The 57,671-nt window shown below is 66.3% G+C and carries 36 protein-coding genes, 1 tRNA gene, 1 pseudogene and 1 other annotated feature (2 of these 39 cut by a window edge); of the genes and pseudogenes, 12 read left to right on the top strand and 26 right to left on the bottom strand.

Annotation, left to right across the window (positions count from 1 at the left end):
* The 15 genes and pseudogenes from ACOGXQ_RS17460 to ACOGXQ_RS17390 all read right to left on the bottom strand — a co-directional run.
* Positions 1-457 carry the 5' portion of a hypothetical protein gene (locus ACOGXQ_RS17460; RefSeq protein ID WP_419944877.1) on the bottom strand. The gene continues 101 nt to the left of window position 1, outside the view, so 457 of the gene's 558 nt are visible here — the first part of the coding sequence; the start codon lies at positions 455-457; the stop codon falls past the left edge of the window.
* 128 nt (positions 458-585) lie between these two features.
* Positions 586-1,905, bottom strand: a complete 1,320-nt coding sequence (locus tag ACOGXQ_RS17455) for an ATP-binding protein (RefSeq protein WP_419944876.1) — start codon at positions 1,903-1,905, stop codon at positions 586-588.
* Positions 1,906-2,072: 167 nt separating this feature from the next.
* A complete protein-coding gene (locus ACOGXQ_RS17450) occupies positions 2,073-2,231 on the bottom strand; it encodes a hypothetical protein (RefSeq protein WP_419944875.1) in 159 nt (52 codons plus the stop codon).
* A 33-nt stretch (positions 2,232-2,264) separates the two neighbouring features.
* The gene (gene guaA / locus ACOGXQ_RS17445; protein WP_419944874.1) at positions 2,265-3,842 is read right to left on the bottom strand and encodes a glutamine-hydrolyzing GMP synthase; all 1,578 of its coding nucleotides are present in this window, start codon (positions 3,840-3,842) and stop codon (positions 2,265-2,267) included.
* A gap of 102 nt (positions 3,843-3,944) precedes the next feature.
* Positions 3,945-11,534, bottom strand: a complete 7,590-nt coding sequence (locus ACOGXQ_RS17440) for a fibronectin type III domain-containing protein (protein WP_419944873.1) — start codon at positions 11,532-11,534, stop codon at positions 3,945-3,947.
* Between the two features lie 121 nt (positions 11,535-11,655).
* Positions 11,656-12,934: pseudogene (locus ACOGXQ_RS17435) on the bottom strand (IS3 family transposase).
* Positions 12,529-12,657, bottom strand: a sequence feature (AL1L pseudoknot). It overlaps the preceding pseudogene by 129 nt.
* A 171-nt stretch (positions 12,935-13,105) precedes the next feature.
* A complete protein-coding gene (locus ACOGXQ_RS17430; protein ID WP_419944872.1) occupies positions 13,106-16,051 on the bottom strand; it encodes a Calx-beta domain-containing protein in 2,946 nt (981 codons plus the stop codon).
* Positions 16,052-16,372: 321 nt separating this feature from the next.
* A complete protein-coding gene (locus ACOGXQ_RS17425) occupies positions 16,373-19,393 on the bottom strand; it encodes a Calx-beta domain-containing protein (RefSeq protein ID WP_419944871.1) in 3,021 nt (1,006 codons plus the stop codon).
* 380 nt (positions 19,394-19,773) lie between these two features.
* The gene (locus ACOGXQ_RS17420) at positions 19,774-22,179 is read right to left on the bottom strand and encodes a cadherin-like beta sandwich domain-containing protein (RefSeq protein WP_419944870.1); all 2,406 of its coding nucleotides are present in this window, start codon (positions 22,177-22,179) and stop codon (positions 19,774-19,776) included.
* 43 nt (positions 22,180-22,222) lie between these two features.
* Positions 22,223-24,352 carry a hypothetical protein gene (locus tag ACOGXQ_RS17415; protein ID WP_419944869.1) on the bottom strand — a complete coding sequence of 710 codons (2,130 nt, stop codon included), beginning with the start codon at positions 24,350-24,352 and terminating at the stop codon, positions 22,223-22,225.
* A gap of 143 nt (positions 24,353-24,495) precedes the next feature.
* Positions 24,496-26,304, bottom strand: coding sequence for a hypothetical protein (locus ACOGXQ_RS17410; protein WP_419944868.1), 1,809 nt, complete (start codon positions 26,302-26,304; stop codon positions 24,496-24,498).
* A 154-nt stretch (positions 26,305-26,458) separates the two neighbouring features.
* Entirely contained in the window at positions 26,459-28,540 is a 2,082-nt protein-coding gene (locus ACOGXQ_RS17405) for a hypothetical protein (protein WP_419944867.1), read from the bottom strand.
* 158 nt (positions 28,541-28,698) lie between these two features.
* Positions 28,699-29,835, bottom strand: coding sequence for a hypothetical protein (locus ACOGXQ_RS17400; RefSeq protein ID WP_419944866.1), 1,137 nt, complete (start codon positions 29,833-29,835; stop codon positions 28,699-28,701).
* Positions 29,836-30,119: 284 nt separating this feature from the next.
* The gene (locus ACOGXQ_RS17395) at positions 30,120-30,248 is read right to left on the bottom strand and encodes a hypothetical protein (RefSeq protein ID WP_419944865.1); all 129 of its coding nucleotides are present in this window, start codon (positions 30,246-30,248) and stop codon (positions 30,120-30,122) included.
* A 220-nt stretch (positions 30,249-30,468) separates the two neighbouring features.
* Positions 30,469-30,636, bottom strand: a complete 168-nt coding sequence (locus ACOGXQ_RS17390) for a hypothetical protein (protein ID WP_419944864.1) — start codon at positions 30,634-30,636, stop codon at positions 30,469-30,471.
* A gap of 220 nt (positions 30,637-30,856) precedes the next feature.
* Here ACOGXQ_RS17390 and ACOGXQ_RS17385 point away from each other — a divergent pair, with 220 nt between their 5' ends.
* The 4 genes from ACOGXQ_RS17385 (at position 30,857) to ACOGXQ_RS17370 (ending at position 37,238) form a co-directional block, all read left to right on the top strand.
* Complete coding sequence (locus tag ACOGXQ_RS17385) at positions 30,857-31,705, top strand: HlyD family efflux transporter periplasmic adaptor subunit (RefSeq protein WP_419944863.1); 849 nt, start codon at positions 30,857-30,859, stop codon at positions 31,703-31,705.
* A complete protein-coding gene (locus ACOGXQ_RS17380) occupies positions 31,702-33,873 on the top strand; it encodes a cysteine peptidase family C39 domain-containing protein (protein ID WP_419944862.1) in 2,172 nt (723 codons plus the stop codon). Before ACOGXQ_RS17385 ends, ACOGXQ_RS17380 begins: the two co-directional genes overlap by 4 nt.
* Positions 33,874-33,901: 28 nt before the next feature.
* Positions 33,902-36,841 carry an ATP-binding cassette domain-containing protein gene (locus tag ACOGXQ_RS17375; protein ID WP_419944861.1) on the top strand — a complete coding sequence of 980 codons (2,940 nt, stop codon included), beginning with the start codon at positions 33,902-33,904 and terminating at the stop codon, positions 36,839-36,841.
* 151 nt (positions 36,842-36,992) lie between these two features.
* On the top strand, positions 36,993-37,238 hold the full coding sequence (locus tag ACOGXQ_RS17370; RefSeq protein WP_419944860.1) for a hypothetical protein: 246 nt from the start codon (positions 36,993-36,995) through the stop codon (positions 37,236-37,238).
* A gap of 281 nt (positions 37,239-37,519) precedes the next feature.
* On the opposite strand, the gene ACOGXQ_RS17365 is transcribed toward ACOGXQ_RS17370, so the two are convergent.
* From ACOGXQ_RS17365 to ACOGXQ_RS17355, 3 genes are all read right to left on the bottom strand, one after another.
* Positions 37,520-40,231, bottom strand: a complete 2,712-nt coding sequence (locus ACOGXQ_RS17365) for a cell wall-binding repeat-containing protein (RefSeq protein ID WP_419944859.1) — start codon at positions 40,229-40,231, stop codon at positions 37,520-37,522.
* Positions 40,232-40,570: 339 nt separating this feature from the next.
* Positions 40,571-40,644 (bottom strand) — tRNA-Pro (locus ACOGXQ_RS17360).
* Positions 40,645-40,755: 111 nt separating this feature from the next.
* Entirely contained in the window at positions 40,756-40,947 is a 192-nt protein-coding gene (locus ACOGXQ_RS17355) for a ferredoxin (RefSeq protein WP_419944858.1), read from the bottom strand.
* Positions 40,948-41,190: 243 nt separating this feature from the next.
* Between ACOGXQ_RS17355 and ACOGXQ_RS17350 the strand changes: the two genes are divergently transcribed.
* The 4 genes from ACOGXQ_RS17350 (at position 41,191) to ACOGXQ_RS17335 (ending at position 43,781) form a co-directional block, all read left to right on the top strand.
* On the top strand, positions 41,191-42,033 hold the full coding sequence (locus tag ACOGXQ_RS17350; RefSeq protein WP_419944857.1) for an LLM class F420-dependent oxidoreductase: 843 nt from the start codon (positions 41,191-41,193) through the stop codon (positions 42,031-42,033).
* A gap of 169 nt (positions 42,034-42,202) precedes the next feature.
* Positions 42,203-42,859: an NUDIX hydrolase gene (locus tag ACOGXQ_RS17345; RefSeq protein ID WP_419944856.1), complete on the top strand. Its 657-nt coding sequence runs from the start codon at positions 42,203-42,205 to the stop codon at positions 42,857-42,859.
* A 134-nt stretch (positions 42,860-42,993) separates the two neighbouring features.
* Positions 42,994-43,377, top strand: coding sequence for a hypothetical protein (locus ACOGXQ_RS17340; protein ID WP_419944855.1), 384 nt, complete (start codon positions 42,994-42,996; stop codon positions 43,375-43,377).
* Positions 43,378-43,382: 5 nt separating this feature from the next.
* Positions 43,383-43,781, top strand: coding sequence for a type II toxin-antitoxin system VapC family toxin (locus ACOGXQ_RS17335; protein ID WP_419944854.1), 399 nt, complete (start codon positions 43,383-43,385; stop codon positions 43,779-43,781).
* 40 nt (positions 43,782-43,821) lie between these two features.
* Here ACOGXQ_RS17335 and ACOGXQ_RS17330 read toward each other — a convergent pair whose 3' ends face one another.
* From ACOGXQ_RS17330 to ACOGXQ_RS17305, 6 genes are all read right to left on the bottom strand, one after another.
* The gene (locus ACOGXQ_RS17330) at positions 43,822-46,905 is read right to left on the bottom strand and encodes an ATP-dependent DNA helicase UvrD2 (RefSeq protein WP_419944853.1); all 3,084 of its coding nucleotides are present in this window, start codon (positions 46,903-46,905) and stop codon (positions 43,822-43,824) included.
* 120 nt (positions 46,906-47,025) lie between these two features.
* A complete protein-coding gene (gene folE, locus ACOGXQ_RS17325; RefSeq protein ID WP_419944852.1) occupies positions 47,026-47,625 on the bottom strand; it encodes a GTP cyclohydrolase I FolE in 600 nt (199 codons plus the stop codon).
* 19 nt (positions 47,626-47,644) lie between these two features.
* Entirely contained in the window at positions 47,645-47,899 is a 255-nt protein-coding gene (locus ACOGXQ_RS17320) for a hypothetical protein (RefSeq protein ID WP_419944851.1), read from the bottom strand.
* Positions 47,900-48,203: 304 nt separating this feature from the next.
* The gene (locus ACOGXQ_RS17315; RefSeq protein WP_419944850.1) at positions 48,204-49,379 is read right to left on the bottom strand and encodes a ribonuclease D; all 1,176 of its coding nucleotides are present in this window, start codon (positions 49,377-49,379) and stop codon (positions 48,204-48,206) included.
* Positions 49,376-49,954 (bottom strand): molybdenum cofactor guanylyltransferase, encoded by a 579-nt coding sequence (gene mobA / locus ACOGXQ_RS17310; RefSeq protein WP_419944849.1) that lies wholly within the window; start codon positions 49,952-49,954, stop codon positions 49,376-49,378. The genes ACOGXQ_RS17315 and mobA overlap by 4 nt, the downstream gene beginning before the upstream one ends.
* Positions 49,951-50,445 carry a DUF3151 family protein gene (locus ACOGXQ_RS17305; protein WP_419944848.1) on the bottom strand — a complete coding sequence of 165 codons (495 nt, stop codon included), beginning with the start codon at positions 50,443-50,445 and terminating at the stop codon, positions 49,951-49,953. The genes mobA and ACOGXQ_RS17305 overlap by 4 nt, the downstream gene beginning before the upstream one ends.
* A 107-nt stretch (positions 50,446-50,552) precedes the next feature.
* Between ACOGXQ_RS17305 and ACOGXQ_RS17300 the strand changes: the two genes are divergently transcribed.
* Entirely contained in the window at positions 50,553-50,834 is a 282-nt protein-coding gene (locus ACOGXQ_RS17300) for a hypothetical protein (protein WP_419944847.1), read from the top strand.
* Between the two features lie 5 nt (positions 50,835-50,839).
* Here the strand turns inward: ACOGXQ_RS17300 and pyk are convergent, their stop codons facing one another.
* Entirely contained in the window at positions 50,840-52,273 is a 1,434-nt protein-coding gene (gene pyk, locus ACOGXQ_RS17295) for a pyruvate kinase (protein ID WP_419944846.1), read from the bottom strand.
* Between the two features lie 92 nt (positions 52,274-52,365).
* Between pyk and ACOGXQ_RS17290 the strand changes: the two genes are divergently transcribed.
* The 3 genes from ACOGXQ_RS17290 to ACOGXQ_RS17280 all read left to right on the top strand — a co-directional run bounded on the left by ACOGXQ_RS17290 (position 52,366) and on the right by ACOGXQ_RS17280 (position 57,361).
* The gene (locus ACOGXQ_RS17290) at positions 52,366-52,983 is read left to right on the top strand and encodes a histidine phosphatase family protein (protein ID WP_419944845.1); all 618 of its coding nucleotides are present in this window, start codon (positions 52,366-52,368) and stop codon (positions 52,981-52,983) included.
* A gap of 470 nt (positions 52,984-53,453) precedes the next feature.
* Entirely contained in the window at positions 53,454-54,713 is a 1,260-nt protein-coding gene (locus ACOGXQ_RS17285; RefSeq protein ID WP_419944844.1) for a quaternary amine ABC transporter ATP-binding protein, read from the top strand.
* A complete protein-coding gene (locus ACOGXQ_RS17280; protein ID WP_419944843.1) occupies positions 54,710-57,361 on the top strand; it encodes an ABC transporter permease in 2,652 nt (883 codons plus the stop codon). The genes ACOGXQ_RS17285 and ACOGXQ_RS17280 overlap by 4 nt, the downstream gene beginning before the upstream one ends.
* Here the strand turns inward: ACOGXQ_RS17280 and ACOGXQ_RS17275 are convergent.
* Positions 57,276-57,671, bottom strand: partial view of a hypothetical protein gene (locus tag ACOGXQ_RS17275; protein WP_419944842.1) — the 3' portion only. 33 nt of this gene lie beyond the right edge of the window; 396 of the gene's 429 nt are visible here — the last part of the coding sequence; its start codon lies off the right edge, out of view — the gene reads right to left on this strand; the stop codon is at positions 57,276-57,278. The two genes, ACOGXQ_RS17280 and ACOGXQ_RS17275, sit on opposite strands and share 86 nt — an antisense overlap.

Genomic DNA, 57,671 nt, shown 5'->3' with positions numbered 1-57,671 from the left:
CGACCCCGAGATTGCCGCCCCATGTGATGCAGGCCCAGATCGCCCACGGATCGGACTCATAGTCATAGGCGTCCCAAGGCCCCACCACTGCGGGCAGGTCGGGCGGGATCGGCGCCCACTGCGCGATCAGGCAGCCCTCGCGGTACCGGTAGACCCTCAGCCCCGTCAGATGCGGTTGGTCGTCGAAGTACATGGGTGGAGAGGGGTCTACAGGGTTGGGACACACGCGTGGCGCCTCGGGCAACAGCGGCCACTCATCAGGAGATCGGCCAACGAATCTTGCTTGCAGCTCACGGGCGCGGTCCGCCTCGACGAGGGACGGCGGCCCCCACTGAAAGTACCCAGGCGCCAAGGCCACCCAAGGCGGACACTCCGGCGCGTCCTCGTGCCACGGAAACTTGCCGAAACCGGGCACCTTGACTACCTCCGCAGACCGGTCGACGCCGTTCCCGCGCAAGCTGGACCGCCTGCCGCTGTCGGAGATCGTCTTCGACGAGACCTAGGGCAACCCGACCTACTGAGTTCGTCAGCCCTTGGTGAGGGCTTGGAGCCCCGGCAGGTGCGCCCGCAGACCGGTCGACGTGGTCACCGGGTCCACAGGTGCTCGATCGGCAGCAGATACATACGGTCGCCAAGCTTGAGCGCATGGTTGCCCGTGTGCAGCAACACGCCCGCTGCGAACGATCCTGACTCGGTTCGATCCATGAGATCCCGCAGCCATGTCAGGTTGGCCATCTGAGACGGTGCCGGCGAAGCTGACGCCTTGATCTCGACAGCAACCAGACGTCCGTCCGGGCGCTCAAGCACGAGATCGACTTCGCGGCCTGCGTTGTCACGGAAGTGATGCAAGTCAATCGCCTCGTCGGCCGCTGATATCTGCTGGACGATCTCGTTGACCACGAAGGTCTCGATGAGAGGACCGGTCAACGTGGCGTTGGGGTGACGCAACGCAGCAGCGTCGAGCCGCAGTAGCGCCGTGGCGAGACCCGTGTCGACCATGTGCAACTTCGGTCGCCGGATAGCCCGGCGAGTGCGATTTCGCGCCCAAGCCGGCAGTTCATGCACCAAGAAGACGGTGCGCATCCAGCCGAGGTAGCTCTCGACTGTGCGACGATCGATGCCCAGACGCCGGGACCAGTCGGCGAGGTTCGTCTCCGAAGCGGTGCTTGCGGCAGCGAGACGGATCAGGCGATGCATCGCCGGCACCGCTCGCACCGCCCCCAATGTCACGATGTCGCGGTTCAGCACCGTGGTCACGTAGCTGTCGAACCAGCGCTGTCTCGCTCTTCCTTCCAGTTCGAATGGCTCGGGGTAGCCACCGCGACACAGCCGTCGCAGGTAGCCGTCGCGGGTCGTATCTACGGAACTTCCGAGCCGGAATTCGCCTCGGAACCAACCTGCCGCTGCGGAACTGCCATCGGCGGTGTCAGAGCCAAGGCGACTGGATCCGTCCGTCCCGCCGTCGCCGCGGGCGCGAGCTGCGTGCACCGCCAGCTCCGATTGCGACAGCGGCCAGAGCTGAACAATCGCCACGCGGCCCGCCAGCGATTCGCTGATGGTCGGCACGGTCAAGAAGTTCGTGGAACCGGTCAGCAGGAAGCGTCCTGGCTCGCCGTGGTCGTCTACCGCCATCTTCACTGCGCGGACCAGCGGATCGCCGCCGAATTGGACCTCGTCGATCACCAGCGGGTGAGGCTGGTTGAGCAGGAACGTCAGCGGATCGTCGAGAGCCGCAGCGCGGACCGCCGGATCGTCGAGCGTGGTGTAGGTGCCGCCCCGCTCGGCTGCCACGACCCGTGCCAGCGTGCTCTTGCCGCATTGCCGCGCACCGTGCAGCACCACGACCCGGAACGTGTCGAGAGCGGCATGGAGCTGCTGCTGTGCTCGACGCTCGACATATTCCATTTGCTCATCCTAGGCCAGAAGGCGACTTCTGACAGCATTCTGACGTCAATTTTGTCTAGTGTCTAATGTCAATTTAACCGAGCCAATGCATGCATACTCCGACATAGCTCAAATGTCGAGCCTTCGCGGTTTTGTGGGATGGGGCTGCTGGGCTCGGCGGGGTCAGGTTAGGCAACGAGGATGCCGCGGGCTTCGAAGTTCTCGTAGTTGGTGAAGCCGTGTGCTCGGGCATCCGGCCGGCCCGCCGCCAGCGCGGCAGGGATGTCCGTTTGTCCATTCTCGTCCGACAGCGCCGACCCAAGGCGGCAGTCTGGCGCGTCGGCCAACTCCCTAGTCCGCTGCCCTATCTCGCCAAGGAGCTATTCCCACTCGATCGTGCCGGGGGGCTTGGAGGTGATGTCGTAGACGACGCGGTTGACGCCGGGTACCTCGTTCACGATGCGCGACGAGATCTGCTCGAGCAACTCGTGCGGCAGGCGAGCCCAATCGGCCGTCATCGCGTCCTCGCTGGTGACCGCACGCACGATGATCGGCCGGGCGTAAGTGCGCTCGTCGCCCATCACGCCGACGCTGCGGATGTCGGCCAGCACGGCGAACGCCTGCCACACCTCGCCGTCGAGTCCGGCCGCGGCGATCTCGGAGCGCACGATCACGTCGGCCGCTCGCACCGTCTCGACTGCCTCGGGCGTGACCTCGCCCACGATGCGCACGCCCAGGCCCGGCCCGGGAAACGGCTGGCGCTGCACGATCTCGGGCGGCAAACCCAGCTCGGCGCCCACCGCACGCACCTCGTCCTTGAACAGGTTCCGCAGCGGCTCCACCAGCTCGAAGGTCATGTCGGGGGGCAATCCGCCCACGTTGTGGTGACTCTTGATCTTGGCCGCGGTGGGCGAACCTGATTCGATCACGTCGGGATACAGCGTTCCCTGCACCAGGAAACGGGCGTCGGTGATGCCGCCGGCCGCCCGCTCGAAGATGCGCACGAACTTCTCGCCGATGATCTTGCGCTTGTCCTCGGGGTCGGTGACGCCCGACAGCGCCTCGAAGAACTCGTCGGCGGCCCGCTCATGGATCAGCTCGATCCCCTGCGTGCGCCGGAACGTCTCGGTGACCTGCTCGCCCTCGCCGGCGCGCATGAGCCCGGTGTCCACGAAGACGCAGGTGAGCTGGCTGCCGATGGCCCGCTGGGTGAGCGCAGCGGCCACGGCACTGTCGACGCCGCCCGACAGCCCGCAGATGGCCCGAGCCGAGCCGACTTGGGCCCGGATGGCCTCGATGCTCTCGGTGATCACATTGGCCATCGTCCACTCGGAATTGATCTGGCAGATGCCATGCAGGAATCGCTCGAGCTGGGCCTGGCCGCCGGGGGTGTGCATCACCTCAGGGTGGTACTGCACGCCGTAGAAGCGCCGCCGGGGGTCTTCGATCACCGCGGCGGGGCTGCCGGCCGTGGAAGCCGTGACCGCAAAGCCTTCGGGCGGCTCGGTGACAGCATCGAAGTGGGACATCCACACTGGCTCGGCCGCCGCCGCACTGTCGCCGGGGTCAGCGAGCAGATCAGAGAACACCCCGGAACTGGTCAGCGTGGTTCGGCCGTACTCGCCGCGCCCGCTGCGATCCACTCTGCCGCCGAGGTCGCGAGCCAGCAGTTGACTCCCATAGCAGATGCCCAGGATCGGCACGCCCAGCTCATAGACACCGGGATCGATCCCGGGGGCGCCGTGGACATGCACCGAGGCAGGGCCACCGCTGAAGATGATCGCCGTCGGCGAACGCGCTGCCAGTTCGGCGGCGCTGATCGTGTGGGGAACGAGTTCGGAGTAGACCCGCGCCTCGCGCACCCGCCGGGCGATCAGCTGCGCGTACTGCGCGCCGAAATCCACCACCAAGACCGTCGGGTGAGCGGCCGAGGCGGCCGCTGGGGCATGTGGGAACATGGTTCAGTCGCCGCCGCTGCGCCAAAGCCGTAAGAGCAGCGAGGGTACCGCAGGGGCTGCCGTGATCGGCGTGCGTTCAGCGGGCGGCCGAACGCACGCCGATCACGGGCGGCCGAGGATCCTCCGGGCAATGCTGGCGGCAGTGTGCGTCCGCGTGGCACCGGTGAAGCGACGGGTGTCCGTATCGGGCGAGGCAGTCGTCACAGCAGCCTCGACGTCGGGACTGACTGCGGCGGCGCCGCCGACAATGTCGACGCGCCGAGGCTGGAGCTCTGCGACGAGCATGACGGTTGCGGCGGGGAGCTCGGCGGTTCGGGTGTACACCACCGCTGAGTCGGGCGTCGCTGCCGCGAGCGTCGCGGCTGCACCGATATCGGGCGGACTCCAGCCATTTGCGATGACCAAGACGATCTCGGCCGGCTCGCCCTCCGCGTCAGTTGTGCTGACAGCAGGCAGCACACGTCGAGCCACCTCCACTGCCGTCTCGGCGCGATCAGCGCCCGCAATGCGCTCGATGCCGACATCGCTGGCATCGGATGCCGCCATGCGGATTGCGTTCTCGACATCTGCGCTCACCGCAGCAGTCCCGCCGACAATGACGACGCGCTCCGGCTGGTATTCGGCGATGACCGCCGCCGTCCGCTCGGGCAGGCGATCCGCTGCCGTGTACAGCACTGCGCTGCGCGGTGTCCGCGCGGCCAGAGCTGCCGCGGCGCCGATGTCAGACGGGCTCCAGCCATTTGCGATCACGAGCGTTACCGCTCCTGTGGCACCGGGTTCACCCAGCGCGTGCTGCGCAACAGCAGCGGCTGTCGCTGCGCGGTCGATGCCGGTGATCCGCTCGGGTGCGTTGCGGCCGCCACTGCGATGGGCCTCGGTCAGCGCAGTGCCGCTCACCGCGGCCGGTCCTCCCACAACGACAATGCGCTGCGGCCGATACTCCTCGAGCAGTTCGGCCGAGACTCGCGACAGCCTCTCCGCTGTGGTGAAGATCACCGCAGACTGCTCTGTGCGTGCGGCCAGAGCCGTTGCGACGCCCACGTCAGGGGGACTCCAGCCATTCGCCAGAATCACCGTTGCGGTGCTGTCGTTGTCGTCGCCGCTGTCGCCGCCACCACCGACAGCACCACCACCACCGACAGCACCACCACCGACAGCACCACCACCGACAGCACCACCACCGACAGCACCACCACCGACATCGTTCTCGTCGACTGCACCGCCGCGAGATGAGATGAGGGTCACCTCTGCTTCGACTGCGTCGTCGTCGACGATGTATCCGGTCGCCGTGCTCTGGCTGCTCAGGAATGCCTTGAAAGGCTGCGAGAGCGACAGGATGAACTGCTCGGTGTCTTCTTCGTCTTCGTCATCGTCAATCGTCACCTCAATCGACGCCTCGGTCTCACCAGCGGCGATGGTGAGGGTGCCGCTGGCAGACGTGTAATCGGTGCCGGCAAGGGCGATGCGCTCGCTGTCGATCCCGTCGGCCGTCGTGGCATCGCGTGTGGCGTACTCCACCAAGACGTCTGCACGGGTGGGCGCACTGAGAACGACCATGAAGACCAGTTCGCCGGCACTCTCAGACGCGCTCGCACGCGTCACGGACAGACCGCGCAGCGGGGCCGGCGCTCCTTCAACGGTCACCCAAGGACCTGGCGTGGGTGCGCCGTTCACGGCCCGCACTCGCATCCGGTAGCGAACCCCGCCCGAGAGCCCGTCAATGACGTAGGACAAAGTGCCTGTGAGAGCGTCGATGTCGGGTACCGCCTCGGGGACCACGGTCCAGCCCGCGGCGGCGTCCGCTCGCTGGTACTCGATCTCGAAGCCGCTGACTTGCGTCTCGGCACCGTTGAGGGGCGGCTGCCATCTCAGCGTCAACTGGGCGGGCAGTTCTTCAGCCTCCAGCATCTCCACCCTGCCCGGCGCGTCGAGCGGCGTGATCGAAACCTCAGTCCAGTCGCCCGGACCCACGACGTTGACGGCTCGCACCCGCATCTCGTGCTCGGCTGCGTTCGACAGCGATGTCAGCGTGGTGCCGATTCGCGTTGCGGCCATAGCGGGTGCCGCCAAGTCGAGAAGTTTCGGTTCCTGTGTCTCGTCAGCCTCGTAGAACTCGATTTCGTAGCCGGTCACCGGTGTTCCGCCGTCGTCGGCGGGCGGCATCCAGTCGAGACCTGCACGAGCATTTCCCGGCTCGGCCTGCAGATCTCGCACCGGTCCGGGCACGGTGGCGGGAGTTGCGGTGGCCAGCACGCAATCGCTGGTGCCATTGCGATTGCGCGCCCGCACACACACCTCATAGGCAACGCCATTCACCAAGTTCAACAGCTCTGTCTCCAAGGTCCCAGCGTCGACTGACCGTTCCTCGGACCATTCATACGGCAATCCGGCCAGCGGGCCGCTGTCCTGCAGTCCGGTTCCTCTGTGCCGGAAGCGGTACTGGGTGATTGGGAGTCCCCCGTCGTCGACGACAGTCCACGAGACGTCCAGCATCGCGTTGCCGCGGGTGATGACCACATCGGGCGGATCGGGCACAGAGGACGGCGTCACCGTGAAGCCAGCGGGCGGGCCGTAGCCCTCGCTGTTGCGAGCCTGCACCTGCACGGTGTAGGCGGTGCCATTATCCAGCATGTCAATGGTGAACTGCAGCGGGTCGGCATCGGCTGCCACGGTTGCTGCCTCTGTCCAATCGCCGCCTGATCCTGACGCACGGTACCTGACCCGGTAGTCCACAATCGCGCTGCCGTTGTCGCCTGACGGCTGCCATGTGACCATGATCGTCCCGTCAGCAACAACGCCGACAGACGCGGACAGCGCGTCAGGAACCCCCACCGGAGTCCCACTCCCCGAAGCGCACGGGCTTTGACCCAGGCTGTTCACGGCCGCAATGCACACCTCGTATTCCGTGCCGTTCTCCAGATCCGTGTTGTCTGCCAATCTGGAGAGCACATGGCCGGTGGTAACGGTACCGACAGAGTTTTCCGTCCATGTCCCCTGAGACTCGGCAACGCGATACCGCACGATGTATCTCGTCACCGGCTCGCCGCCATCGTCGAGCGGCGGCGACCATGACACCACCAATGAAGCCTCAGCAGGAAGCACCGACACCGCGACGGGCGCTCCGGGCGCTCCGGCCGGGACACCCGTCGCGACGCTGGACCACTGACTCCTGCCGGCGCTGTTGCGGGCCTGCACCGCCACCTCGTAGGTCACTGCGTTGCGCAGTCCCTCGACGGTCCACGGCGACCCCGACGCAGCAGTGGTGTCCGTCACCCACGGTGTCTCCGGCTCGCCCGCCTCGGCCTGAATCCGGTAACGAACCGTGTAGTCGATCACCTCGGGCACAGCCGTCGGCGCGGCCCAGCGCACTTCGAGCTGCCGGTTGCCTCGCGTCACCTGCACCATTGCCGGTGCATCGGGGACAGCGAGCGGAGTCGCTGAAACGGAGGCCCACAGATTCTCCTGGTTAGAACCGTTCACCGCGCGCACTTGGATGGTATACGACTGCCCGTTCGTCAAGCCCGAGACGCGCGCCTCAAATCCCACGGCCGTCGGCGTCAGCGTCGTCGACTGAGTCGTCCAGTCATCTGCAGCAGCGCCGGTCAGCTGGTATCGCACCTCATAGCCGGTGATCTCCTTGCCCCCGTCCGTCACAGGCGCCGTCCAGCTCAGCAGCAGATCCGTCGACCGATCCGGTGTCGCGGTGAGACTTCTAGGAGCCGACGCCGGCCCCACCGGGACGACGCTCGTCTCGGCCCACTCGCCTGAGGTCTGCTCGTTGTTCGCCCGGATCTCGACGACATACTCATGCCCGTTCTCGAGATTGTCGATCACCAGCATGGTCTGATCCGTGCGTCTGGGGTCATTGCGGGGGAGCGAACCGGTTTCGCCGCTGCTGCGTCCGACCCGCTCGCCGAGAACAGTGCCGCTGAACTGTGGTACGGCCGTCTGCTCAGCCGTTTGGTCTTCTCCGCCGTCGTCGCTCGCCGTGACACGCACGTCAAAGGACCGGACTTCGCTGCTGCCCTTGGTCGTGGGCTGCTGCCACGTCAGCGTCGCCGACCGATCACCCGACTCCGCACGGGTGTTGAGAGGCGCATCGGGAGGAGCGGGCAGCACCCGAGTGATGATCTGCGATCGGCGTCCCAGGCCGTCATGGATCGCGACGAGCAGGTACATGGTCATGGTGCTCGCATCGCCCCACAGCCCGGCGAGGTTCCCCGAGTTGACGCCCAAGACGATGTCGCGTGTCTCGTCGCGCTCCTTGGTCGCCATATTGAACGCGTAGACGCGATTGTGCAGCGACTCGGCAACCCACATCGTCGTCCCGTCCGACCACAGCCCCGTGGGATGCAGCGCGCGGCCGAGGTCAGTGAAGTCGTTCGCTGGGTCTCGCGCCGCGGTGTTCAGGTCGAAGGCGTAGATCTTCTCCGAGTAAGTGTCGCCGACCCACAGCGTCGTGGCGTTGCCCCACACGCCCCACGGCTGCCGGATGCCGGCGTTCTCCGACAGGAAATCGGTGAGCGGCCGCAGCGGGTACGAATCCGACACCGTGCGCCCGCTCCGGCTGATCTGATGGACGCCGTAATCGCCGTAGTAGCGGAAGTGCCAGGTGGCCGACTCGACGACGTACATCGATGAGGAGTCTCCCCACAGGCCACGCGGCCGCTGCAAGGGCAGGCTGTCGAAGTCCATGTCGGGATCTCGCTGCTTGGTCGCCAAGTCGTAGGCCCTGATCAACGACGGCGTGGTTTGGTCCGTCACCCACAAAGTGGTGCCGTCGCTCCACACGTCCATCGCGAACCGCGACGTTCCGCTCAAGACATAGAAGCCCTCGCCGGCGCGGCTCCGAGTCACCGCCCACGGACCCGGCACGTCTGAGGAATCGACGGCGCGCACCCGGATCTCATAGAGCGCGCCCGTCGCGAGCCGGGCAAGCCGAGCCTCCGCAGCCGTCGGCGACGGCGCCAGCGTGGACCAAGTCCCGCTGCCGCCGTCGAGACGGCGCCAGCGCAGCTCATACGATGCCGCGCCGGTGACGGCATCCCAAGAGATCGCTATGGCGCGGTCCTCGAGCACCGGGTCCAGCGGATCCTCGTCGGGATCCTCGTCGAACAGCTCCACCGCTCCCTTTGCCGTGAGGCTCTGCGGCATCGAAGGCGCTCCGGCGGCTGTCGGCGTGCCCGCGGACTGCACCCAAGCACTGGCGAATCCGCTGTAGCCGTGCCGCCCGTCGTTGTCGACGGCCCTGACCCTGAGCTGATAGTAGGTGCCGTTGACGAGACCTGTGACGGTCTCGGCCAGCGCGGTGTCATCGCTTCTGGTGACCGATGTCCAGTCGGTGTCGGTGTCGCAGTCGTCTGTGCCGCAGTACTGGACCTCATAGGCGTCGACGAAGTCCGAAGCCGAGGCATCCCAACTCGCCTCGAGCTCGGTGTCGCCCGATGCCACTGTCAGCGCACCCGGACGCAGCGGCCGAGCGGGCAGCCGAACTCCGACGATTCTCTGATGCCCGCCCACCCACATGGTGTCGCCGTCGGACCAGAGCGCTGTCTGGGGAGTCAACCTGCCCGCTATCGGAAGAAACTCTCCTTGCGCCCCCTCCACTGTCGGGATCGAGACGTCCAAGTCCGCGTCGCGCTCTGCTGTCTGAAGGTCGTACGCCGCAAGCCGGTGCGACCTCGGCTCGCTGATCCACGCAGTCGTCCCGTCGGACCAGATGCCGAGATTGTCGCTCGCATCCAGAGTGATGTCCCGGTGACGCCGCCTGATGCCGGATGCCAGATCGTATGCGAACACCTTGTCCAAGCCGTCGTCGAGCACCCAGACGGTCGTGCCGTCGGACCACGCCTCCTGCGTGGACTGTCCGGGCGACTCAACGCTCACGCTGAGATCCTTGGACGCATCACGCGCCTTGGTGCTCTTCGAATAGCCGCGCGCGGTGCCGCTGCTGAACGCCCAGATGGTCGTGCCGTCAGACCAGATGCCCCTCACATCGAAATTCTCGCCGAGGTCGATATCGTCGGAGGCTCGACGAGCGCCGGTCTGGCTGTCGAATGCGAACAGCTTGTTCTCCGATTCCGGACCGATGGCCTCGGTGAACGGAGCGAGCCACAACGACGTGTCATCGGACCATATGCCGGCGACAGCCTCGATGCCGACAGCCTCGAAGTCGATGCCGCCTGCGGTGGTCACCGCTTGACCGCCCGCACCGACGCTGTTGACTGCCTGCAGCGTGAAGTCGTACGGAACGAGGCCCAGCAGATCCTCGACCGTCAGCGTGAACACGCCGTTCCCATCGGCTGTCAGAGAGTCCTCGGTTCTCTCCGCCCAATCAGATCGCGGGGCGAACTGGACCTCGCGATAGCGGATCTTGTAGCCGGTCACCGCGGCCTGCCCGGCGACCGTGTCGGGCGCCTTCCAGCTCAATTCGAACGAGCCCCTGGCGCTGGCGGCCACCTCGAAGTCGTTCGGCGGTCCCGGTGTCCCCGCCGCAGGCTCGTGAGCCGGCGCAGCCGAGCCCCGGACCCAATCGCTGGGTTTTTCCCTGTTCTTGGCGCGTACTTCTACTTCGTAGACTGTGCCGTTGGTCCCGTTGATCGTCTCGGTGGTCGCCAGCGGCGATGAGCGTCTGATCGTCGTCCACGGCCCCGAGCTCCCGGAGCGGTAACGCAGCTGATATTCGGCCACTGCGCTGCTGCCGGACTCGGTGACCGCGTCCCAGCTCGCAGTGATGACCGCGTCCCCCCCCGTGACGACCAAGTTCGCCGGCTCGGCCGGAGGCTCGGCGGACATCGCGATCGCTTCGATGCTCGTCCCAGTCGAGAGCCACATCGTGCTGCCGTCAGACCACATGCCCCGGACCCAGTTCCAAGGAAGATAACCCAAATCCAAGTCAATGCGCTTTTCCTTGGTGTCGAGGTCGTATGCACTGATATTGGCCATGGAAAACAGATCGTCGCGAAGGATCCAGATGACGTCGCCGTCGGACCACGAGTCGACGCTGGAATGGAAACTGGGACTAAAGTACGTGTCGTCCAAGAAGTCCCTGTCGACCACCGCGCCGCCGTCGGAGAGCCGGTACGCCTGCAAGTTCAGTCGCTGTTCGTGGCCCAGCCAGAGAATCTCGCCGTCGGACCACATCCCGGATGGATTGATGTTGCGATCTGAGCTGTTATGGGGGGTCGGGTTGACATCCTTGCTGGTCACCCGTTCTCCGAGAGCAAGATCGGGGTCGGTCAGGTTGTATGCGTAGACACGTGTCCTGCTCACGCCGTCAAAGCTGATAGCCCAGTCGACGACCCACATGGTGGTGCCGTCGGACCACAGGCCCGACGGGCGCGTGGACGCGTTCGGGGAGTCGTTGGAGATCACGAACTCCTTGGACATGTCCCGAGCCTTGGTCTCCATGTCGTAGGCGAAGATCCTCTCGATATTGAAGTCGGCCACCCACATGGTGGTGCCGTCGGACCACAGGCCGGTCGGCTCGGAGTTCTCCGCTGCCAAGGCGAAGCGTTCCGAGTCCACGCGTGTCACCGTTGCGCCGACGCGATCGGCCGGCACTGCTGTCAGCACCGCAGCGGCGCAGGCCATCGCCGCGACGGCCTGCAGCAGCGGCTTGACTGCCCATCGAGATCGGCGTCGTTGGTCGCGGGAACCAGAGGGGGCCATGTCGATACCGGTCGCATGCATCTCAGCGGCCCGTGGAGTTGGCTTGGTGTGATCTCCTAGCACGGCCTCACACCTGATCCGGGAAACGATGAGTCGGACATGCTCTCCATCATTGCGCAACTATTGCGTATTGCGCAATGAATCACCCCGTGTTTTGTAGAGACTCGGGTTGTTGTGTCACGGCCGGGGTGGCTGTGCTGTGTTGACGGTGGTAGGTGGTCTCGTGTTCGGCGGGGGTGGTGTAGTTGCCGCGGCCGGCGATCAGGGCGCTGTGGCTGCGTCGGTGGTTGTACCAGTCGACCCATTCGAGGGTGGCGAACTCGACGTCGGACAGTCCTTGCCAGGGTCCGCGTGGGTAGATGAGCTCCCATTTGTAGAGCCCGTTGGGGCTCTCGATCATGGAGTTGTCGTAGCTGTCGCCTTTGGAGCCGACCGAGGCGACGATGTCGTTGTCGGCGAGCCGCTGGCTGTAGCGGATCGACAGGTACTGCGATCCCATGTCGCTGTGATGGGTGACCCCCTCGATGCAGCGCCCGTCGCGGCGGCGAGCGGAGATGGCCATCTCCAGGGCGTCGAGGGCCAGGTCGGCGCGCATCGACCGCGACGCCTGCCAGCCGATCACGCGGCGGCTGTAGGCGTCGATCACGAACGACACGTACACGAAGCCGCTTGCGGTGCGCACATAGGTGAGGTCCGCCAGCCACAGCCGGTCCGGGGCCGGCACCGCGAAGTCCCGCTTGACGAGGTCGTCGGGGCGTTCGGCGTCGGGACCGCCGACGGTGGTGCGCACCTTTGCGCCCCGCCGCACGCCCCGCAGGCCCAGCTCGCCCATGAGGCGCTCCACAGTGCAGCGCGCCACCCGCACGCCCTCGACGCGGTTGAGGTGGTCCCACACCTTCGCCGCCCCATAAGCGTCGTAGTTCGCCTTGTGCACCCTGGCGGTCTCGACGCGCAGCCACGCGTCCCGCAGCGCCCGAGCCGACGGCGGCCTGGCCTTGGCGGCGTAATAGGTGGACGGGGCGATCCCGACACCGTGCTCGGCGAGCACAGCGCAGATCGGCTCGACCCCGAACCGGTCCCGGTGAACGTCCACGAACGCCACTATCTCTGAGACTGGCGGTCGAGCTCCGCCCCGAAGAAAGCCGACGCCGCCTTCAAGATCCCGTTCGCCCGGCGCAACTCACGGTTCTCGCGCTCGAGCTCGGTGATCCGAGCACGATCCGCCGAGCTCACCCCGGGCGGACGCCGCCGTCGATCTCAGCACGACGCACCCACTTGCGCACCGTCTCCGCCGTCGGGCCCAGCTTGCCGGCGACCGAGCAGATCGCCTCCCACTGAGACCCATACAGACGCTGGTTCTCCAGCACCATCCTCACCGCGCGCTCACGCAGCTCGACTGGATATCTCCCATTTCCTGGCATCGCTCCATCCTCTCAAGGAACAGAGCCTCCACCAAAACCGGGGTGATTCAAAGACCGCCGAACACGCGACCCTACAACCCCGCCGTACCGCGTCCGGATTGGCCCGACAAGCCGGCCCACCCAGCCAAAGAACAACGGCCTGACAGACAGCGCCGAGACTCGGCTCAGCCGCTAGACGTCGGCTGCTGGGGGCACAGTGACCGTCACCGTGTAGACGCGCACATCCGCGTTGTCGGTGCCCGCGTCGCCGTCGGCGTCATAAGACGACGACACCGTGATCGTGTTGTCGCCCGCGCTGAGCGTCGCCGAGGCGCCCGTGCCGGTCGTGCCGTCGGCGGCCTCCCACGCGATCGTCACCGTCGCGTCGTCCGCGAACGCCGCCGCAGCAGTCACCGTCACTGACGTGGTGCCCGCTGCTGCGGTGCCCTCATAGGCGAACGTGCCGGTCTGGAACACCCCGAGCTCCGCACCCGACACCGACAGCGATTTCAGCGCCGCCGAAGTCGGCATGTTGTAGGCGAACACCTTGCTGTCTGAGCCGTCCGGCCACCCGGCAACCCACATGGTCGCGCCGTCGGACCAGATTCCCTGGATCCGCTTGTTGCCCGACCTCGACAGGGTGGTGAAGTCCAGACTGCTGCGCCTGGCGCCGGTCGCCAAGTCCCAGGCGAACAGCTTGCTGTTGGAGCTGTTCGCGACCCACATGGTGACGCCGTCTGACCAGATGCCCTGAGCCACCCGCGTGTTCGCGATCTGCGGGTCAAGAGTGATGGTGCGGGAACTCACATGATCGCCGCTGTCGACTTCGTAGGCATGTATGCGCATGGTCAATTGGTCGAGCACCCACATGAGGACTCCGTCAGACCACAGCGACTCGGGATCGGCCGGATAGTCGAATCGCGGGAGCACGATCTCCTTGTCGGCAAGCCTGCTGCCGGTGTCGAAGTCGATGGCGACGACTTTGGCCGCAGTGCCGAGGTCGTCGGCCAGCCACATGGTCTCACCGTCAGACCAGAACCCCTTGATGTTCACATTTCGATCCAGCAATTGTTGATAAGCGAATGTGCTGAGGCAGGCGCCGGAGTTTGAATCGACGTTGAGGCAGGCGCCGGTGTCCAAGTCGAGCTCGTAGACCCAATAGGAGTTCACCTGCACCCAGACCGAGGTCCCATCGGACCACAGATCGGTCACGCCGCCCTGGTCTCGCGGAAGCACCGGAGAGACGTCCTTGCCGACCTGGCGCGAGAACGGTCCGTCGTCGTCGATGAGGTGAATCGTGACCGAGGACCTTCCGATGAAGCCGGGGGGCAGATCTCCCAAGGCGAAGACCAGGTGCTCGCCGCCGTCGTGGTCGGTGTCGTCGACGGCGGTCACCGTGAAGGTCTTGACCGTCTCGCCCACGCCGAAGTCGAAGCTGAGGTCCTCGACGGAGTAGCTGACGTCCCCAGGAGAAGCGCCGCCCCGCATCCGCGCTGTCAGCGGAATCGTGACGGGCTCGTCGGGCGGGCTGTCGAGGCGGACACGGACCTGCACGGCGTCGCCGCCCTCGTACGCGTACGGGCGCGCTCTTTCCAGTCTCACTTCGATGTCGTCGTCGACGATTTCGACGGTCGCGGTGGTCGGGACTGCCACACGGAACCCCGGCGGCAGGTCGCCGAATCTCACAGACAGACGGTGGCCGTCGTTGTTGATGCTGTCGTCGGGAACGGTCACGGTGAACGTCGCGCTGGTCTGGTCCGCCGCGAACGCCAACGCGCTGCGCGACAACGAGTACCGGTTCGCCCGGTTCGTGCCGCGTAAGGTGGCCTCGAGCGGCACCGAGACTTCTCGCTGGGGCGCCGCGGACAGCTCGACGGTGACCGTCACCGGCGGGCCTCCCTCCTCGACCCGGTAGGACCCCTCGGCGAAGCTGACGACCACATCGGGGGCGTCGGTGTCGTTGTCTCGTGGGGTGCTGCTGTCCGTGTCAGAGCTGTTGTCGTCCGGCGGGGTGGTGCCGGTGCTGCCGCCGCCGCTGCCGCCGGTGCTGCCGCCGCCGCTGCTGCGGCCGCTTGATCCGCCGGTGCGGCAGTTGCGGAGTTCGTTGTCGAGTGCGTAGCGGGCAGCAGCAGCAGCGTCGGTGACGCGTGCGGCGGGGTAGCCGAGCTCGGCGAGTTCGCCGGCGATGTCGTCGCTGAGCGTTTCGGTGCGGCCCACGAGTACCGCGAGCTGGGGGCGGACGCGTCCCAGCGCCGAGCGGGTGTCGCTGCCCAGCCCGTCCGCGCTCGCCGTGTAGAGCACCACGCTGTCGCCCAGCGCCGCCGCCAGCGCCGCAGCCGTGCCCACATCGGCCTGCGACCAGCCGTTCGCCACCACCGCGGCCTCCGCGCAGCCGGACGCCCACCGGCGGGCCGCCAGCGCGGCTGTCGCCACCCGGTCCTTGCCGCCCACACGCTCTGTCCCGACGCCGCCGGCCGCCCCGGCCGCCGCAGCGACAACCGAGTCAGGCACCGCCGCAGCGCCGCCCACCACCACGACCCCGCTCACCGCCGCATCGGCCAGCAGCTGCCGCGTCCCATCAGGCAACGACCCTGAGTCCGAGTACAGCACCACGTCCGCGCCGCCCGCGGCCACCACCGCAGCCGCCACACCCACATCAGCCAACGACCACCCATCCGCCAACACCACCCCCGCAGCGGCCCCGCCCGAACGGCCCGCCAGCACCCGACGCGCCGCAGCAGCCGCCGTCGCCACCCGATCCGCGCCGCTCACACGCTCCACCACAACACCGGACACCAAAGACTCCAACTCCGCAGCCACACCACCGCCCAACGCCGCCTCACCGCCCACCAGCACCACACCCGACACCACACCCGCAGCCCGAACCACACCCCCAGCCGACTCGCCCAACCCCCCAGCCGACTCCGCCGCCACCACCACATCACCCACACCGCCACCCACCAACCCAGCCGCCACACCCACATCAGCCAACGACGAACCGTTCACCACCACCAACACCACACCACCAGACCCAGACTCCCCGCCAGACTGCGCACCCGCCGACGGCACCGCACCCCCCGCCAACACCACCACGCACGCAACGCATCCTGCCGCCGAAACCGAACGCCTCAAACGCATCACCTCACACTACCCGCAAAACCCCGAACCAACCCCAGCACCGAACCAACCCCAACGCTCCCGCCGCCAACACAAGAACGAGACAGAGACAACAAACGAACCCGCACAACCCGCGACCCTACAACCCCGCCGTACCGCGTCCGGATTGGCCCGACAAGCCGGCCCACCCAGCCAAAGAACAACGGCCTGACAGACAGCGCCGAGACTCGGCTCAGCCGCTAGCAGGATGCTGAAAAAGTCGGTTTTCGGGCGGTATCCAGTTGCAAACCCGCAGGTCAGGGGCTTGCGCTTCCGGCCGGACCTGCATATTTCAGCAGCCTGTTAGTCGTCGGCTGCTGGGGGCACAGTGACCGTCACCGTGTAGACGCGCACATCCGCGTTGTCGGTGCCCGCGTCGCCGTCGGCGTCATAGGACGACGACACCGTGATCGTGTTGTCGCCCGCGCTGAGCGTCGCCGAGGCGCCCGTGCCCGTCGTGCCGTCGGCGGCCTCCCACGCGACCGTCACCGTCGCGTCGTCCGTGAACGCCGCCGCAGCAGTCACCGTCGCCGACGTCGCGCCCGCCGCCGCCGCGCCCTCATAGGAGAAAATGCCCGTCTGGAACACCCCGAACTCCACACCCGACACCGACAGCGACTCCAGCGCCGCCGAGACCGGCATGCTGAACGCATAGATCTTTCCCGGTTTCCAATGATCGCCGGTGCCCCACTCTTGTTCGATGTCGGACACCCACATGGTCGCTCCGTCGGACCAGATGCCGTGCGCAGTGGAGATGTCAGCGGAATCGAGAACTTCTTTCGAGAACTCGAGCCCGCTGCGGCGTGCGCCGCTGTCGAGATCGAACGCGTAGATTTGCTTGTCCTTCCGGTCGATCACCCACATGGTGACGCCGTCGGACCACAGCGCCGACGGCGAGGTCGCGCCCGCGGAGGCGATCGTGGTGATGTCGTGCTGCGAGCGACGCTCACCGGTTGCGAGCGAGTAAGCGAAGATCTTGTCGTGTGAGTCCTCGGCTACCCACACGGTGTCGCCGTCGGACCAGATGCCCGCCGCATCGCAGAATCTGCTGCCGTGATGCCCGCTCATGTCGACATCGAGAGCTCCGTCGTAGGCCCGCGTCGCCAAGTCGAACGCGAACAGGGAGCAGCGCGTATGGTCGGCCACCCACACGGTGTCGCCGTCGGACCACAGGTCGAACGGACGCGGCGTCCTGTTCTTGAAGTCACTGTCTTCGGTGTCGATGACGCGGTCGGGGTCCAAGACGCGGGTGCTCATGTCGTACGCAGCGATGCTTTCCACGAATGTGTCGAAGAGCACCCACATCGTGGTCCCGTCAGACCACAGGCCCATCGGGTCGCTGCCGCTGTGCACAAACTCGACGAGTTCTTCTGGCGTGGCCGAGTAGAGGTCTGCGAAGTCCTTGCCGGGCTGACGCGAGAACGGTCCGTCATCGTCGATGAGGTGGATCATGACCGACGTGGCGGTGGTGCTGAGGACGCTGTCGGGCAGGTCTCCCAAGGTGAGGACCAAGTGTTCGCCGTCGTCGTCGTCTGAGTCGTCGACGGCGGTCACCGTGAAGGTCTTGACCGTCTCGCCCACGCCGAAGTCGAAGCTGAGGTCCTCGACGGAGTAGCTGAAGTCCTCAGCGGAAGCGTCGCCCCGCAGTTCCGCTGTCAGCGGAATCGTGACCGGCGCTGTGGGCGAGCTGTCGAGGCGGACACGGACCTGCGCGCTGTCGCCGCCTTCGTACGCGTACGTGCGCGCCCTTTGCAGCCAGACCCGGATCTCGTCGTCGACGATTTCTACAAGCGCGGTGGTCCGGACTGCCGCACGGAACCCCGGCGGCAGGTCGCCGAATCTCACAGACAGCCGGTGGCCGTCGTTGTTGAGGCTGTCGTCGGGAACGGTCACGGTGAACGTCGCGCTGGTCTGGTCCGCCGCGAACGTCAACGTCGAGCGCGACACGGAGTACCGGTTCGCCCGGTTCGTGCCGCGTAAGGTGGCCTCGAGCGGCACCGAGACTTCTCGCTGGGGCGCCTCGGACAGCTCGACGGTGACCGTCACAGGCGGGCCGCCCTCCTCGACCCGGTAGGACCCCTCGGCGAAGCTGACGACCACGTCGGGGGCGTCGGTGTCGTTGTCTCGTGGGGTGCTGCTGTCCGTGTCAGAGCTGTTGTCGTCCGGCGGGGTGGTGCCGCTGCCGGATTCTGGGCCGCTGCCGACGTCGTTGTCCGGTGGGGTGGTGCCGTTGCCGGTGCCTGGTCCGCCGTTGCCTGGTCCGCTGCTGCCGCTGTTGCCGCTGCCTCCGGTGCTGTTGCTGCCGGTGGTGCGGCAGTTGCGGAGGTCGTTGTCGAGTGCGTAGCGGGCAGCAGCAGCGGGGTCGGTGACGCGTGCGGCGGGGTAGCCGAGCTCGGCGAGCTCGCCGGAGATGTCGTCGCTGATCGTGTCGGTGTCGCCGACCACGACCGCGAGCTGCGGGCGGACGCGTCCCAGCGCTGAGCGCGTGTCGCTGCCCAGCCCGTCCGCGCTCGCCGTGTAGAGCACCACGCTGTCGCCCAGCGCCGCCGCCAGCGCCGCAGCCGTGCCGACGTCGGCCTGCGACCAGCCGTTCGCCACCACCGCGGCCTCCGCGCAGCCAGGCGCCCACCGGCGGGCCGCCAGCGCCGCTGTCGCCACCCGGTCCGCGCCGCCCACACGCTCTGTCCCGACGCCGCCGGCCGCCCCGGCCGCCGCAGCGACAACCGAGTCAGGCACCGCCGCCGCGCCGCCCACCACCACGATCCCGCCGACCGCCTCACCAGCCAGCACCTGCCGCGTCTGGTCCGGCAGCGAACCCGAACCCGAATACAGCACCACATCCGCGCCGCCCGCAGCCGCCACCGCAGCCGCCACACCCACATCAGCCAACGACCACCCATCCGCCAACACCACACCCGCAGCGGCCCCGCCCGAACGGCCCGCCAGCACCCGACGCGCCGCAGCAGCCGCCGTCGCCACCCGATCCGCGCCGCTCACACGCTCCACCACAACACCGGACACCAAAGACTCCAACTCCGCAGCCACACCACCGCCCAACGCCGCCTCACCGCCCACCAGCACCACACCCGACACCACACCCGCAGCCCGAACCACACCCCCAGCCGCCTCGCCCAAACCCCCAGCCGACTCCGCCGCCACCACCACATCACCCACACCGCCACCCACCAACCCAGCCGCCACACCCACATCAGCCAACGACGAACCGTTCACCACCACCAACACCACACCACCAGACCCAGACTCCCCGCCAGCCGCAGACTGCGCGCCCGCCGACGGCACCACACCACCCGCCAACACCACCACGCACGCAACGCACACCACAACCGGAGAACAAACCCGCACCACTACCCTCATATCACGCCGACAAACCGCGCACGCCTGCCAACAGACATGCACGCCTGCCGGAACTCTCGCGTACGGCCTGCGGATCCCCAGCGGCAACCTGCCCAAGCAAGACAGCACCCAAGCGGTGAGCATGACGGTGCGGACAACTGCGATGCCGCCCACTGCTCCCACGAGCCGACGGACCGCTGCACGACCGCATCAGGACTCATCAGAACTCGTCGCCCTGCCGCTGAGCCGCACTTTCAGAAAACCAGTACCGTTTTCCTCCGGGCATCATGCAGCTCGCTGACCTGCAAGAATGGGCTTGCTTCAGCCCCAGCTATTTCAGCGACGCACCACTAGAGTCCCCCGACGGGGTTCCGGTGAATCGTGACCGTGTAGGTCTGCCAGTTCGAGCCGTCCGCGGAATGAACCAAGATGGTGATTTCGTTCTCGCCCACGTCCAGGTTCACTTGGTGCCGATTTCCAGTGCCGGAGCCGGGCTCGATCTGCACAGTGGCGTCGCTCACCTCACTGGTCGCTGATACGAACACATTGCTCACGCGGTTGTTCACGGTCGCCCGGTAGTTCGGAGTGAACGGCGCGAACGTGCCGAAGTCGATGTACTCAATCTGTGATTCTGCCGGTGTCGCGGCAGTAGATGACTTGGCTGAGCTTCCGCTTCCGCTCCCAGTATCGACGGCCCTGCCGATCTCGAGTGATTCCAGCGCAGCACTCGGGGGCATCTTGTAGGCCTTGAGCGAGCCTGTGCCAAAGAAGTCGTCGCCTTCGGGTTCGGCGAATTCTCCCAGCCACATGAAGTCTCCGTCAGACCACAGCGAGCGCTTCGTCGTGTTGGCGCCATCGCCATCCGGGTGGAACCAGAAGTTGGTCAACGCGGCGCCGCTCTCCAGCGCGTAGGCATAGACCGTCGTCTTGTCTTGGTCATCGGTCACCCACATCGTGGTTCCATTGGACCACAACCCGGACGGATTCCGATTGCCGCTGGCCGTCTCGAAGCTCAAAGTGTCATCCAGAACGCCGGTCGCGAGGTCATAGGCAAAGATCCTCTGGCTGGATCTATTGGCTACCCATATAGTTGTGCCGTCAGACCACAATCCGCTCGGACGCCTGTTTTCGACTGGCAGTTCGATGTCATGCTCAGGCTCGTGGTCTCCGGACTCGAGATTGTGAGCGGCCAACCGCCTCTCATTCGGGTTAGACGGGTCGGATATCCACATAGTAGTGCCATCCGACCACAAGCCGTCCGATGACCATATCGTGTAGCTGACACCTATATCGCGTGCGGGCTCATGCTCCCCGGTCTTGGGGTTCACGGCAAACACACTGTTTGAATGATAATCGCCAACCCACATGGTGGTGCCATCCGACCACAGGCCGCCAGGACTGATATTTCCCCCGTGAGATTGGACCAATTCTGGCGAGAACTCGACATCGTGCTCTGGCACCCGGTCGAAGGTCTCGGGATGGTCTCGCTCGACCTCGATCGAATATACCTTGGCTGCGCCGCCTGCTGCGGTGACAGTGACGGTGATCGTGTTGGCTCCCGGACTCAAGTCTACTTGGTGGCCGTCCTCGTCCGGATCGGCGTCGGCGGGTTCGATGGAAACAATGCCCGAAGGAGCATCGCCGGAGACGGTCAATGACGTCGCCTCGGCGGTGACCGTGACGGAGTCGAGCCAGGTGGGCACAGTGCCGCTCTGGTAGCTGGTGGTCTCGGTCGAGAACCGGGGCGACATGCCGGCGTCGCTCAGTCCGAGCGATTTCAGGGCCGGCCGTTCGGGCATATGAAAGGCATAGATTCCCTTGTTGGAACTGAACTTTCCGATAGGCACCCACATCGTGGTTCCGTCAGACCAGAGGCCTGCAGGACCGAACTCGCCGTCGTAGTTGTAATGCGAGAAGGCCTCGACGTCGGCGTCGATGTCATAGTGTGGCTGACGGCGGCCGGTGGCCAACTCGTAGGCCAAGATCTGCTTGGTCTTGCCCTCGAGGAGCCACATGGTGAGTCCGTCAGACCAAATGCCCCTCACCCAGTCCTTCAAGCCAAAGCCGGTGCTGAAGGACCGTTCGTCTGAGAAGGCGCCGGTCTCCAAGTCGTAGGCAAAAATGACGCCGTTGTGGTCCGACACCCACAGGGTGGTGCCGTCCCCCCACAACCCTCTCGGCTTACCGTTACGGTACGCCGCCCACTCCGCTGATGACACGCCATCGTAGGGGTCTTTGAGGTCGATGTCTCGCTCGTTCCGGCGCGAGCCGGACTCTAGCTCGTAGGCGAACAGCCAATCGCGGCTGTCATCTATGGCCACCCACATGATAGTCCCGTCAGACCACATGTCACGAACATTTCTGTGCCAGTCGACTCGCAGCCCGTCATTGTCCTTGTCGGCAATGCGTTCGCCGGAATCGAAGTCGTAAGCAAATATCTTGTCGGCAATATGCCCGTCGCTCACCCACACGGTGCTGCCGTCGGACCAGATGCCGTGCAATATCGGAGACTGACGGCCGTCATCGTCAAGGTTCAGAAGATCGCGCGAGGGATCCCGGTCTGGGTTGGACTCCTCGGGCGTCGACTCGGTCGAGTCTTGGGCGCCGGCGGGGTTCACTGCCGTCGCCGCCAGGAGCGCGAAGACAGCCAATAGCGACATCAGCAGTCGGGACGGCCGGCCGGCTCGCCCGGCTGTCAACCTGTACTTCTTGTCTCGGCCTGTTGACCCTTGCATCAGGATGCCTTTCTTGTTCATGCCGACTTCGCTTTCTCGGTAGTTCTCGGTGACCTGTCGGGGCCTACAGCCCGCCTGGAGCGGCGACCCTCTGAGAGGAGCCGCCTTCGACCGCGCTGTGCTTCAACTTGGCTGCGGTTCCGTCGGCGTTGACGATCGTGCCGCCATTGAGCTGCAGAGAGTTAGCGGGAATCGTCACGCCGTCGCTGTCGGAGTCGCCTTGGACGATCGTGTAGCGGAACACGGCCGTTGCTCCGTCGCTGCCTGCGTAGTCGGCCAAGCGTTCGACTCCGCCGATGTCCAGCGCAATCTGCGGGGTGCCCGTCACCGTGACACCGGAATCGAATCGGACATTCACCGTGATGACATCGCCGACGAAATAGTTGCCGCCGGCGCGACTCGAACTGAACTCGACACTCTGGATCCTGGGAGGAGCTGCCGAAACGGTCACCACAACGTCGAGCGTCGCTTCGTAACCCTCGAAGACTTGCGACATGGCAACGATGGTCACCTCGTAGTCGCTGTCACCGTCAGCGTCGAGTGGCTCGGCGTGATGCGGCTGGCTGGCGAACTCCAGTGAAACCCCATCATCGACGTCGGTGAGTCGAAAGTCGTCCTTGTCTGCGCCTTCCAAGGACCAAGACACATACGCGCCGTACTCCGTAACGCTGAAGGTGCCGACTGACTCGTCGGTTCCGGTGTAGACCGTCGCCGATGACGAGCCCAGTATCTCGAAAGGCGGCGGCTGAACCAGGTGTGGGGCACTGTCCGTCACTGGGCCGTGCGTCAGCGGCGAGTGCCTTCCCCGTCTGTCAGTGATTGAGCCTCCGTTGAGCCGCAGGGAAGTGGAGTCAATCGAGACGCCGTTATTGTCCTCATCGCCGTCGACAACGGTGTATTCGAAAAATACATATGGCCCGCGTGCGGAGAGAAATTCGGCGGTTCGTGCAGTGCCACCGACGTTGAGCAGCAACTGAGGTGCACCATCGACCACCACTGGCTCTTCGAGCTGAGCCCATTGCGGAGCCGCGGGGTCGCCGAAGTGGACCCTGACGCGGATGGTGTCACCGGGGTAGAACACAGGGCCTCCAGCTAGGCGGAAATCGAGGCCAAGCACCGCAGGCCCGTCGCCTTGGACCGTGACGGTTGCGTCGGCAGACCCGGAGCGGCCGCCGCTCGTGCTGGCTTCCACGGTGACCTCGTACACATCGTCGCCGTCGGCGTCGTCGCCGCCTGAGTACTGGTACGCGGCGGCGAAGCCCAGTTCGCCGTCGCTGCTGATCTGCAACATGTCGCTGTCAGGACCGGACAGTGACCATTCGACGTTCTCGCTGGTACCTGTCGCACTGAAAGACCCCACGTCGCCGCTGAACCCGCTGGGGACCGCATAGGACGTGCGCCCTTGGAGCGTCAGCGGCACTGGGTGCGTCGTCACCGTCAGGATTTCCGATTCCTGATTCCACTCATGAACCTGGCTCGCCTGACGTATCACGAACCGCTTCGCGGGCACATGGAGCGTTACCGACCCTCGGCCGAGATCAGTCCGACGTAGCGTGAGGTGGTACAGCTGTGGATCGCTCAGGCCCCGAACATCGCTTATCCAGCCTCCCGTGACGTCGATATCCGACCATGCTTCAAAGGCCGTACCATCATCAGCGGCAGTAACCACCGGGTGCGAAAGGCGCAGTTGAACATCGAATTCGGCAGCGGCAATCGGCTCGGGAGACTGCAATTCCCAAGTAACCGTCAACGGGGCGCCAATCGTAAACTCAATCGAGCCCGCCTCATTCGTCTCGCCTTCGAACTCCACACTCCCTGCCGGAACCGACACCGTCAAAGTCTCAGAGTCGGCGCCGAAGTCGGGTCGAATCTCGAAGAACTTGATATGCGAGCCGCGATGATGATCGATGGCTCTCAAGACGGTTCCATTGACCACTTCGACACTGTCCAAGTCGAAATCCGTCACTTGCACTGCTGACCCGCCGCGAAGAAATGCGACACGAACAATGAAGTCAGCCCGCACTGTCGTGCGGTTCGTCTCGGTGCCCGACTCGCTCACCCTGTGGAGCCATGGCGTCAGCGTGCGGGCACGGTCGTCAACGGCGCTTTCTCCGCCAGCGTCCTCGGGCTGCGATTCGGTTGATTCTTGGGCGCCGGCGGGACTCACCGCCGCTGCCAGCAGGAGCACCAGCACAGCAAGAAGCTGTATCAGCCGCCGGGATACCGAAGTCAGGGAGATGTTGTGCCCGACAGTCCCTTCGGCCTGGGGCCTCCGAAATTGGGTCTTTGGCCGGTCCATGTCAACTTCCTTGCTTGCGGACCAGATCTATCGGGGCTCTACAGCCCGCCTGGGGTGGCGACTCTCTGGCCGGAGCCGCCCTGGACCGCGGTGTGCTTCAAGTTGGCTGCGGTTCCTTCGGCTCTGACAATCGTGCCGCCGTTGAGCCGCAGGGAGTTCGCGGCAATCGTCACGCCGTCGCTGTCGGCATCGCCCTCGACGACCGTGTAGCGGAACACAGCCGCTGCGCCGGAAAAGGAATCGGCCAAGAGTTGCTCCACATCACTGAGAGGGCTGCTGGTCGCAGCCGCCGGCTCGCTGTCGTAGTCGGCCAAGCGTTCGACCCCGCCGATGTCCAGTGCGATCTGCGGCGTACCTGTGACCGTGATGGCGGTATCGAACCAGACGTTCACCGAGATGACGTCGCCGATGGCATAGTTGCCGCCTGCAGGACTCGGACCGAAAGCGACATTGACGATCTCAGGAGGGGGAGCGACGACCGTCACCACAAGGTCAATAGTCGCCTCGAAACCCCCAAATTTGCCGATACCGCTGAAATCTTCTCCCGCAGCAGCGATGTCTTCTTCCGCAATGGCAATGAGGGTCACCTCATAGTCGTTCTGACCGTCGGCATCGCGCGGCGTGGCGTGGTCTGGGCGGCTGGCAAAATTCAATTCGACTGTCTTGCCACTGTTCGCGACACCGTCGCCTGCTACTTGGAAGTACCGGCTGTCTGGCCCGAGCAGAAACCACCTCAACAACGCAGGTTCGGACGGGGCGAACTTGTGGACGAATTTGTCCCCCCCGTACACCGTCAGCGCCGCCGGACCTGCAATTTCGAACGGCACCGGCTGTACCACATGATCGGGGCTGTTCCGCACCCGCAAATGTGTCAGAGGCGATCTGGCTCCAGAAGCGTCGGCTATCGAACCGCCATTGAGGCGCAGGGAATTGCGGTCGATCGAAACCCCACTCGCGTCTTCATCGTCATCAGCAACGGTGTATTGAAAGTAGACATCCGAATTATGCGAGGAAATGTACTCGGCGACTCGGGGTGTGCCTCCGACATTCAGCATCAGCTGAGGTGAACCCCCGACACGAACTGATATCGGAATGTCGCCGTAGCCGAACGCGACCGCGGCAGTGATGGTGTCGCCGGGATAGTAGACAGAACGTTCACCCTGGAGGATCAAGCGTTCGTCGGGGTTCGCAGGACCCAGATGGATGTCGATCACCCGGGGTCCGTCGCCGAAGACGCCTACACTTGTGTCGGCGGACCCGGAGCGGCCAGCGCTGGTGCTGGCTTCTACCGTGACCTCGAACACGTCGTCGCCGTTGGCGTCGTTTCCGCCCACGAATTGCGCGAACCGCGGGGCGGCGAAGCACAGCACGCCGCTGTTGCTGATCTGCAAGAGGTCGCTGTCGGGGCCGGACAGCGACCATTGAACCTCATCGGCAGCGTTGTCGTCGTCCACGCAGGCGTCAGCGGAGTCGGCGTCAGCGGAGTCGGCATCCGCGGAGTCGGCATCAGCGGAGTCGGCATCCGCGGAGTCGGCATCAGCGGAGTCGGCATCGGTTGAGTCAGCATCGGCCGTGTCGCCGTCTGCTGAACCGCCGTCGGCTGGGCCGCCGTCGGCCGAGTCGTCGTCCGCCTCAATGTGGAACCGCCCCAAGACGCCAGAAAACCCGCTGGGAACGGCAGCGGAGTTGCCCCCGCCGATCACCAGCGGCGGCATCGACTCTGTCTGCGTCTCAGAGTCGCCGTCGGCTGGGCCGCCGCCCCCGGAGCTGTCATCTGCCGAGTCCTCGGGCGGCGACTCGGTCGAGTCTTGAGCGCCTGCGGGGTTCACTGCCGTTGCCAGGAGCACGAACACAGCCAGAAGCGACAGCAGCCTCCGGGATGCCAAAAACAGAAGGCCAACAGAAGGCCGTTGTACCCGGCATTCGTTTTGCGCTGGATCCTCTGAACTTGGGTCTTTGGCCGTCATGCCAGTTTCCTTTCCTTGCAGACGTACCGGGGCTCTACAGCCCGCCTGGGGTGGCGACTCTCCGGGCGACGCCGCCCTGGACCGCGGTGTGCGTCAAGTCGGCTTCTGTTCCTTCGGCGTCGACGATGGAACCGCCGTTGAGCCCAAGGGAATTCGCGGGAATCATCACGCCGTCGCTGTCGGCATCGCCCTCGACGACCGTGTAACGGAACACGGCCACTGTTTCGCTGTCCTGTTCCGTTGCCCCGTCGCTGCCGAGGAGGGAGTCGACCTGACTGGGATTGTTGCCGGTCGCAGGCGATGCTTCGCCGTCGTAGTCGGCCAGGCGTTCGACCCCGCCGATGTCCATCGCAATCTGAGGCGTGCCCGTGACCGTGACGTTGGCGTCGAAGCGGACATTCACCGTGATGACGTCGCCGACGGCATAGTTGCCGCCTGCAGGGCTCGGGCCGAAGGTGATCAGGTCGATCTCAGGAGGCGGAGCGACGACAGTCACCACTAGGTCGAGAGTCGCTGCGTAGTACTGATAATATTCCGAAATTGCAACTAAGGTCACCGCATAATTGCCGGGTTCTACGTCACCATGCCGACTGTCACGGGACAAGTAAAATTCTGCATTTTCATCAGAGTGGCCGTAGGGGGAAATCCAGAAGAGGTTGCGGTTGGCAGCTGCGTCGGCACCTACCAAGCGCCAATGGATATTCTCTGATTTTGGCATTCCCAGCCTGCCGTAGTTTGCATCAAAATCGTAATTGACGAAATCGTCAATTACGTTGTAGTTGGATCCGGCGTAGAAAGTCAACGCCGTGTCACCCACAATCTTGAAAGGCGTCACATGCGCTACCGTATGTGAGAAACTGTCCGACACTTGAGAATGCGTCAGCGGCGAGTGCATTATGCGACCGTCCGAGTGCAGCCTGCTGCCGTCAGTGATGCTGCCACCATTGAGCCGCAGGGAATTGGCGTCAATCGAAACGCCACTAGAGTCCCAGTCGCCGTCGACAACGGTATATTCGAAGCGGACGGTCGGCCCACTTGTTAAGACGTACTCAGCGATTCGTAGAGTTCCGTCGACATTGAGCAGCAGTTGAGGCGCTCCCTCGACGATAACCGGTGTCTCTTCCAAAGTATCCGAATCACCGAATTCGACGAGAGCGCTGATGGTTTCGCCGGGGAAGTAGACAGTGCGTTGGGATGCGGCACGCATAAAATTTAACGGCAACAGCCGCTGGTCGTCAAGCAGTGACTGGTACTCACCTGGTAGGAGCGTGAGACTGAGTACGTCAGGTCCGTCGCCGAAGACGGTGACGCTTGTATCGGTGAACACGGAAGGGCCGCCTCTGGGGCTGGCTTCTATAGTGACCTCGAACACGTCGTCGCCGTTGGCGTCGTTTCCGCCCACGAACTGCACGAACCGCGGGGCGGCGAAGCACAGCACGCCGCTGCTATTGATCTGCAAGAGGTCACTGTCAGGGCCGGACAGCGACCATTCAATCTCATCGGCAGGGCCATCATCATCCGTGCAGGCATCAGAAGAGTCGTCGGCGGCGGAGCCGTCAGCGGCCGGGTCGGAATCATCGCCAGCCGGGTCGTCACCAGCCGCCGAGTCGTCGACGCCATCAGAATCATCGCCAGCCGAGTCGTCATCCGCCGGGTCGTCACCAGCCGCCGAGTCGACGCCATCAGAATCATCGCCAGCCGAGTCGTCGACGCCATCAGAATCATCGCCAGCCGAGTCGTCGACGCCATCAGAATCATCGCCAGCCGAGTCGTCGACGCCATCAGAATCATCGCCAGCCGAGTCGTCATCCGCCGGGTCGTCACCAGCCTGAATGTGGAACCGCCCCAAGACGCCAGAAAACCCGCTGGGAACCTCGGGGTAGTTGCCTCCACCGATGGTCAGCTGCGGCATCGACTCTGTCGAAGTCTCTGAATCGTCATCAGCAGGGTCTGAATCGTCATCAGCAGGGTCGCCGTCGGCCGAGCCTTCGCCCTCGGCGTTGTCGCCTGTTGCGTCTTCGGACGGCGGTTCGGTCGAGTCCTGGGCGCCGACGGGACTCACTGCCGTCGCCACCACGAGAACGAACGCTGCAAGAAGCGCCAGCAGCGTTCGCAACGAGCGACCGTCATATCCAATCACAGGCCCTTGCGGTTGAAATGTGCAGCTTGATCTCATGAAGGCTGTCCTTTCAGGTGGTGCCGCGGACGATTCGCGGCGTGAGCAGTACGAGCGGTCTCGGTTGAGCGGGCGCAGGGCTGTCCTCCATTTGCGGCTCAGCCGCCTTCGGCGAGGCGGTACCAGCCGCCGCCGATGAGGGTCCCGTCGACGTCGATCAGCCACATGCGCATCGTCTCGGGGCCGGTGCCTTCGGGGTTGTCGTCGGCAGTGATCCAGCCGCCCTCGGCGGTGACATTGCGCACTGCGGACCCCAAGAGATCTTCAATGTCGGTGCCGATGAGCCCGGGATCGATGTGGGCCAGGATCGTGCCGTCGGGAGCAGCGGCGATTCCCGTGAAGAGCCCGTCGAGCGTGTCGGTGCGGTTGTAGTACTCCGCGAGCGGTATGAGGCCTGTGTTGACGCCTCCGGGCTCGTTGGAGAACTCAAGGAAAGCTTCCAGCCCGCCGCTGCGGAAATGCTCGGCCGCTTCCGAGAAGAGCTGAGGCGCGAACTCCTCGGTGTCGACGTACCAGCCCGAGCCGAACAGCAGGCCGTCGTGGCGCACCACCCAGGCGTTCTTGAACTCGAACGAGTCTTCGTCGCCGAGGGTGCCGCTCGCCGGGTTCGAGAACACGTAGGGCACCCATTTGCCGGACTCGGTGGCAGTCAGCATCTCGGTGCCGAAGACGTACCCGTTGACATCGGTGCCGATCCAGCCGTTCAGGTCAGTCCCCAAACGGTCAACGTCATAATGGCCGATGACCGTGTCGTCGGAGTCGACAACGAAGACGTACCACTGGCCGTCGATGCCGGCTGGGCTGTTGACTTCGGCGAGCAGCGCACCGAGTCCCTCGTTCTCGTACAGGTCGATGGCCTGGCTCACGAGGTACTGGGTGTACGCCGCGGCATCCGACTTCGGCGGCGCCCCGTCAGCGACCTCTGGCTCGTCAGGCTGGGCCTCATCATCAGCACTCGTCGGCGGCGGCGGCGGCGGCACGCTGGCATCGGTGCTGTCGGCGTCATCAGCACTCGTCGGCGGCGGCGGCGGCACGCTGGCATCGGTGCTGTCGGCGCTCGGCGCCGCAGTGACCTCTTCGGTCTCGACGACGGGCACGGTCGGCTCGGCCGACGACGCGTCGTCTCCGCTGCAGCCTGCCGCGACGAGTGCGGCCGCAACGAGACAGGGCACAAGCAGGCGGCGCACCGCCAGCGTCGATCCTCCGGCAGCAGAACGCCGACTCGCACTGCTCATTGCACCACCCTGCTCACTGCGCTGGCCTCCGTAGAACTGGCTATGTCCATCGGCACATTGTAAACACTAGACACCCTCGAGCAGAGCAGCGCACCCCCATCAGCAGCGTGCCTCCATCAGCACGGCAGCGGCACCCGCCCGAGGCGAGAGCACCAGCAGCGCCCAAGGGTCACGGGGCACGCGGATGCGCCGGGTCGCCACGCAACCCGTCGGGAGAGATTCAGCGTTGCTGCGGTCTCAGCCGTGTGCTGACGCTGAGGCTCTCGTCCTCGCTGGTGGCCGGGTCATCGGCCCGCATGGCCGCACACCGCGCCGGCGGGAATCTCGACCACGTCGCAGCGTGAGACGCCGAGCAGCGAGCCGCATGAGGGGTCCAGCGTGGTGTACCTGAACTTCAGCTGGTCATAGGGCACCGGCACCCTCCGCCGCCGGGCGAACTATCCGGACTCTCTCCCGCCACGATCCGCCCAGAGCAGTTGCCGCGTGCGGCTGCGCTGAGACCGGTGGCACCAGCCCAGAACCTGCTGCCGCTGCCATGCCCAGCACGCCGACTGCGATCGCCGTGCGCCGGCGGGCCGCATAAGGCTTCGGGTTTCTCGGCGCATGCCAAGGAGCCAGCAGCTTGCAACGGGATCAGTTGCCCGAGTGCAAGAGCGGGTGCACCAGTTCGGCTTCTTGGATGGCCTCGTGCAGCGAATTGACCCCGCTGACGTCGATCGTGCAGCCGCAATTCTCGAAGGTGACCGTGTAGGTCTGGCCGCCGGCGACCTGCTCAAGCTCCTCGTCGGTCAGTTGCCGCAAGTTCCCTTCTCCATCACGGACTGCAGTTGCGGTGGCTTCCGCTGTGGATGTCCCATGAGCCGGCATGGCGTTGGTCCTAGTCTCAAGACGCTGGAACCCGGTTAGTTCAGCCGCGCCAATAATCAGTCTGCCATATGACAGCAGCCATGTCGTACAGTTGCTGCAGCATGGCTCAGCTTGAGTCGTGCGCAGGCCGGGAGTTGCCGCAGGAGTGACCGACATGCCGCCGGACACGGGCGATGCGACATCGGCAGCGCGCGCCGCGCAAGCGTCGAGCACCCGTGTGACCGCAAGCGGAGGCATGCTTTTTCGCCAGGAGGCGCTGGCCCGTGAGGGCGGCTCGGAGAACCTGAGCGAGCTGTTGCGGGTCACGTCGACTCGCTCGTGGATGGCGGCGGCTGCGCTGGGCGCAGTGCTGCTCTTGGTGCTGGGGTGGGGTCTGTTCGGCCGGCTCAGCGAGCGTGTGACGCTGAACTGCGCGTTCGTGCTGGCCGGCGAGCGCCATGTGGTCGCCTCGCCCGCAACCGGCAGCGTCACGGACCTCTACGTGCGCACCGATCAGGTCGTCACGGCCGGATCGGCACTGGCGCGCATCTGGGTTCCGGACCTCGATCGCCATATCGAGCTGATCAGCCCGTCCGACGGCACGGTCGCCGACCACGAATTGGGGGTGGGCAGCGTCGTGGGAGTCGGCGAGCCTGTCGTGTGGATCCGCGACAGCATCGAGACGCGATTCGAAGCCGTCGTGTTCGCGCCGGCCTCGCAGTCGAGGCGGCTGGAACCGGGCATGGAGGCCACCGTCTTTCGGGCTGACGACACGTCCGCCTCAGCCCCGATTCGGGCCAGCGTGGCTCTCGTGCCCGAACGACCCGAGCCCGACACGAGATGGCTGCGCAGCCTGGGGCTTCCCGAGCCGCAGCATCAGCGCCTCGTGCGTCTCTCGCTGGCCGGCGAGGCCGACTGGCAGGTCTTCGACGGCGATCTGTGCCGTGCCGGCATCGTCGTCGACCGCAAGGCGCCGGTCTCGCTGCTCGGCGCCGGGGTTGCCCGCAGCATGCTCGGCCGATGAGAACGCCGGCACTGCTGCAGCTCAGCGAGACGGAGTGCGGCGCGACCTGCGTGGGGATCGTGCTGGCCCACTACGGCCGATGGGCGGATCCCGAGGAGCTGCGCGAAGCCTGCTTCGCCGGGCGCGACGGCAGCACCGGCGCGGATGTCGTTCGGGCAGCGCGGCGCTTCGGGCTCGAGGCGACGGGGTGGAGGGCGTCGCCGTCGCACCTGCCGCAACTGCCGTTGCCGGCGGTGCTGCATTGGGGTTTCCGGCACTACGTGGTGCTCGAGGGAGTCAAGCGATCGGGCTACGCCATCAACGACCCGGCTGCGGGGCGGCGCACCGTCGGCAAGGAGGAGTTCGACCGGGAATTCACCGGGGTCGTGTTGACGATGACGCCGGGAGCGAGCTTCGAGCGGTCCGTCAGGCGAGCCGGGATGCTGAGGACGCTGTGGCCATGGCTGCGAGACACGCGTGCCGCTGTGGCATTTGCGGCGCTCTGCGGCTTGATGCTCGCGGTTCCCGGCCTCACGCTCGCTGCGGTGCTCAGCGTGTTCGTCGACGAGGTGCTGGCCGGTCGCCAGGAGGGATGGGGCACGGCGATGATCGCTGCCGCGATCGCCATCGGCGTGGCATCAGCCGTGCTGACGTGGCTGCAGCAGCACTGCTTGAACCGCCTCGCCGTCCGGCTGTCGGTGGTGCACTCGGACCGGTTCGTGACTCACCTGTTCCGGCTGCCTGCGCGCTTCTTCGTGAGCCGCTTCGCCGGCGACCTGGCCCGGCGTACCGGAGCTGTGGACTCCGTTTCCCGCCGAGCGTCGACGATCGTCGTGTCGATGGCCATCGAACTGGCCCGAAGCCTGATCTTTCTCGGCGTCGTGATCTGGTACGACCCGCTCCTGGCGGTGATCGTGGCGCTGCTGGGCGCAGCGAACGCAGGCACGCTGCGCTGGATTCGCCGCGCACGCCGCGACGAGAACCAGAAGCTCCAGCGTGAGTCGGTACTGCTGTCAGGCCTGAGCGCATTCGCCCTGCGAAGCATCGACACGCTGCAGGCGACGTCTGCACAGGACGACTTCTATGCACGCTGGAGCGGCCAGCAGGCCCGCGAGCTGACAGCACAGCAGAAGCTCGGCGAACTGGGCTACGTCAGCGGCGCCCTGCCTGCGCTGTTCGGGATACTCGGCAGCGCGGCGGTGATCGGCATCGGCGGCTGGCGCGTCACCTCAGGCACTCTGTCGGTCGGTCTGCTCATGGGGCTGCTCGTGTTGACCAGGAGCTTCCTCGAGCCCGTGGGGCGCTTGGTGTCCCTCGCCGACGAACTGGCCTTGCTCGATGCCAGCATGCGACAGATCGAGGATGTGAAACGAAGCCCACAGGACGCGAGATTCTCGGCGCCTGCCGACGTGGCGCCGCTCAAGGTGGCGACGCTCAAGGTGGCGACGCTGAGCGGACGCCCACGACTGGCCGGTCGGATCGAGCTGCGCAACGTGACCTTCGGCTTCCGCGACGACCGCCCCGCGGTCATCGAGGACCTCAGCCTGAACATCGAGGTGGGCCAGCGAGTGGCAGTGGTGGGGCCGTCGGCCTCGGGCAAATCCACGCTCGTCAAGCTGCTGAGCGGCGAGTACGCGCCTTGGTCGGGGCAGATCCTCTACGACGGAGTGCCGCTTGCGGACATTCCCCGCGACGTTCTGAGCAGTTCGCTGTCGGTGGTCGATCAGCAGATCCTGCTGTTCTCGGGAACGGTGAGAGACAACCTGACACTGTGGAATCCGGCGACGTCAGACCGTCACGTCGCGTCTGCGTCGAAGGACGCCCTGCTGCACGACGAGATCATGCAGCGCGAATCGAGCTACCAGTCAGAAGTGACAGAAGGCGGCAGCAACTTCAGCGGCGGGCAGCGCCAGAGGATGGAGATCGCACGCGCCTTGGTGACGGATCCCTCGGTACTCATACTCGACGAAGCCACCAGCTCGCTCGACGCCCTCACCGAGTCGCGCATCGACCATGCGCTGCGCCGCCGCGGATGCACCTGCCTCATCGTCGCCCATCGGCTGAACACGATCCGCGACAGCGACCTGATCGTGGTGCTGGACCGGGGCAGAGAGGTGCAGCGGGGAACTCACGATGAGCTGATGGCCGACGCCGACGGGCTCTACGGCCGGCTCGTGCACAGCCAATGACCTGCTGCGCCGCCGAGAGCCGCTCAGCATGACCGAAGCCGGCGAATCGCCTGCATCGGCGCCCCGAGCCGACGCTGGCCTGCCTTCGCTGGCGATCGAGACGGTCATCGGGGCCGGCAACCGGCCGATAGATCTCGACGAGCCCGCGGTCTGCTGGTACGTCGAGAGCGGCGCGCTCGACGTCTTCGTGAGAGAGATGCACGACGGCGTCGAGACTTCGCAGCCCACGCACATTCTGCGCGCAGAGGCCGGGCAACTCGTCTTCGGCGTGGACCCCCCCACCCCCGGTCTTTCGGTCGGCGCCAAAGCGCTGCCGGACTCGCGGCTGCACCGCATCAGGGTCGCCGAACTGGAACGGCGTCTCCCGGCGGACACACTGGCGCGTCGCGTCGACACTTGGATCGCCGAGTTCGCAGGCTCGGTCGCCAGCCGCGTCGAGCCGCGTCCGAACCCCGACATCGCCTTGGGCATCGAAGCCCGCATCGACGCGCGATCGCAGTCCGTGCTGTCAGCGCGGCCTGGTCAGGTGGTGTGGGTCACCGCAGACGGCAACGCCACGGTGCGCTACCTCAGCACCGAGCTGACCCGGCCGGCACAGTCCCGTCCCGTCGCGCTCACCTCGGACAGCTGGATCAGCGTCGACGCCGACACACCGCTGAGGAGCCATTCGACCCGCGATCTGTGCCGGCACGGCCGGCTCGCGGAGGCACTGTCGGAATTCCATCGTGTCGCGCTCAGCGCCGAGGCGCTCAACCGGCAACTCGGGCTCGCCGACCAAGTCAACTATCAGCTCGAGGTTGCCGCCCACCGGCGCCACGACGCGCAGATCGCCCGCCGCGGGCTGCACTCGTCGCTGGCGGCTGCTCCCGCTGTGAGAGACGAGGGTGCAACCGCGTTGACGTCCGCCCTGCGCATCATCGGCAAACACGAACGGATCGACTTCCGCGTGCCCGCAACCGTGAGCACCGCAAGCTCTCTTGGCGGCGACACCGGGCCGGTCACACTGCGAGCCGTCCTCGATGCCTCGATGCTGCGCGCCCGCAGGATCAAGCTGATGCCCGAGGACAGGTGGTGGCGCGGCGACGGTGGAGCACTGCTCGCATGGCGCCGAAGCGACGAATGCCCCCTCGCGCTGCTGCCTTCCGCGACCGGCGCTTACCGGGCCGTGGACCCCGTCACGGGCCGACGCCAGCGGCTCAACTCCGTTCGTGCAGCCGATCTCGCCGAAGACGCCTGGTTCATCTATCGCCCGCTGCCGGCGGACTCGCCCGTGAAGGGTCGGGACTTGCTGCGATTCGCCGGGCTCTCTGCAGCGGCAGACCTCGTGCGGTTCGGGGTCGTCGGCCTGCTGATCAGCACGCTGACGCTCGCGCCGGCGCTGTTCTTGGCGTTCCTCGTGGACTGGGCGGTCCCCGCGCGCGACCGCAGCGCACTGCTGCTGATCGTGCTGGGTCACGTCGTCGTCGGCCTGATCATCGCACTGCTGGCCTTCATGCGGGGATCAGCGATGAACCGTCTTCAAGGACGCACCGGCAGCCGCCTGACCGCCGCGCTGTGGGACCGGGTACTCGACCTCCCGCCCAAGTTCTTCAGGGACTACACAGCAGGCGATCTCGGCGTGCGCATCGACAGCATCGCACAGCTGCGGGCACTGGTGACAAGCGTGGCGGCAACGGTGGCGAGCGCAGCGGTGGTCGTTCCGGCCCTGCCCGTTCTGCTGGCGTACAACGCACCACTCGCATGGACCAGCCTCGGCTTCAGCGTGCTGTCGCTCGGGATCATGACGCTCGTCGGCCTGCAGCAGCTGAGGCCGCAACGCGAGCGCAACGCCATCGTACGAAGGCTCAACGGGGGGCTTCTCCAATTCATCAACGGCATCAGCAAACTGCGCGTCAGCGGAGCTGAGCAATCCGCATTCGCCTCGTGGGCGCGCAACGCCCGAGATGCGCACGTCACGACGCTGCACATCAACCGGCTCGACCAGCACCTCAACGGCTATAGCGCCGCGGTACCCGCACTCACCGTGGCTGCGCTGTTCGCGGTCACGCTGTGGCAGGGACCTGAACGCGTCGGCCTCGCCGCATTCGTCGCCGTGTACGCCACCTCCGCCTCCGTCTACGGCGCGCTGAGCGCCCTAGGGTCGACGTTCAAGACCATGACGCAGGTCGTGCCGACCTACGAGCAGGTCAAGCCGCTCCTCGACGCCGTGCCGAACAAGTCTCCGTCCGAGCCCGCTCTGAGCACGTTCAACGGCGAGATCGTCCTCGACCGTGTGAGCTTTCGATACGCCGAGTCTGGCCCGCTCGTGCTCGACGATGTGAGCATCCACGCCGCACCAGGCGAATTCGTCGCAGTTGTCGGAGCATCGGGATCCGGCAAGACCACTCTCCTTCGGGTCGCACTGGGGCTGGAGGCGCCCACGCGTGGAGGCGTGTACTACGACGGGCTGGAGATGACGAAGTTGGACCGGCGGATCGGCCGCCAGATCGGCGTCGTCACCCAAGACGGCGCCTTGCTGCCGGGCAGCATCCTGGACAACATCATCGGGCTTGGCGGCGGCCTGGGCATCGAGGACGCTTGGCAGGCTGCCCGGCTGGCCGCCGTGGACCGCGACATCGCAGAGATGCCCATGGGCATGCACACCGTGATCGGGGACAACTCGAGCATCTTCTCAGGAGGTCAGGTTCAGCGCATCCGCATCGCCGCAGCACTGGCCCGACGGCCCCGGGTGCTGTTCTTCGACGAAGCCACCAGCTTTCTCGACTCGATGAGCCAAGCCCATGTCATGAAATCTGTCGCCGAGCTCGCGCTGACTCGCATCGTCATCGCCCACCGCCTGTCCACCATCCGCGGAGCGGACAAGATCCATGTGCTGTGGGGGGGGCGGCTCGTCCAAACCGGGACCTACGACGAGCTCACCGAGGTCAGCGGGCCGTTCCTGGATCTCGTTCAGCGCCAGATCGTCTGACGCTGCATCGCGACACTCGTCGTATTGGCGACCTCAGCTCGCCGCCCCTTGGCTGAGCGCGCTTCGCCGCGCTGCTGAGGCATGGCATACTGGCGCTCAGCAACTGAGCCCCCAGGAGTCCCTCAGCATCTCGAGACCAGAAAAGAGCGCCATGTCGACCGCAACAGAGACCGCCACGAAAGCACGCATCAACGCAATCCGAGACGACGACGAAAGCCTGCGCCAACTGTCCGACGAAGAACTCGACCAGGTCGCCGGCGGCCAATGGACCTTCTCACTCTGCAATATGACCATATATATTCATAGCCACCAGGCCAGCAGCTTCAGGGAAGCGTTCGAATCCGCCGAGGAAATTCATGATGCCTGGTGCATGGAATGCCGAATGTGGGAATCATGATGAGTGGTGCCCTGAATGTTGACTGTGGGATTGTGGGAATGAGAGCGTTCTCTGCGTCGGCCCCACCCGGGTGCTCTTGACCCGGGGGTGTCGTGGCGGGCAACGAATGCGAACACACCTGCGACAAGCAGTACTGCCATTGATGCCGCGCTGAACCGGCCGTGCCTTCCCATGAGAGTTCTTGCGAACGGAGCCTCGGTGCGGGCCAGCAGGTGATGGCCCAGTAGCTGGTCGCCGAGCGCACGGAGGCACCCGGGTGACAGTGCGATCGGTAGGGCGATTCAGCGCCGCTGCGGTCTCAGCCGTGAACTGACGCTGAGGCGCTCGTCCTCGCTGGTGGCCGGGTCATCGGCCCCATAGCCGCACACCGCGCCGGCGGGAATCTCGACCACGTCGTAGCGTGAGACGCCGAGCAGCGAGCCGCGTGAGGGGTCCAGCGTGGTGTACCTGAACTTCATCTGGTCATAGGGCACCGGTGCCTCGAGCTCGAAGAGATCGCCGGCCCCCTCTGCAGCGGCGAGGGTGGTGAAGTCGGTCACCATGCCCGAGAGGACATGCTCGACGAATTCGCGTGCCCCAGCCTCCGCGTCCGCTACAGCCTCTTGACCGACCCCCGTCCCGGTCAGAGGACAGGGCAGGTTCTGGCCGTCGCTGCGGTAGCGGCGGACGAGGTTGTCGAACCGGACGGTGACCTCGGCGACGGTGACCCCGCCGGCGAGTCGGGTGGCGCCGTCCATGTGGGGGTGGGCGAGGTCGACGGGCTGGGCGCGGCCCGCGCAGATCCCCCCGGTGGCGTCCGCCTCGAAGTGCGGTGCGAAGCCGGCGTCGGCGTTCAGCGCGTCGGCGAGCTGACCGAAACTGGGCGTACCGCTGGCGAACCGGATGCTGATGATCCTGTCGCGGCTCGACACTGCTATGTCGATGCCGATCTGCTCGGCGGCGGGATCGTGCGTGCTGAGACGGCTGGTGCGCACCTCCCAGGTGTTGCCCAGCGCACCCGCTGCGTCGCCGCTGTCTCGCGCCGTGATGCGCAGCGTGCCGGCCAGCAGCACCCGAGCGCGGGAGACGTCGGCGTCGGCGTCGGTGCCCCCAGAGACCGCGTCCGTGGAGGCCTCGTCGCGCGTATTGGCCGCAGCGACGCTGATGCTCACGGCCCGCAGCGCGTGCTGCGGGGCGGTCACGCTGACGCTGCCGGCCCTGCTGCGATTGCCGGCAGCGTCGACGGCGACGCCGTGACGCAGCAGCATCCGGTCTCCGGGTTCGAGCCGGTACGCGCCGCCGGGTGCGGTCAGCCTCAGGGTGAACATTGCGATCTCGTGCAGGGGGAGCACCTCCGAGGTGTCTTCGGCGACGACGACCGCCGTGCCGCTTCGTGTGATCACCCTGACCTGGCGGGGATTGACGATGATCTCGTCGAGACCGCTGTCGTCGCTGATGACCGCAAGCAGGGACTCGCTGCCCGCCGGGGCGACGATGCGGACCTTGGGCGCCGCAGTGTCAACTGCCGGTTCGGGCACCACGAACCTCGCCGGGCTGAAGGGCCGCCGATCGTCGCGCGCTCCGAACCTGACCTCGGTCGGCCGCAGCTCGATGACGTCGCCGGCCGCGAGCGGGTGCCGCAGGTTGATCTTGAACCGGCGGGGCTCGAGACACGGTTCGCCCGGGAGGACGTCGAGGCCGGCCACGGGCGCGAGATCCACGGGCACGTCGTTGATGTACAGCAGGTCATGTGCCTTGCCCTGCGCGTCGGGCAGTTCCACGTTGAGCGCGTCGCTGGTGGTGATCGTGAAGCTGCGCTCGCCGGCACGCGCCGCGATCGTCGCGGTGAACGGCCCCCCGGTCGTGGCGGCCTTCACGGCTGCGGCCATCGCCTCGCTGCTGACGGCACCGCTGCCGCCGATCGCCACGATGCGCAGATGGGTCTTCAGCCGATCCACCTCGACCGGCGTGGCTGCCAGCCATGTCGCCGTTTCGGCGGGAAGCGAGTCGCCGGCAACCAGCACCGGGACCGCCCGCCCGCTGCCCAAGCCCTCACCGAGCAACGGCGCTGCGACCATGCCGTCGATCACCGCATCACGCCCGACCAGCGCCACCATCGAGGCGCGCCGGCCGCTCGCGAAGGCGCAGTCGCCGTGCATCAGATCGGCTATGCGTACCGCGATCTGCGCAGCGCCTGAGCCTTCGAGGCGCGTCGTCCGTGACACTCCTGCATGGCCGAGCTGGGTGATGACGGACTCGGTCACTGCACCGGCGCGGCCGACGACCACCGCATGATCGATGTCGTGCTCTCGCAGGAACTGTGCTGTGGCCTCGGGCAATTGCGACGTGCGGGTCAGCACGGTCGGCAGCCCCAAGGCGTATGTCAGCGGCCCGATGGCCGCCGCATCGATCGCCGAGCGCTCATCGCCGTTGATCAGCACCGCGGTCGAGTCGTTGGAGGTGCACCATGCCGCCCTGCCGCCGATATGGGACGCGACCGCTGCCGCGGTCGCATACCGGTCCTCGCCCGCCAAGCGCGTCACCTGCGGCTGCGAGTCCAGGTCGGCGAGCTGCGCCACGACCTCGGCGGGCACCGCTGCCGGTCCCCCGACGACGAAGATCTGCTTCACGTCGTGGTCTTCGAGGAAATCCGCCGCCGCCCGATGCAATCCGCCGGGCCGCACCAGCAGCACCGGTGCGTTCTCGACGCCCGCGAAGCCGGCGACCGCCGCGGCATCGGGCGGGGACTCGCCGGACACCACGATCGCAGTGCGCACCGAGCCCAGGCCGCCCCGCACGGCGGCATACCGGCGCGCCAGCAACAGCGCCGTGTCGTAGCGGTCGCGGCCGGCGAACGGCCGGCTGCCGGCGACCCCGTCGGCGCCGCCGTCGACCAAGTATTCGGCGGCGGTGTTGGCTGCGCCCGAGGGGTCGGCGCCGACGCCGAACGCGAGCCACGAGCTCGCCACGAGCAGCACCGCCGCCGCGGCACGACCTGCGCCGCGGCCGCTCACGCCCCCAGCGGACGCTCTGTGCCACCTCCGCCGCCGGGCGAACTATCCGGACTCTCTCCCGCCACGATCCGCCCAGAGTAGCTGCCACGCTCGGCGGCGTCCGTCACAGAGGGCACGCACAGCGGGGAACCCGGCTCAGAGCCCGCCGACACACGAGCGAATCTCATGACCGCGCACACTACCCCTGCACAGGCAGATCACACACATATGCCGACCCTGACAAACCAGCCCAGCAGTACAGCAAATGCAGCATGATTCAACTTGGGCTGTGCGCAGTGCTGTTCTTGGTGCTGGGGCAGCGGGACATCAGGATCTCGTCGAGGCCCAGCGCTCTCACAGTCGGGAAGGCGGGATTTGAACCCACGACCCCCTGCTCCCAAAGCAGGTGCGCTGCCAAGCTGCGCCACTTCCCGAGTCTGAAGAGCCACTTCCCGAGTCTGAAGAGCTGAGTCAGGTCGACCTACGGGTCAGCTCTCGCGTTCGAGCGTACCAGCGAGGTGTTGAGCAGCCCGAGTCGGCTTGACTCAGTCGTCTGCAGAGATGACTTGAGTGGGGCAACTCGCTGCTGCCGTGCGCACCGCACTGTGATGCTCGGCGCTCGGGCTGTCGTTCAGCAGATGCACGAGACCGTCGTTGCCTACTTCGAAGATGCCCGGGGCGATCATCTCGCACGAGCCGCTGCCGATGCACTTGTCCACGTCGATGGTGATCTTCACACTGCCTCCAAGCTCGGGGGTCACAGCATGCCTGCAAACCCAAGCGCCGCTGCGCGCCGCCGCCTCGTGCGCCATCGCCACGCTACGCCCCGCGTCGCCGATACCTGCGCAGCCTCGCAGCGGCGAGTCCCGACCAGCCAGCGGGCGCCACAAACAAGCAGCACCAGCCAGTGACCGTTACTCTCTGCGGCGGCCGACCCCGGCCGTATTCGCCACCAGTTCGTCACCATCAGGAGGACCACTGTGAAGATCGGCGTGATGATGTTTCCCACCGACAAGGCCATCGGGCCAGTCGATCTGGCCATGGCTGCCGAGGAACGGGGCTTCGAGTCGCTGTGGTTCCCCGAGCACAGCCATATCCCCACCAGCCGCGAGACGCCGTGGGGCGGTCGTGAAGGTGCTCCCCCGCTGCCTGAGGAATACTGGCGCACGCACGATCAGTTCGTGTCGCTTGGCGCCGCCGCAGCGGTGACCGAGAACATCATGCTGGGCACCGGCATCACGCTCGTCGCCCAGCGAGATCCGATCTGGCTGGCCAAGGAAGCCGCCACGGTGGACCGGATCTCCAATGGCCGGTTCATCTTGGGCATCGGCTACGGCTGGAACAAGGAAGAACTCGCCCACCACGGCGTGAAGTACACCGACCGGCGTGCTGTCACCCGCGAGACGATGCTGGCAGTGCGCGAACTGTGGACCCAGGACGAGGCCGAGTTCCACGGCGCCTGGGTCGACTTCGACTCGTCATGGGCGTGGCCGAAGCCCGTGCAGGAAGGCGGCCCGAAGGTGATCCTGGGCGGCGCCGCCGGGCCGAAGACCATCGCCGACATCGTCGAGTTCTGCGACGGCTGGATGCCGATCTCTGGCCGCTACGACCTCGAGGCGCCGGTCAAGCAGATCCGTGAGTCCGCGATCGAGGTCGGCCGCGACCCCGATGAGATCGAGATCGGGCAGTTCGGCACTCCTCCCAAGCCGGAGATCATCGAGAGCCTCACCGAACTGGGCTGCACCAGGGTGGTGCTCGGCCTTCCTCCCGCCGACGCAGACACCGTGCTGCCGATCCTCGACAAGTACACAGAGCTGCTGTAGTCAGCGGGTACTCCCGCAACCCTCCCTGCGCCGGCTGGCGCACCGACCGGCCAGGGTCGTCCGTGCGGGGACGTCGCCGGCTCAACCTGAGTCGTCGGCGAACACGGCTCCTGCGATGCCGCGCGCACCGGGACGGGAATACGACAACCCAGCGGCAACAATGGGCGCCGTGACCGACAGTGCGCCCGGTGTTGAACACCTCGACGTCGTCGACGAGGTGGGGCGCTACGTGCGCACCGCCCCGCGGGACGAGGTCCATGAGCGGGGCGAGTGGCACTGCGTCTTCCACTGCCAGATCGTCACGCTGCGTGACGGCGTGCCGACAGCGGTGCTGCAGCAGCGCTCATGGTCCAAAGCTGCATTTCCGGGGCTGCTCGACATCAGCGCCGCTGGGCACCTCGCCGCGGGCGAGACGCCGCTTGATGGCGCGCGCGAACTCGAAGAAGAGCTGGGCATCGCCCCCGACCCCGACGATCTCATTCCGCTCGGCGTCCGCAGGCTGGCCGACGACAGCGGCGAGGGCAGGCTGAACTGCGAGCTGACCAGCGTATTCTTGCTGCGCGACGACCGCCCGCTGACCCGCTACGCGCTGGCACGCGACGAGGTCGACGCCGTGTTCAACGTGCCGATCGCCGACCTGCTGGCGCTGCTCAACGGCGGACCGCCGATTTCCGTGCATGGCGTTGCCGCCGCTGGCCATCCCGATGCACATGAGGTGACCGCCGAAGTAGCGCTCAGCGACCTCGTGCCCAGTTCGGAGTACTGGGTGGTGCTGATGGTGATGGCCCAGCGATTCCTCGCCGGCCAGCGCCCCCTCGCCGTTTAGCTGAGCAATCCCGCCGACACTGCTGCGCTCTGAACGACAACACCCGTGCAATCAGTAGCTGTTGCCGGCAGGGCATCGGCATGCAACCGGAAACCCATTGGCTCCCGCCGGAACCCGTGCCATAACATCGCATCATGACCCGTCGGCACCATCCGAAGGGCACCCCCGAGGGCGGTCAGTTCGCTCCCGGTGCCGCCGCGTCCTCGGGCAGGTTCTCAAAGGCCGCAGCGACAAACGCGGTGCAGGCTGAGCGCACAGCCCGACGGGCCGCACTCGAGGCGCAGCGCGAGTTCTTCGATGTTGGTGAGCGCGACGCCGAATCCTCGTCTGGCGACGTCGGCGACGGTCCGCACATCGAGATCACCGAGACCGAGTCGCAGCTTCTGCGAGAGGAGCTCGACCGCTACTTGCAGGAGCGATACGCGCTGTCAGGCCTTCCCTCAGAACGCCAACGCGCCCGAGCAGAGAAGCACCTCGCGAAGCTGCACCACAAGATCGCCGCGCGCGACGCCAACTGATGCACTTGGTTCTCGACTCGAGTGCCGTGGAGCGCTTGGCGCAGGATGACCCCGAGGCAACGGCAATCCTTGAGAGCCTTCCAGACGGTGTGACATGGCCAGCGATCATTCCGAGCGTCGCCTTGGCCGAATGTCTCCGAGGTCGGCCGAACAACGACGTCCTGATAGATCGCTTCACCAAGACCTGCAAGGTTGTCGAGGAAGTGACCACGCGAATCTCGAGACGCGCTGGCGAACTGCGCTATCGAACTCGACGCGGATCGGCGGTCGATGCGATCATCGTGGCTCTCGCTGAGTCCGACGGCGTCGTGCTGACGGCCGACCTCAAAGATATGACAGCGCTCGCAGGCCGAACCCGCGGGGTCATCGTCCATCCGACGCTTCCAAGCAAGAGGCGGGCTTGATTGCCGCCAAGCCGTGCGGCCCTTCGTGCCCTACGGACTGCTATGTGTGCTCAGCGATGATCTTGAGCACGTCCGCGCCATAGGAAGCGAGCTTGGCGGGGCCGATGCCGGGCACCGCGAGCAGTTCGGCGTCGGTGCGGGGATGCTGTGTCGCGAGCGCGATGAGCACTGCATCGGGGAAGACGACATAGGCGGGCACGCCGTCGGCAGTGCTGCGCTCTCGGCGCCACGCTCGCAGCGCCTCGAACAGCGCAGCGTCAGCGGGATCGGTCGGCGGTTCGGGCCTAGGCCTGCGTGACCCGGTGCGGGCCGACGATCCGGCTGCAGCATCACCAGACCCCGAGAACAGTCCCGCAGCGTCAACCGATGGAGACTCCCGGGAGGTCGACAAGGGACTCGTCCAGGATGGCTCGCCCGGCGCTGGGTCGAGACGCGGCGGGGCCATCTTGCGCGATTCGGACAGGAACGGCGACGGTTCGTCGCCGCAAATCAATGTCACAGATTGGGAGCAGCGAGTCAGGGCGACATGGAACACACGCCGCTCTTCCTCGACATCGTGCGACAGACGGTGCGGCATCAGCCCCGCCGAGGCCTCGTACACGATGACGTGGGGCCATTCGAGACCCTTCACCCGATGCACGGTGGCCAGCCGCACACGATCGCTGCCGCGGCCACCGCCATCGCCACCGCCTGTGCCGCGTCTCTCGCGGCCTGCCCCTCCACGGCTCGCCCCGCCGACGCCTGGTTGCTGCGCAGAATCCGGGCCTTCGTCGGTGCCGAAACCAACCGCGTCACGGCTGTCACGACCCCGGCCGTCGCCACTTCCCCTGTCTCCGCCGCCGTCGAGCCGGCCCGTCAGCCATCCGGCGAAACCGGCCGGGTCAGGGTGCAGATGCGCCACCGAGATCAGCGCCCGCAGATCATCACCGTGCGCCGAGCGGTCCACAGAGCGCCGCGAGGCATCCAGCCGGTTGTCGAGGCTGCTGCCAAGCCCGAGCTCGTCTCGCACGGCCTCCAAGATCTGCCTCGTCGTGAGCTGCTCGTTCGCTGTGCGCCGGCGCAACAGGTCCAGATCGTCGGCGAACTCGGTGATCTTGGCCGAGGTCCGCTCGTCGCTGAGACGTCCCGCCAGTGCCCGCAGATCGCCTAGGCTGCGCTGCTCGCCAATCCACCCAATGACACGGGGCGAGATGCCCCGCGGCGGGCGACGCGCTGCGTCCGACAGCGCACTGCTGGGCAATGCATGACGCGGAGCGGTCGCCAGCTTCAGCCATGCCAGCGCGGCGGCCACGCCAGTGCGCTCGAGGAAGCCCCGGCCAAGTGGAGCATCGGCAGCGACACCCATGTCCCCCAGCACCACTTGGGGCACTAGCAGCGTGCTGTTGACCCTAGTGAGAACAGCGATATCCGACGGCCGCGCACCACCCTCGATCAAGCGTGAGACTGCGTGTTGCAGAGCGGTTCCCGCATCCGAACCGTCTGCCACTGCTATGGCCCCGACCGCAGTCTCAACCGCCGACGCCTTCGCTGACGCTGTTGCCCCTGCCGCAGTCTCATCTGCCAGCACCGTCGCGTCCGCCCCTCCAACCGCGCTCATCTCATCGACGTCATTGTTCGGTGCCGCACTGTCGGGCGAAGCCGCACTGTCGGGCGAAGCCGCACTGTCGGGGACCACCGCGTGGCTGCTGGCGGCTGCCGTGATCTGCTTGTCGATGCGCAGGCGGTTGTGAGACAGCAGGTTGACGGCGGCGCCGACCACCGGTGGCGGGCAGCGGTAGTTGACATGCAGGTGATGTCGCTTCGCTCCGGGGAAGTACCGGTCGAAGTCAATGAGCCACTGCGGGGATGCGCCGGCGTAGCCGTAGATGGTCTGGTCGTCGTCGCCGACGCCGAAGACATCTGCTCGCGGCCCTGCCAGCAGCCGGATCATCAAGAGGTGGGCAGGTGTCAGATCTTGGAACTCATCGACGAGCAGCACGCCGCAGATGCGGCGCGCCGCGGCCCGCGCCGCCGGGTCGCGCAGCAGGATGTCGATGGCCCGGATGATCTGCTGATCGAAGTCGACCAAGCCATCGGCTTCAAGACCAGCGGCGTATCGCTGTGCAACTTCGGCGAAGTCGGGCACGTCGGGCTGGAAGTCGCGTTCGACGTCGGCGAGGTCGCGCAAGCCGAGACGGGTGGCGCTCAACGCCTCCAGCCAAGGCGCGAGCTGATCGGTCATGGCTCGGCGGCGGCGCTTGACATAGCCGTCGAGGCGTGCGCGGACATCGATCTCGCCGATCACCTCGACACGGCCGTGGTGCGCTGGCCGAGCGAACGGCCCTGTGCCGTTGCAGATCGCCAGAGCAAGGCTGTTCAGCGTGCGCACCTGCAGGCCCGCCAGGTCGCGGGTGCGTTCTTCCATCTCCCTGCGTGCCCGCACATTGAACGCCACGAGGCACACCGCGCCGGCTGCGATGCCCAGGTCGCGCACGAGGTAGCGGGCTCGCTCGGTGAGCACGCGGGTCTTGCCCGATCCTGCGGGCGCGACGATGCACGCAGCGCCGCCCAAGTGGCCGACGGCATCGCGCTGATCGGATGCAAGATCAGCATCTGGACTCGCCGGCCGCAGGCCTCGCGGGCTCCGCACCGCGAGATTGGCGGCAGGAATGACGGCCAGCGGCAAGTCGAACACGGCCAGCGGCCCACCGTCACACCACACCGGTCCCGCGTCGGTGACCACATCACCCGCACCCGGCCTGCCGGTTCGTGTCGCCCCGAGCTGCAGCGCTGCCTCAACAGGCGCGAACCGCGCCCGCTCAGGATCCTGCGCATCGACGGCGTTGGCGGTGAGCAAGTGCAGCAGCACCTCAGACCGCAGTGTCAAGCCGGGCTGCCACTCCCACCACGGGGCTTGCCACACCACAGACAGGGCAGGCAGTTCAGCGTCCAGCTCGATGGCCAGCCGGGTGCGCGTCAGCCAGGCGTCACGCAGACGATGGCCGACCTCCGCACTGAAATCGCCGGGGCTGACCCGCAGGACTTCGCACCCTGCCCATGCCTGCGGCACCGGAGTGCCCGGGTGTACCAGCACGCTGCGACCCAGCTCAGGTGGACCCGCAAGAGCGTCAGCATCCGTGCTCATGAACTTGTCCAAGACAGCACGCCGCTCCGGCAGGCGCGGCTCATCTCGGCGTCGCACCCGAGGACTGCGCTCGCTCTTGTCTGAGCGCGCCGTTCACCCTCAGCCCGGCGATCCGATTGGCTAGCGGCCGACGCCGATGAGGTGCATTGCCTCCGCGCGCGTGGCCGTGTTGCGGAACTGGCCGCGCACCGCTGAGGTGATGGTGAGCGAGCCGGGCTTCTGCACTCCCCGCATCGACATGCACTGGTGCTCGGCCTCGACCACGACGAGGGTGCCCCGCGGCTCGAGCGCCTCCATCAGCTTGTCGGCGACCTGAGTCGTGAGGCGTTCCTGCACTTGTGGACGACGGGCGTAGGCATCCACCAGCCGGGCCAGCTTCGACAGCCCGGTGATCATGCCTCGCTCACCGGGGATGTAAGCGACGTGCGCCCGGCCCGCGAACGGCATCAGGTGGTGCTCGCACATCGAGTAGAAAGGGATGTCGCGCACCATGACCATCTCGTCATGGCCGGACTCGAACTGCACCTTCAGGTGATGCTCGGGATCTTCCTGCAGCCCGGCGAACACTTCGGCGTACATGCGAGCCACGCGCTTGGGCGTCTTGACGAGTCCGTCACGGTCAGGATCCTCGCCGATCGCCAGAAGCATCTCCCTGACCGCTTTCTCGATGCGGTCGGTGTCTACCTGCTGGTCGGTCACGGCGCCATTGGGTGGCAGCATATGCAGCACAACTAGTCGTCTAGTCGTCGACGCTGCGCTCGTAGCCCGTGGAGGCATAATCGGCTTCGTCGGCGTCATCGTCGTCGCCGTAGAAGTCGTACTTGTCGGCGAGATGACCGTACTGGTGGTCATCTCGCGCCGACTCGTCGTCATCCAACTCCACGCCGAACCGATCCGAGTTCTCGAAGTCGTAGTCCTCAACAGAGAAACGCTCCGCCGTCGCCCGCTGGAACCTGCGAGCCTCCTCATAGCGGCGATGTCGACCCTTCTTCACCGGTTGGCTCCTCGTGCTCGACTGCGGTGCCTCGCTTGCCTGCATCCGTGCGTGCCCTCAGATGCGTCTGTCGCTGCGACGGATCAGGCACCCGTGTTCTACGAAGTGCCCTGTCACACTATCGCTCGGTGCCCCTGGGTGTGCGGCACACCGGGTGTCCAGTCGTGCCAAGAGGCTGAGCTGCCGGCAAGACCGCCGGCAAGACTGCCGGCAAGACTGTGAGCCGAGCGGCCCGCGAACCCGCATCCAGCCGAGATTGGAAGCAAGAGCAGGAAGCAACGCATGCGACAACGGGGAGGCTCGACTACCCGCACGGCTCGGCAGAGGCCCGGGCTTCGAGGCACAGGCCCGTCTCGGCATCGAACGCCAAGGCGGATTCGCCTGCAAGCAGCGACCGAATCCCGTCACCGGCGATCTCCGAGCGCCAGCCGGTTGCCAAGCGCGAATGCTCGTCACCGGCCAGCAGAGCAGCGATGTCTGAACGGGTCGCCAGCAGACCGCGATCGATGCCCGCCGAGCGCGCCACCTGGTCCACCCATGCCGCGACCAACGACGCTGCGGGCTGCAGGGATGCCGGCACGTTGGGGCTTGTCGGCGCCGCTCGCACCGGGATGTCGTCGGATGCCATGTCTCGGCCGCGCTGCACCTCTGAGATGATCCGCTCGCCGACTGCCCCGCGGAGATGGTTGGCGTCGACCCCTCGAAGCCCGTTCAGCTCGCTGAGGCCGGCAGGGCTTCGCTGGGAGATCGACAGCAACGCCATATCAGACAGCACGAAGCGGACGGGAATGTCCCGGTCACTTGCAGTGCGCTCCCGCCAAGCTGCCAGCCGGTAGGCGACAGCACGCTGGCGTCCCTTCAGCTGCCGGGCGCCCTTGATGCGCGTCCATGCCTGCTCCGGGTCGGGCGGCGGCGAGGGCGGTCGGCGCCACTGCTCGCACTCGTCGAGTGCCCACTCATAGCGGCCTCGTTCGGAGAGCTGGGACCGCAGCTTGTCGTGCAGTCGGACCAGATACGCCACATCATCGGCTGCGTAGCGTCGCTGTGCCGGCCGCAGTGGACGCTCGAACCAGTCCGTCAGGCGATCGCCTTTGACGAGGCGCTTGCTGAGGAACCGTTCAGTCAGCGATCCGAGCGAAGGCGTGCTCATGCCCAGGAATCCTGCGGCCACCTGGGTGTCGAACAGCCGTGCGGGAATCGCCCCACACTCCTGAGCCAGCACTTCGATGTCCTGCGCGCAGGAGTGCATCACGATCAACCCCCCGGCGCAGAGCACCTCCCCGAACGAGGCGATGCCGACGGCCGTGGGATCGACCAGCGCTACTCGGTCGTCGAATGCGACCTGCACGAGGGCGAGCTGGGGCCGGTAGCTGCGCTCACGATGGAACTCGGTGTCGACGGCGATGCGCTCAGCGGCGAGCAGGTCAGCGATCAGTGCCTCGAAGGAAGCCTCCCCCTCGACCCATTCGTGGCGGCTCATGGTGGCAGGGCCTCGTGTGCGGCGCGAGAGGCCAAGACGGCCTCCGCTTCGGCGAGGTCAGCCGATGTGTTCACGTTGAGGACATCTGCTGGAGCAGTCGGGACCGTGGGCACGGGCGATCCGGTGAGCGCGGCTCTCGGCCCTCGTGCACCGGCGCGCAGCCCGTTGCGCAGCGTCGGCAGAACTGCTGTGGCGTAGTGGCCGATGAGAGGCTCGAGCCGGTCGCTGCGGGCAAGCACCACGGGCGCGTCTGTGAGCTGTGCGTGCTCTGCGAGTGCCGCAAGCAGCCCGGCGGGCACCGTGGGCACATCGGTCGGGCACACCAGGATGTCGCCGTGGCGCTCGAGCGCATCCACGAGCGCCGGGAGCGGTCCGCCGTGGGGGGTGCTGTCGGGCGAGACCACGAGCGGCGGCGGCGGGCTGCCGCCTTGGGCGATGATCGGATGTGCGCCGGCCGCCGCCAGCGCCTCAGCAACCCACAGCGCGAGGGGCTTGCCCGCCAGTTCCAAGTTGGCCTTGTCGTGTCCCATGCGCGTTGAGGCACCGCCGCACAGCACGACGCCGACCGGACTCACGCCCCGGGCCACTCACCGGAGGGTCGTTCGCCGCCGGGATCGAGCTGAGCCAAGAAGCCAGCGCAGCGTTCGGCCTCGTCCGCCTCCCCGATGGCGGCAGCCGATTGCCCCAATCCCCACAGCGACCACAGGAAGCCATGGTTGGATGGCGCCTCCCACTGCACGCAGCCGCTGCCCCGCCATCCGGCGGCACGCAGTGCGTCGAGACCGCGGTGGTACCCGACTCGGCAGTAGGCGTAGGCCTCGACATGTCGGCCCTCGCCCGCGGCACAGCGGCCCAGCTCTGCCCAAGCGTCCAAGAACCGGGGCCACTGTGCCGCCACGGCGGCCAGCGCTTCGCCACGCTCGGCAATGGGCCGGTCCAGCGCATCTGCCAAGGCGGTGCTCGCCTCGGCTGAGGCTGGGCTCAGCACCGTCGAGGGCAGGCCGCCCGGGCGGAGCTCAACGGGCATTTGAGACCCGGCGCGAGCCACTCGAGCGTCATCGGACACAGCGCGACTCTAGCGAACGGCCCGGCCCCGGGAGCGGTCCCTGCTGCGGGACAAGCCGCTGCGTACCCTCTGATGGAGTGCTCGGTGAATGGCTCGACGCAGACCGCGTGAGCATCGCCCTGATCGTCGGCGTTGCCTGCTTGGTCATCGCCGCCGTGGTGGCACTGCGACTGATCCGGCGGCTGGCGCTGGCCGTGCTCATCTCGGTGGTGCTGACGGGTGCTGCTGCCGCGCTGGCCGTGCAGTGGTCAGGCCTGCGCAATTGCCAAGAGACCTGCTCCTGCGAAGTCTTCGGCCGAGAGGTCAGCGTCCCGCAGAACCCGCTGTGCGGACCGGACCGGATCGACCCGGGCCGCATCGACATCGACATCGGGCAACCCGCTCGCTAACCGCCTCAAGGCACACGCATGGCGCGCAGGTTGTCGGTGGCATGAGTCTCGGGACTGGTGCCCGAGACCACCACCACCATGTCGCCGGAGCGCACCAGACCGGTGCGTGCGGCCGAGTGCACGGCTTCCAGCGCAGACTCGGCAGGGGTCAGCCGCTCGCCGAACACCAGCGGCCGCGTGCCCCACGACAGCGAGAGCTGCATCGCAGTGCGAGGTTCGGGCGTCAACCCCAGCAAGGGCATGGAGGGCCGGAACCTGGCCATGCTGCGTGCGGTGAAGCCCGACCGGCTCAGACAGATGATGGCCTGCGCCCCCAATTCGGTGGCGAGCCTCGACGCCGCCTGAGTGATGCCGTCGGTCACGCGCAAGTAGTCGGCGGCTCGCTCGTCCAGCTTGCGCACTGATATGAGCCGGTTCCACCAAGCCTCGTAGTCGAAGCGCTCGTCGGCTCGTTCGGTGATGCGTGCCATCGTCCGCACGGCGTTCACCGGATCGTGGCCGATGGCGGTCTCGCCGCTCAGCATCACTGCCGACGTGCCGTCGAAGACGGCGTTCGCTATGTCGGACGCCTCCGCGCGGGTCGGCACCGGCGAATGCAGCAGCGATTCCAGCATTTGTGTGGCAGTGATGGCCGGACGGCCGTGCGCGACGCAGGCCTCGATGATCCGCTTCTGCAGGTGCGGCAATTCCTCGATGTCGCATTCGGCGCCGAGGTCACCGCGGGCGACCATGACCGCCGAGGATGCCTCGATGATCCCTTCGAGGTTCTCGACCGCTGCCTTGGTCTCGACCTTGGCGACAAGCAGCGGGCCCCGGGGGTGCGGCTCGACGCCCAGCCGACGCATGTCATGCGCGGAGCGGACGAACGACACCGCGACCATGTCGGTGCCGAGGTCGACGAAGGTGTCAGCCAGCTTCAGGTCGTGCGGGGTCGGCGTGCTCATGCGCAGCTTCGACGAGTCGATGTGCAAGCCGGGACGGCCTTCGAGGTGGCCTCCGTGCAGGACACGGGTCTTGAGGGCGTTCGAGGCGCGGTCCTCGACCATCATCACCACGTTGCCGTCGCCGAAGGAGAGCCGATCGCCGGGGCTGACGTCGACGAGCAGTCCGTCGTAGTCGACGACAATGCGGTCTGCGCTGCTGGCCTCGCCATCGGTGGCAACCGACAGGACGGCATCCTGGGCGACTTCGCAGCCCCCCTCGGGAAACGGCTTGCAACGTACTTTGGGGCCGGGAAGATCCACGAGTATCCCGACATGGCGACCGGAGGCTTCCGAGACGGCCCGCAGCCGCCGAAAGGTCTCGACCTGCTCGTCGAGCGGGCCGTGGGCCAGCCCGAGGCGCCAGACGTCTACGCCGGCTTCGATCATCGCCGTCATCGTCGCCTCGTCGCTGCATGCCGGGCCGACGCTGGCGATGATCTTCGTTCGTCTTGCCATGTGCCCCAACGGTAACGCTTTCGTCAGATCGCCCCGTGAACATTGGGCAGAATCGTCGCTCCCCCGAGTCCCGCCCAATAGGGTCACCGAACGTGGAACTTGTCTTCGTTCGCCATGGCCAGCCCGAGCGTGTCATCCGCCACGACGGCCAGCCCGCAGATCCGCCGCTGTCTTCCATCGGTCAGCAGCAGGCTGCCGCGGTCGCCGGCTGGCTGCTCGAGGTGGGCATCGACGCGCTGTACAGCAGCCCGATGCGCCGAGCACAGCAGACCGCGAGCGCCATCAGCGAAGCAACCGGCCTCGTGCCGACGGTGCGTGCTGGACTCAGCGAATTCGACCGCGACTCCCCCGCGTACGTCCCGATGGAGGTCCTCAAGAAGACCGACCGGAAACGCTGGGACGAGTTGGCCACCGGCTCGTTCGGAGACGCCGAGCGCGCGACGCACTTCATCGCCACCGTGAACGGGGCCGTGGACCAGATCGTGGCCGGTCACCGCAGCCAGCGGGTGGCGCTGGCATGTCACGGCGGCGTTGTGAATGCCTATCTGGCTCGATGTCTCGGCTTCGACCCGGACGCTTTCTTGAAGTTCGACGTGGACTACACCTCGGTCACCCGTGTGTTCGCGTCGAGCCGCGGGCACCGCAGCGTGCTTTCGGTCAACGAACGCACTCACCTGCGCGGACGCCCCGACCTAGCCATCGGCCTGTAGCCCGCTTGGCCCGCTGAGACCTGAGACCTGAGGGCGACGCGTCGGCCTGGCTCAGCGGGCAGACCTGACGACCGCGTCGAGAAGCCGAGCGTCAGCGCACTCGAGGCGACGGGGCCGGCCTGCGCATGACGACGACCAAGGCAGCGCGAGCGTCAGCGCACTCGAGGCGACGGGGACCGCCCGGCGATGGTCAAGCAGCCGGGCTTGTTGGAGGCTCTTGTTGGAGGCTCTTGTTGGAGGCTTCGGACGAGATGGTGCATCCCGCGACGCGTGGCATCCGATGCAGGCGCCACTGTCCAGCAAGAATCCGAGACGCGTCACACGCACAGGATCGCACAGCAGACGGACGCGGCAGATCACCGAGACAAAACCGCGCGGCCGACCTGCGCATGAACAGTCGGACGCTCGCTGATAACCGGGCACCTCAGCCAGCGCGCCTAACGTGGCGCGGAGCAAGTCAGGGGGCATTCATGAGCAACGACACAGCCAAGGGGCCAAGCAATGGCGCTGCGGCGGGCGGCGACGAGATCATTCGCCTGAGCGACGTGTACAAGATCTTCGGGCCTCAGCCGCGTGGACGTGCGTTCGAACTGGCCCGCTCCGGAGTGCCCAAGAATGACGTGCAACGGCTGTCAGGGCATGTCGTCGGACTCACCGATGTGAACTTCTCGGTCAACCGCGGCGAGATCTTCGTCGTGATGGGCCTGTCCGGTTCCGGCAAGTCCACGGCCATCCGCATGGTCAACAAGCTCCACGACGTCACCCACGGCGAGGTGCTCGTCGACGGCGTCGACGTGCAGAAGCTCTACGGCACCGACTTGCAGCAGTTCCGGCGGGAGAAGATGGGCATGGTCTTCCAGCACTTCGCTCTGTTCCCCCACCGCAATGTGCTGGACAACGTCGGTTATGGCCTCAAGGTGCAGAAAGTCGATCGCTCCGACCGCAGCGAGGCCGCCATGCGAGCGCTCTCGCTGGTCGGCTTGGCTGCGTTCGCAGACCATCGACCTGCCCAGCTCTCCGGCGGCATGCAGCAACGCGTCGGCCTCGCCAGAGCCCTCGCTTCTGACCCCGACATCCTGCTGATGGATGAGGCCTTCAGCGCCCTCGACCCGCTCATCCGTCGCCAGATGCAGGACGAGATGATGGAGATCCAGAACGAGGTCCACAAGACGATCCTGTTCATCACCCACGACCTGAACGAGGCGCTGCGGATCGGCGATCGGGTCTGCATCATGAAGGACGGCGCCGTCGTGCAGATCGGCACGCCTGAGGAGATCCTCACCGAGCCCGCGACGGGCTACGTGGCCGAGTTTGTGCAGGACGTCGACCAAGGACGAGTCATCCAGGTCCATGAGGTGATGTCCGAACCCCGCCCGATCCCTGCGGACATGTCGCTCAGCGATGCGCTGACCCTTTGCGACGACATCGCTGGCCGATTCTGCTGTGATGCCAACGGTCGGCCGGTGTCGCTGCTGACGGCAGCCGATGGCCTGCGCGCTCGCAGCATGGGCAGCAACGACCTCGCCAAGGCGTTGCGATCCGACTTCGACAAGTGCAGCCCCAATGCCACGCTCAACGAACTCTACGCGGCGGCAGGGCGGGGCCTGTCCATCGCTGTCGTCGACGATGACGGCAAGCTCATCGGCAATCTCGACCCGCGCCTCATCATGGAGGAGATGGGCCGCGTCGAGGGTCTCATAGAAGGCTTCGAGCGGGAGGTGTTCATGTGAGCGCCGCCGCACTGCTCGCCCAGGCCAACGGCGAGGAAGCAGAGAAGACGGGCCACTTCATCGACCGGTTCATCGACGCCATCACCGCCCCGGAAGCCGGCGACCGAGTTGCTGACTGGCTGGCAACGGGCATCGAATGGACCTTCCTCTTGGCAGTCGCCATCGTCGTCCCGGCGCTGCTGTTGCTCGGAGGCGCCAGGGGTCGCCGGTACGGACTTGCGGCTGGTGGCCTCGTGGGCCTCCTCTTCGTGTGGTGGTACCGCAGCAGACCAGAGCAAATTGTGGCTTCCGGGGTTCGGAAGTATCGCGTCGATGGCGAGATCATCGAATGCCGAGACGCCGTCGTCGACGCCGAGGACGAACTCGTGGAATGTTCGTCGAGTGTCATCGCCCAAGTCCGACAAAGCAGCGTGCTCGACAATTGGCAGATCTCTTTCGGCGAGTGGTTCGAGCAGTCCGTGTTCTGGGTGAACAACAACATGAAGGCCACTCTCGAGATCATCGAGTGGCCGTTCCGGACCTTGACCAACATCATCGTGAACCAGTGGCTGCTGAACATGTCCTGGCTCACCATCTGCATTGCGATCCTGATACTCGGCTGGTGCTTCCGCAGTTTCCAGGTCGGCCTCATGGCGTTCGCCGGATTGCTGGTCTGCGGGCTGCTCGGCGAGGCCTACTGGCGTGAGACGGCCTTGACGCTCGGCTTCATCGGCGTGTCCGTGTTGTTGTGCGTGATCATCGGCATACCCATCGGCGTCCTGTGCGGACGCGTCGACGCGGCTTGGAACGTCGTACGCCCCGTCCTTGACGCGATGCAAGTCGTCCACTCGTTCGTGTACATGCTGCCGTTCGTGTTCTTCTTCGGCGTCGGGAACGTCACGGGGACGATGCTCACGATGACGTTCGCTTTGCCGCCGCTGATACGACTCACCAACCTCGGCATCCGGCAGGTACCCGAAGATGTCGTCGAGGCGTCACGCGCCTACGGCGCACCGGAATGGCGCGTGCTCACCGACGTGCAGCTCCCGCTGGCGCGGCCGGCCATCATGACCGGCCTCAACCAGACGCTGCTGCTGGCCATCTCGATGCTCGGCGTGGCCGCCATCGCAGGCGTGGGAGGTCTGGGCCGCTTGCTCCTGCAAGCCATCTCCAACACCGACGCCGCTCAAGCCGGCGCAGGAGGACTGGCATTCTTCCTGGTCGCCGTCGTGCTTGACCGGCTCAGCCAGCCCGAAGCCGGAGACAGCGGCAATCTGCTCACCCGGATCGCACAAGCGTGGCGGCACCGCAGAACCCCAGAAGAACTGCTCGCAGATGACGAAGCGGCAGGTGCATCGCAGGCGAAGCCAGATCTTAAGCCGATGACGCCGGATGAGGCCTTCGTCGAGCCGACCAGTCGCGAACGAATAGCTGTCGGCGCCACGGCGCTGGGTTCTCTTGTCGCGCTGACAGCTCTCCTGCTGCCTTGGAACATCGATGCCGGTTTGGTGTCGGGCTATGCCCGCAGCACCGATGTCGATCTGCGCACTGAGCAGTGCTCTGGCAACTGGGTCGATGCGTCGGCGCAAGACTCGCCTGCGCCTACGGATACCGCTCCCATCTGTGACGGAGAGGCCTCATTCATTTCCAACTCCTTCAACGGTGTCTCCGCTTCTGGAGGCTCTTGGTTCGGCATCATCATCGGCGTCATGTCGGTGTTCTCGCTGCTCGCCGCTCTACGGACGCTCCTCAGACCCGGAGAGGGATCGCGCTGGATGTCGAGTCACGGCGCAATCGCTTTCGCGGGTGCATCTGCGATCACGGCCGCAGCACACCTGCTCGCACGCCCCGCCAACGACATCGAGGCACTCGGTTTCTTCAGCAGGGGCAGCGGTGCCTACCTAGCGGTAGTCGGAACTCTCATTGCGGCAATCGGCGCGGTCGCTTGGCTCTGGCTCGCACCCATGACAGCACGCACACCGCTGCCGGCGAGGGTGAGCTGGGGCCGGATGTTCGGGGCAATGTTCGCCGTGGCATTGCTCGTGATGGGCGGCTATGCCGGCTGGAGCTTCGACACACGCATCGAACGAGTCGTCGACGACGAGCTTGCCGCCCAACTCGACGAGATCGAGACGAAGGGCAGGGAAGCCGCTGAACGCGCAGCCGACGCGCGCGCCGCCGCAGACGAGGCAGCGGCAGCCGGCGACATCACACGCGAAGAGGAACTGCGCAGAGTCGTCACCGAAGCCCAGCGGGAGGAGACGGCAGCATCCGCTGAACTCGCCGCCACCATTTCAACTGCGCAGAGAAAGCGCGACGTCATTCACGACGGTTTCGAAGAAGAAGGAGCGGGCCTCGGCATCTGGTCGCTGCTCGCAGGACTCGCCGCAGTGGTCATGTCCGTGCCGGCAATCGGCCTGACCGGCATCGACGAGACTCGTCGGTACCGCTGGAGCGCACTAGTGGGCGCCGTCGGCGCTGGCATAGCCGCCATCTCGATGGCATGGGTCCTTTCGATCACGCGCGTTGCGGACCCCGACCTTGTTTCCGGTGTGGGTGTAGCGCTCGTCATGGCGGCCGGCGTCACCGTTTTCGCGACTGCCAGAAGGACGCTGTCGGAGTTCGAGAGGAACAAGATCTACGGCGATATCCCGGTGAGTTCGCAGTAAGCCCGGATCCATCGGCTCGGTTGGGGTGAGGGGGACGGCTGCTCGCCATGTCGGGTCGGCGGTCGGTGTTTCGTCGCAACTGGCCGTGGTTCGACAGCCATGAGCCGGCGCGTTCGACCCGTCGGCGCAGCCCCAGCGGTGCGGGCGCCGTCTTGGCGCGGCCGTTGGGGTCGGGCTTGCGGTTGGAGGGCCGCACCAGATCCTCGGTGCCTGCTTCGGTGGCACTGTTGTCGACGCGGGCGCCGATGCAGCCGCGGTCGAGGTGGATGGTGTCGATGCTGTGGTGCAGGCCTCGGCGTTCGACCTGTGC

Source organism: Candidatus Poriferisodalis sp. (genome assembly GCF_965208485.1).
Taxonomy (GTDB): Bacteria; Actinomycetota; Acidimicrobiia; order Acidimicrobiales; family Poriferisodalaceae; genus Poriferisodalis.
Note: the sequence above shows the minus strand (reverse complement) of the source record. Positions and strands in the feature narration are given on the sequence as shown.

Coding starts and splice junctions, on each gene's coding strand:
- ACOGXQ_RS17455 (WP_419944876.1), bottom strand. CDS start 1,905: ATGGAATATGTCGAGCGTCGAGCACAGCAGCAGCTCCATGCCGCTCTC.
- guaA (WP_419944874.1), bottom strand. CDS start 3,842: ATGTTCCCACATGCCCCAGCGGCCGCCTCGGCCGCTCACCCGACGGTC.
- ACOGXQ_RS17440 (WP_419944873.1), bottom strand. CDS start 11,534: ATGCATGCGACCGGTATCGACATGGCCCCCTCTGGTTCCCGCGACCAA.
- ACOGXQ_RS17430 (WP_419944872.1), bottom strand. CDS start 16,051: ATGCGTTTGAGGCGTTCGGTTTCGGCGGCAGGATGCGTTGCGTGCGTG.
- ACOGXQ_RS17420 (WP_419944870.1), bottom strand. CDS start 22,179: ATGAACAAGAAAGGCATCCTGATGCAAGGGTCAACAGGCCGAGACAAG.
- ACOGXQ_RS17400 (WP_419944866.1), bottom strand. CDS start 29,835: ATGAGCAGTGCGAGTCGGCGTTCTGCTGCCGGAGGATCGACGCTGGCG.
- ACOGXQ_RS17385 (WP_419944863.1), top strand. CDS start 30,857: ATGCCGCCGGACACGGGCGATGCGACATCGGCAGCGCGCGCCGCGCAA.
- ACOGXQ_RS17380 (WP_419944862.1), top strand. CDS start 31,702: ATGAGAACGCCGGCACTGCTGCAGCTCAGCGAGACGGAGTGCGGCGCG.
- ACOGXQ_RS17375 (WP_419944861.1), top strand. CDS start 33,902: ATGACCGAAGCCGGCGAATCGCCTGCATCGGCGCCCCGAGCCGACGCT.
- ACOGXQ_RS17370 (WP_419944860.1), top strand. CDS start 36,993: ATGTCGACCGCAACAGAGACCGCCACGAAAGCACGCATCAACGCAATC.
- ACOGXQ_RS17340 (WP_419944855.1), top strand. CDS start 42,994: ATGACCCGTCGGCACCATCCGAAGGGCACCCCCGAGGGCGGTCAGTTC.
- ACOGXQ_RS17330 (WP_419944853.1), bottom strand. CDS start 46,905: ATGAGCACGGATGCTGACGCTCTTGCGGGTCCACCTGAGCTGGGTCGC.
- folE (WP_419944852.1), bottom strand. CDS start 47,625: ATGCTGCCACCCAATGGCGCCGTGACCGACCAGCAGGTAGACACCGAC.
- ACOGXQ_RS17315 (WP_419944850.1), bottom strand. CDS start 49,379: ATGAGCCGCCACGAATGGGTCGAGGGGGAGGCTTCCTTCGAGGCACTG.
- pyk (WP_419944846.1), bottom strand. CDS start 52,273: ATGGCAAGACGAACGAAGATCATCGCCAGCGTCGGCCCGGCATGCAGC.
- ACOGXQ_RS17285 (WP_419944844.1), top strand. CDS start 53,454: ATGAGCAACGACACAGCCAAGGGGCCAAGCAATGGCGCTGCGGCGGGC.